At 65.7% G+C, this 56,599-nt stretch carries 50 protein-coding genes and 1 pseudogene (2 of these 51 running past the window's edge); 32 read left to right on the forward strand and 19 right to left on the reverse strand.

The window, feature by feature from the left end:
- Together AC1DHL_RS09820 and AC1DHL_RS09825 are read right to left on the reverse strand one after the other, a co-directional pair.
- A protein-coding gene (locus AC1DHL_RS09820) for an aldo/keto reductase (RefSeq protein WP_478161866.1) crosses the window boundary here: on the reverse strand, window positions 1-508 show its start. Its footprint begins 545 nt before the window's first position; 508 of the gene's 1,053 nt are visible here — the first part of the coding sequence; it begins with the start codon at window positions 506-508; the stop codon falls past the left edge of the window.
- A 48-nt stretch (window positions 509-556) separates the two neighbouring features.
- Entirely contained in the window at window positions 557-1,738 is a 1,182-nt protein-coding gene (locus AC1DHL_RS09825) for an MFS transporter (RefSeq protein ID WP_478161867.1), read from the reverse strand.
- A gap of 170 nt (window positions 1,739-1,908) precedes the next feature.
- Here AC1DHL_RS09825 and AC1DHL_RS09830 point away from each other — a divergent pair, with 170 nt between their 5' ends.
- The 8 genes from AC1DHL_RS09830 to AC1DHL_RS09865 are packed head-to-tail and all read left to right on the forward strand — an operon-like array spanning window position 1,909 to window position 7,717.
- Complete coding sequence (locus tag AC1DHL_RS09830; protein WP_478161868.1) at window positions 1,909-2,157, forward strand: type II toxin-antitoxin system Phd/YefM family antitoxin; 249 nt, start codon at window positions 1,909-1,911, stop codon at window positions 2,155-2,157.
- Between the two features lies 1 nt (window position 2,158).
- Window positions 2,159-2,653 (forward strand): type II toxin-antitoxin system VapC family toxin, encoded by a 495-nt coding sequence (locus tag AC1DHL_RS09835; RefSeq protein ID WP_478161869.1) that lies wholly within the window; start codon window positions 2,159-2,161, stop codon window positions 2,651-2,653.
- Between the two features lie 18 nt (window positions 2,654-2,671).
- On the forward strand, window positions 2,672-3,592 hold the full coding sequence (locus AC1DHL_RS09840; protein WP_478161870.1) for a LysR substrate-binding domain-containing protein: 921 nt from the start codon (window positions 2,672-2,674) through the stop codon (window positions 3,590-3,592).
- A complete protein-coding gene (locus AC1DHL_RS09845; protein ID WP_478102689.1) occupies window positions 3,589-4,212 on the forward strand; it encodes a paraquat-inducible protein A in 624 nt (207 codons plus the stop codon). The genes AC1DHL_RS09840 and AC1DHL_RS09845 overlap by 4 nt, the downstream gene beginning before the upstream one ends.
- A complete protein-coding gene (locus AC1DHL_RS09850; RefSeq protein ID WP_478161871.1) occupies window positions 4,209-4,889 on the forward strand; it encodes a paraquat-inducible protein A in 681 nt (226 codons plus the stop codon). The genes AC1DHL_RS09845 and AC1DHL_RS09850 overlap by 4 nt, the downstream gene beginning before the upstream one ends.
- Window positions 4,886-6,520 carry a PqiB family protein gene (locus AC1DHL_RS09855; protein ID WP_478161872.1) on the forward strand — a complete coding sequence of 545 codons (1,635 nt, stop codon included), beginning with the start codon at window positions 4,886-4,888 and terminating at the stop codon, window positions 6,518-6,520. The genes AC1DHL_RS09850 and AC1DHL_RS09855 overlap by 4 nt, the downstream gene beginning before the upstream one ends.
- The gene (locus tag AC1DHL_RS09860; protein ID WP_478161873.1) at window positions 6,517-7,158 is read left to right on the forward strand and encodes a PqiC family protein; all 642 of its coding nucleotides are present in this window, start codon (window positions 6,517-6,519) and stop codon (window positions 7,156-7,158) included. The genes AC1DHL_RS09855 and AC1DHL_RS09860 overlap by 4 nt, the downstream gene beginning before the upstream one ends.
- Before the next feature lie 16 nt (window positions 7,159-7,174).
- Window positions 7,175-7,717: a methylated-DNA--[protein]-cysteine S-methyltransferase gene (locus tag AC1DHL_RS09865; protein ID WP_478161874.1), complete on the forward strand. Its 543-nt coding sequence runs from the start codon at window positions 7,175-7,177 to the stop codon at window positions 7,715-7,717.
- Window positions 7,718-7,730: 13 nt separating this feature from the next.
- Here AC1DHL_RS09865 and AC1DHL_RS09870 read toward each other — a convergent pair whose 3' ends face one another.
- A complete protein-coding gene (locus AC1DHL_RS09870; RefSeq protein WP_478161875.1) occupies window positions 7,731-7,943 on the reverse strand; it encodes a hypothetical protein in 213 nt (70 codons plus the stop codon).
- A gap of 174 nt (window positions 7,944-8,117) precedes the next feature.
- On the opposite strand from AC1DHL_RS09870, the gene AC1DHL_RS09875 reads away from it, so the two are divergent.
- The 4 genes from AC1DHL_RS09875 to AC1DHL_RS09890 are packed head-to-tail and all read left to right on the forward strand — an operon-like array spanning window position 8,118 to window position 13,331.
- Complete coding sequence (locus AC1DHL_RS09875; RefSeq protein WP_478102698.1) at window positions 8,118-9,950, forward strand: FAD-dependent oxidoreductase; 1,833 nt, start codon at window positions 8,118-8,120, stop codon at window positions 9,948-9,950.
- On the forward strand, window positions 9,947-11,794 hold the full coding sequence (locus AC1DHL_RS09880) for a 2-oxoacid:acceptor oxidoreductase subunit alpha (RefSeq protein ID WP_478161876.1): 1,848 nt from the start codon (window positions 9,947-9,949) through the stop codon (window positions 11,792-11,794). The genes AC1DHL_RS09875 and AC1DHL_RS09880 overlap by 4 nt, the downstream gene beginning before the upstream one ends.
- Window positions 11,791-12,846, forward strand: coding sequence for a 2-oxoacid:ferredoxin oxidoreductase subunit beta (locus AC1DHL_RS09885; protein WP_478102702.1), 1,056 nt, complete (start codon window positions 11,791-11,793; stop codon window positions 12,844-12,846). The genes AC1DHL_RS09880 and AC1DHL_RS09885 overlap by 4 nt, the downstream gene beginning before the upstream one ends.
- A gap of 47 nt (window positions 12,847-12,893) precedes the next feature.
- The gene (locus AC1DHL_RS09890) at window positions 12,894-13,331 is read left to right on the forward strand and encodes a CBS domain-containing protein (protein ID WP_478102704.1); all 438 of its coding nucleotides are present in this window, start codon (window positions 12,894-12,896) and stop codon (window positions 13,329-13,331) included.
- Window positions 13,332-13,344: 13 nt separating this feature from the next.
- Here AC1DHL_RS09890 and AC1DHL_RS09895 read toward each other — a convergent pair whose 3' ends face one another.
- Window positions 13,345-13,572, reverse strand: coding sequence for a hypothetical protein (locus tag AC1DHL_RS09895; protein WP_478161877.1), 228 nt, complete (start codon window positions 13,570-13,572; stop codon window positions 13,345-13,347).
- Window positions 13,573-13,929: 357 nt separating this feature from the next.
- Window positions 13,930-14,832 carry a polysaccharide deacetylase family protein gene (locus tag AC1DHL_RS09900; protein WP_478161878.1) on the reverse strand — a complete coding sequence of 301 codons (903 nt, stop codon included), beginning with the start codon at window positions 14,830-14,832 and terminating at the stop codon, window positions 13,930-13,932.
- A gap of 265 nt (window positions 14,833-15,097) precedes the next feature.
- On the opposite strand from AC1DHL_RS09900, the gene AC1DHL_RS09905 reads away from it, so the two are divergent.
- Entirely contained in the window at window positions 15,098-16,303 is a 1,206-nt protein-coding gene (locus AC1DHL_RS09905) for a multidrug effflux MFS transporter (protein ID WP_478161879.1), read from the forward strand.
- 4 nt (window positions 16,304-16,307) lie between these two features.
- Complete coding sequence (locus tag AC1DHL_RS09910; RefSeq protein ID WP_478161880.1) at window positions 16,308-17,735, forward strand: MFS transporter; 1,428 nt, start codon at window positions 16,308-16,310, stop codon at window positions 17,733-17,735.
- 23 nt (window positions 17,736-17,758) lie between these two features.
- On the opposite strand, the gene AC1DHL_RS09915 is transcribed toward AC1DHL_RS09910, so the two are convergent.
- On the reverse strand, window positions 17,759-19,213 hold the full coding sequence (locus AC1DHL_RS09915) for an alpha/beta hydrolase (RefSeq protein WP_478161881.1): 1,455 nt from the start codon (window positions 19,211-19,213) through the stop codon (window positions 17,759-17,761).
- Window positions 19,214-19,537: 324 nt separating this feature from the next.
- Between AC1DHL_RS09915 and AC1DHL_RS09920 the strand changes: the two genes are divergently transcribed.
- Window positions 19,538-21,136: an MFS transporter gene (locus AC1DHL_RS09920; protein ID WP_478161882.1), complete on the forward strand. Its 1,599-nt coding sequence runs from the start codon at window positions 19,538-19,540 to the stop codon at window positions 21,134-21,136.
- Between the two features lie 27 nt (window positions 21,137-21,163).
- On the opposite strand, the gene AC1DHL_RS09925 is transcribed toward AC1DHL_RS09920, so the two are convergent.
- From AC1DHL_RS09925 to AC1DHL_RS09945, 5 genes are all read right to left on the reverse strand, one after another.
- Window positions 21,164-21,475, reverse strand: coding sequence for a hypothetical protein (locus tag AC1DHL_RS09925; RefSeq protein ID WP_478102717.1), 312 nt, complete (start codon window positions 21,473-21,475; stop codon window positions 21,164-21,166).
- 316 nt (window positions 21,476-21,791) lie between these two features.
- Window positions 21,792-22,394, reverse strand: a complete 603-nt coding sequence (locus AC1DHL_RS09930; protein WP_478102719.1) for an ORF6N domain-containing protein — start codon at window positions 22,392-22,394, stop codon at window positions 21,792-21,794.
- A gap of 204 nt (window positions 22,395-22,598) precedes the next feature.
- Window positions 22,599-24,044 carry an efflux transporter outer membrane subunit gene (locus tag AC1DHL_RS09935; protein WP_478161883.1) on the reverse strand — a complete coding sequence of 482 codons (1,446 nt, stop codon included), beginning with the start codon at window positions 24,042-24,044 and terminating at the stop codon, window positions 22,599-22,601.
- Window positions 24,025-27,225 carry a multidrug efflux RND transporter permease subunit gene (locus tag AC1DHL_RS09940; RefSeq protein ID WP_478161884.1) on the reverse strand — a complete coding sequence of 1,067 codons (3,201 nt, stop codon included), beginning with the start codon at window positions 27,223-27,225 and terminating at the stop codon, window positions 24,025-24,027. Before AC1DHL_RS09940 ends, AC1DHL_RS09935 begins: the two co-directional genes overlap by 20 nt.
- Window positions 27,222-28,391: an efflux RND transporter periplasmic adaptor subunit gene (locus AC1DHL_RS09945; RefSeq protein ID WP_478161885.1), complete on the reverse strand. Its 1,170-nt coding sequence runs from the start codon at window positions 28,389-28,391 to the stop codon at window positions 27,222-27,224. The genes AC1DHL_RS09940 and AC1DHL_RS09945 overlap by 4 nt, the downstream gene beginning before the upstream one ends.
- A gap of 204 nt (window positions 28,392-28,595) precedes the next feature.
- On the opposite strand from AC1DHL_RS09945, the gene AC1DHL_RS09950 reads away from it, so the two are divergent.
- The 7 genes from AC1DHL_RS09950 to AC1DHL_RS09980 all read left to right on the forward strand — a co-directional run bounded on the left by AC1DHL_RS09950 (window position 28,596) and on the right by AC1DHL_RS09980 (window position 37,966).
- Window positions 28,596-31,127: a hypothetical protein gene (locus tag AC1DHL_RS09950; RefSeq protein ID WP_478161886.1), complete on the forward strand. Its 2,532-nt coding sequence runs from the start codon at window positions 28,596-28,598 to the stop codon at window positions 31,125-31,127.
- 20 nt (window positions 31,128-31,147) lie between these two features.
- The gene (locus AC1DHL_RS09955; protein WP_478161887.1) at window positions 31,148-33,019 is read left to right on the forward strand and encodes a GMC family oxidoreductase; all 1,872 of its coding nucleotides are present in this window, start codon (window positions 31,148-31,150) and stop codon (window positions 33,017-33,019) included.
- A gap of 62 nt (window positions 33,020-33,081) precedes the next feature.
- Window positions 33,082-33,513, forward strand: coding sequence for a hypothetical protein (locus tag AC1DHL_RS09960; RefSeq protein WP_478102730.1), 432 nt, complete (start codon window positions 33,082-33,084; stop codon window positions 33,511-33,513).
- A gap of 4 nt (window positions 33,514-33,517) precedes the next feature.
- The gene (locus tag AC1DHL_RS09965; protein ID WP_478161888.1) at window positions 33,518-34,813 is read left to right on the forward strand and encodes a hypothetical protein; all 1,296 of its coding nucleotides are present in this window, start codon (window positions 33,518-33,520) and stop codon (window positions 34,811-34,813) included.
- Window positions 34,814-34,874: 61 nt separating this feature from the next.
- Window positions 34,875-36,368 carry a Dyp-type peroxidase gene (locus AC1DHL_RS09970; RefSeq protein ID WP_478161889.1) on the forward strand — a complete coding sequence of 498 codons (1,494 nt, stop codon included), beginning with the start codon at window positions 34,875-34,877 and terminating at the stop codon, window positions 36,366-36,368.
- Window positions 36,365-37,591 (forward strand): catalase family protein, encoded by a 1,227-nt coding sequence (locus tag AC1DHL_RS09975; protein WP_478102736.1) that lies wholly within the window; start codon window positions 36,365-36,367, stop codon window positions 37,589-37,591. Before AC1DHL_RS09970 ends, AC1DHL_RS09975 begins: the two co-directional genes overlap by 4 nt.
- Window positions 37,592-37,633: 42 nt before the next feature.
- Entirely contained in the window at window positions 37,634-37,966 is a 333-nt protein-coding gene (locus AC1DHL_RS09980; RefSeq protein ID WP_478161890.1) for a hypothetical protein, read from the forward strand.
- Between the two features lie 31 nt (window positions 37,967-37,997).
- On the opposite strand, the gene AC1DHL_RS09985 is transcribed toward AC1DHL_RS09980, so the two are convergent.
- A complete protein-coding gene (locus AC1DHL_RS09985; protein WP_478102739.1) occupies window positions 37,998-38,231 on the reverse strand; it encodes a hypothetical protein in 234 nt (77 codons plus the stop codon).
- 271 nt (window positions 38,232-38,502) lie between these two features.
- Here AC1DHL_RS09985 and AC1DHL_RS09990 point away from each other — a divergent pair, with 271 nt between their 5' ends.
- The 6 genes and pseudogenes from AC1DHL_RS09990 to AC1DHL_RS10015 form a co-directional block, all read left to right on the forward strand.
- Window positions 38,503-40,020, forward strand: a complete 1,518-nt coding sequence (locus AC1DHL_RS09990; protein WP_478161891.1) for a wax ester/triacylglycerol synthase domain-containing protein — start codon at window positions 38,503-38,505, stop codon at window positions 40,018-40,020.
- 45 nt (window positions 40,021-40,065) lie between these two features.
- A complete protein-coding gene (locus AC1DHL_RS09995) occupies window positions 40,066-42,048 on the forward strand; it encodes an alkyl/aryl-sulfatase (RefSeq protein ID WP_478161892.1) in 1,983 nt (660 codons plus the stop codon).
- Between the two features lie 30 nt (window positions 42,049-42,078).
- Window positions 42,079-43,713: an AMP-binding protein gene (locus tag AC1DHL_RS10000; RefSeq protein WP_478161893.1), complete on the forward strand. Its 1,635-nt coding sequence runs from the start codon at window positions 42,079-42,081 to the stop codon at window positions 43,711-43,713.
- A complete protein-coding gene (locus AC1DHL_RS10005) occupies window positions 43,710-45,308 on the forward strand; it encodes a GMC oxidoreductase (protein WP_478161894.1) in 1,599 nt (532 codons plus the stop codon). The genes AC1DHL_RS10000 and AC1DHL_RS10005 overlap by 4 nt, the downstream gene beginning before the upstream one ends.
- A complete protein-coding gene (locus AC1DHL_RS10010; RefSeq protein WP_478161895.1) occupies window positions 45,305-46,252 on the forward strand; it encodes an alpha/beta hydrolase in 948 nt (315 codons plus the stop codon). Before AC1DHL_RS10005 ends, AC1DHL_RS10010 begins: the two co-directional genes overlap by 4 nt.
- Window positions 46,253-46,285: 33 nt before the next feature.
- A pseudogene (locus tag AC1DHL_RS10015) lies at window positions 46,286-47,296 on the forward strand (aldehyde dehydrogenase family protein); the annotation flags it as partial.
- Between the two features lie 254 nt (window positions 47,297-47,550).
- Here AC1DHL_RS10015 and AC1DHL_RS10020 read toward each other — a convergent pair.
- On the reverse strand, window positions 47,551-48,471 hold the full coding sequence (locus tag AC1DHL_RS10020; protein ID WP_478161896.1) for a zinc-binding dehydrogenase: 921 nt from the start codon (window positions 48,469-48,471) through the stop codon (window positions 47,551-47,553).
- 24 nt (window positions 48,472-48,495) lie between these two features.
- Between AC1DHL_RS10020 and AC1DHL_RS10025 the strand changes: the two genes are divergently transcribed.
- Window positions 48,496-49,416 (forward strand): AraC family transcriptional regulator, encoded by a 921-nt coding sequence (locus AC1DHL_RS10025; protein WP_478161897.1) that lies wholly within the window; start codon window positions 48,496-48,498, stop codon window positions 49,414-49,416.
- Window positions 49,417-49,447: 31 nt separating this feature from the next.
- Here AC1DHL_RS10025 and AC1DHL_RS10030 read toward each other — a convergent pair whose 3' ends face one another.
- The gene (locus AC1DHL_RS10030; RefSeq protein ID WP_478102755.1) at window positions 49,448-50,242 is read right to left on the reverse strand and encodes an esterase/lipase family protein; all 795 of its coding nucleotides are present in this window, start codon (window positions 50,240-50,242) and stop codon (window positions 49,448-49,450) included.
- Window positions 50,243-50,400: 158 nt separating this feature from the next.
- Here AC1DHL_RS10030 and AC1DHL_RS10035 point away from each other — a divergent pair, with 158 nt between their 5' ends.
- Window positions 50,401-50,619, forward strand: coding sequence for a hypothetical protein (locus AC1DHL_RS10035; RefSeq protein ID WP_478102757.1), 219 nt, complete (start codon window positions 50,401-50,403; stop codon window positions 50,617-50,619).
- 122 nt (window positions 50,620-50,741) lie between these two features.
- Window positions 50,742-51,140 carry a hypothetical protein gene (locus AC1DHL_RS10040; RefSeq protein ID WP_478161898.1) on the forward strand — a complete coding sequence of 133 codons (399 nt, stop codon included), beginning with the start codon at window positions 50,742-50,744 and terminating at the stop codon, window positions 51,138-51,140.
- A 15-nt stretch (window positions 51,141-51,155) separates the two neighbouring features.
- Here the strand turns inward: AC1DHL_RS10040 and AC1DHL_RS10045 are convergent, their stop codons facing one another.
- From AC1DHL_RS10045 to AC1DHL_RS10065, 5 genes are read right to left on the reverse strand one after another with little or no spacing between them, the layout of a single operon-like run.
- Window positions 51,156-52,136, reverse strand: a complete 981-nt coding sequence (locus AC1DHL_RS10045; protein ID WP_478161899.1) for an amidohydrolase family protein — start codon at window positions 52,134-52,136, stop codon at window positions 51,156-51,158.
- Window positions 52,137-52,189: 53 nt separating this feature from the next.
- On the reverse strand, window positions 52,190-52,966 hold the full coding sequence (locus AC1DHL_RS10050) for an amino acid ABC transporter ATP-binding protein (protein WP_478161900.1): 777 nt from the start codon (window positions 52,964-52,966) through the stop codon (window positions 52,190-52,192).
- A 17-nt stretch (window positions 52,967-52,983) separates the two neighbouring features.
- Window positions 52,984-54,093, reverse strand: a complete 1,110-nt coding sequence (locus AC1DHL_RS10055; RefSeq protein ID WP_478161901.1) for an amino acid ABC transporter permease — start codon at window positions 54,091-54,093, stop codon at window positions 52,984-52,986.
- Complete coding sequence (locus tag AC1DHL_RS10060; protein WP_478161902.1) at window positions 54,083-55,072, reverse strand: ABC transporter permease subunit; 990 nt, start codon at window positions 55,070-55,072, stop codon at window positions 54,083-54,085. The genes AC1DHL_RS10055 and AC1DHL_RS10060 overlap by 11 nt, the downstream gene beginning before the upstream one ends.
- A 17-nt stretch (window positions 55,073-55,089) precedes the next feature.
- Window positions 55,090-56,121, reverse strand: coding sequence for an amino acid ABC transporter substrate-binding protein (locus AC1DHL_RS10065; RefSeq protein ID WP_478161903.1), 1,032 nt, complete (start codon window positions 56,119-56,121; stop codon window positions 55,090-55,092).
- Window positions 56,122-56,288: 167 nt separating this feature from the next.
- Here AC1DHL_RS10065 and AC1DHL_RS10070 point away from each other — a divergent pair, with 167 nt between their 5' ends.
- Window positions 56,289-56,599, forward strand: partial view of an AraC family transcriptional regulator gene (locus AC1DHL_RS10070; protein ID WP_478161904.1) — the start only. It continues 757 nt past the right edge of the window; the window shows 311 of its 1,068 coding nt (coding positions 1-311); its start codon is at window positions 56,289-56,291; its stop codon lies off the right edge, out of view.

Below are 56,599 nucleotides of genomic sequence, written 5' to 3' on the forward strand. Positions count from 1 at the left end.
CGAGCGACTTCATCAACTGCCAGCCCGAGAAATTCGACGCGCCGATGTAGCGCACCTTGCCCGCGCGCACCAGGTCGTCGAGCGTGTCGAGCACCTGTTCGACGGGCGTCATCGCGTCGAAGGCGTGCATCTGCAGCAGGTCGATGTAGTCCGTGCCCAGTCGCTTGAGGGCGGCGTCCGTGGCCTGGACGATGTGATGGCGCGAAGAGCCGACGTCGTTCGGTCCGTCGCCCGAGCGCAGCGAGAGCTTGGTCGAGATGATGACCTTGTCACGCCGGCCCTCGACCGCCGCACCGAGGATCGACTCGGCCGCGCCGTTCGAATACACGTCGGCAGCATCGAAGAGGTTGACGCCCGCTTCGAGGCAGATGTCGACGATGCGCCGTGCGGCGGCCACGTCCGTGCGGCCCCACGCGCCAAAGAGCGGGCCCGAGCCGCCGAAGGTGCCGGTGCCGAATCCGAGAGCCGGCACCTTGAAGCCGGAGTTGCCGAGGTAGCGTTGTTCCATGATGGTTCCTTGTTCGATGAAGAGAAGCGTCGAGTGACGGAGGCCGGGTTATGCGCCGACAGCCGCGCAGGCAGGCAGCCCATCGCGGCGGTCCAGCGCGCGGCTCCAGAAAGCGATGGCGAGTCCCACGAGCGTGAGCAGCGCCGCAGCCCAGCCGAGTGCGGCGAGTCCGGGGCCGCGGTCGATGACCATGCCGCCCACCCACGCGCCGAGCGCATTGCCGAGGTTGAAGGCGGCAATGTTCAGGCTCGATGCGAGGTTCTGTCCCGCGCCGGCTGCCTTTTCCAGCACGCGCATCTGCAGGGGCGCGACCGTTGCGAATGACACGATGCCGAGCAGCAGCACGAAGGCGATGGCCGTGACAGGCGTATGGATGAGCAGTTGCATCGCCCCCAGCACCACGACCAGCGCAAGCAGCGAGCCCAGCAGTGCGGGCATGAGCGCACGGTCGGCAAGCTTGCCGCCAAGCAGGTTGCCGATGGCCAGGCCGCCGCCGAACACCAGCAGGATCGGCGACACGGCCGTCTCGGAGACGCCCGTGACTTGCGTCAGCAGCGGCTGGATGTACGTGAACACCAGGAACAGGCCAGCGAAGCCGAGCACGGTTGTCGCGAGGCCCAGCAGCACCTGCGGCCGGGCGAGCACCGCGATTTCGTCGCGCACATTCGCGTTTCCGGCGTCGGGCTTGCCGCGCGGCACGAAAAGTGCGAGCACGGTGAAGGCGACGACGCCGATCACCGCCACGGCCCAGAAGGTCGCGCGCCAGCCGAAATGCAGGCCCAGCCATGCGCCGGCCGGCACGCCGAGAAGGGTGGCGGCAGTGAGGCCGGTGAACATGATCGAGATCGCCGAGGCGCGGCGCTCCGGCGGCACGAGGCCGGTGGCCACGACCGAGCCGACGCCGAAGAAGGTGCCGTGCGCGAGCGAGGTGATCACGCGCGCGGCCATCAGCATCTCGTAGTTCGCCGCGAGCGCACAGGCGATGTTGCCGATCGTGAAGACCGCCATCAGCGCGAGCAGCACCGTCTTGCGAGGCAAGCGCCGTGTGGCGATGGTCAGCAGCGGCGCGCCGACCGCGACGCCGATGGCGTAGCCGGAAATCAGCAGGCCGGCGGCCGCGATGGAGACGTGAAGATCCGACGAGACCTGCATCAGCAGGCCCATGATGACGAATTCGGTGGTGCCTATTCCGAAGGCACCGGCGGTAAGGGCGAGGAGGGCAATGGGCATGATGTCCCGTACTGTGCGGGCACCGCTGCGTTTTGATTAGACCGGCTTGCTGACAAGCATTGATGAATTCAAGTCAACAAAGATCGCTCCCCAGACCCCAGACCCCAGGCCCTGCCTGGACGAATTTCGATCTCGACCTAAAATGTACAGACTGTACGGAACTTATCACCATGACCTTGCGCATCGTTGGCCTTGAACAGGGCCGAAACACGCTACCGGAGCTCGCCTTGCGCGCGCACTCCGGAGAACCGAGCTTGCTGACGCGGCATGGCAAACCCTACGCCGCGATCGTCTCGTCGGACGTCCTTCTGAAGGCGCGATCGGGGCGGCAATTCCTGAGCTTGCGAGGCAGCGGCAAGGGGCTGTGGGGCAAGTCGCCCGCGCAGTCGATTGCCAACTCACGCAACGAATGGGACTGAGATGGCCGGCGTTCCCGCGAAAAAGCCAGCACGCAAGACCCGCTCGCGCAAGGCGGGGCCGACGGCTTCTCTGTGGGGCGGCTTGCGCGGCGGCGACCTCGTCGTGGTGGACTCGGCCCCGCTCATCTACCTCCTGGATGACCACCCTGTCTTTGCGCCAGTGTTCGAGGGACTGTTCGAATTGCAGGCGCAGGGCGTAATCCAGATCGCGATCTCGACCATTGCGATAGCGGAAGTTCTCGCCGGTCCTTTCAAGCATCGTCAGGATGTTCTTGCCAAGCGCTATGAGAAGGCCTTGTCCAGCTTTGATGTGGTGCCTGTGTCCCAGGACATCGCGGTGACGGCCGCCCGCATCCGGGCAAGTACCGGGCTGCGGCTTCCCGACGCGTTGCAGGCGGCGACCGCGCTGGAGACCGGTGCGGTCGCCTTGGTCACGCACGATCGCGATTTCTCCCGGTTGGCCGATTTGCGCGTGATCCTCGGCGAAGCGGCCTAGAAGTACGGCGAGCGCGACATGCCCCGCATCGAGGTGAATCGTTCCGGTGAAATGGAAGCCTTCGTCCAGATCGTGGACCGCGGCAGCTTTTCGGCGGGGGCCCGCGTGCTGGGCATGACGCCGTCCGCCGTCAGCAAGCTGATCGGCCGGTTGGAGGCGCGGTTGGCAACGCAACTGGTGCACCGCTCGACCCGCAAGCTGCAACTGACGCCCGAAGGCCGGAACTTCTACGACCGCAGCGTGCGCGTGCTGGCCGACATGGACGAGGCCGAACGTTGCGCAGCGGCGGGCGCGCTGCCACGCGGCCGGGTCAGCATCAACACGAGCGTTTCGTTCGGCCAGCATGTGCTGGTTCCGCTCGTGCCGCGTTTTCTCGAGCAATACCCGGAAGTGACGCTGGACATCGTGGTCACCGACCGGGTGGTCGACCTGATGGACGAGCGCACCGATGTCGCGATCCGCTGGGGCGAATTGCCGTCGTCCGACCTGGTCGCGCGCCGGCTGGGTGCCACGCGGCAGGCCATCGTCGCATCGCCCGTCTACCTGGAGCGCTATGGCACGCCGCGCACGCCGCAAGAGTTGGAAGCGCACAACCGGCTCGGCTTCAGCTATCGGCGCACCATCCCTGACTGGCCCCTGCGTGTCGACGGGCGGATGATCGACATCCCTATTGCGGGCAATGTGCGGGCCGGTGACGGCGAAACGCTTCGCGCGCTGCTGATCGCAGGCGTCGGCCTGGGCCGACTGTCGCTCTATCACGTCCAGTCCGATATCGACGCGGGCCGGCTGGTGCCCGTGATGGAGGAGTTCAATCCGGGCGACATCGCGCCGATCCATGCGGTCTATCTCGGCAAGGCAGGCCGGCTTCCGGCACGCGTGCGCGCGTTGCTCGACTTTCTTGTCGCCAACGTCGCGGACAATGGGCGACCGAAGCCATGAAAGAAGTACCCGACGCCATCGTCTGCGAAGGCTGCGACGCCATTTACCGGCGCGTGCCCCTGGCCCCGCGCGAGGTCTCGCGCTGCCCGCGCTGCGGCACCGAGCTCGACCGCCATGCCGGCGACCAGAGTTCGCGGGTGCTGCCGTTGACGGTCGCCTGCCTGATCCTCTTCGCGATCGCCAATCTGTTTCCGATCGTCGAGATCCAGGTCCAGGGCCTGACCAGCGAAACGACGCTGGCGGGCGCCGTGATCGCGTTGACGACCGAAGGCATGTCGCCCGTCGCGCTGCTGGTGCTGGCGACGACCATCCTCTTTCCGCTGCTGCAGCTGTGCATCCTGTTCTATCTGCTCGTGCCGATGGCCTACGAGCGGCGGCCGACCGGCTTCAAGATCCTGGTGAACGCGCTGCAGGCGCTGCGGCCGTGGGGAATGATCGAGGTGTTCCTCCTCGGTGTCCTGGTCGCCATCATCAAGCTGGGCAGCCTTGCCAAGGTCATTCCGGGCCCGGCGCTGTGGGGCTTCGTGGCGCTCACCGTGCTGCTGACCGCGGTGCTTTCGTTCAACCCCCGGACTTTCTGGGAAATGGCTTTCGAGCCGCGTCCGGGGCAGGACGAATGAGCGAAGCGTTGCTTCCGGTAAAGACCGCTGCGCAGCAAGGGCTGATGAGCTGCCATCACTGCGGCGCGGTCTGGGAAGGCGCAGAAGAGGGCGAACCCTGCGAACGCTGCCATACGCGCCTGCACACCCGCAAGCCCGACAGCATCAACCGTACGTGGGCGCTCCTGATCGCGGCCTCCATCCTCTATCTGCCGGCCAATCTGTTGCCGGTGATGATCACCAAGAGCCTGTTCGGCACCCAGCAGGACACCATCCTCAGCGGGGTGATCTATTTCTGGGTTTCCGGCGCGTACGGTCTGGCGGCACTGATCTTCATCGCGAGCTTTCTCGTGCCGCTGTTCAAGCTGACGGCGTTGACGCTGCTGAACGTCATGGCCCAGCGCGGCAGCGACTGGCGGCAACAGGAGCGGGCCAAGCTCTACCGTGTCCTCGAATTGATCGGGCGTTGGTCGATGCTCGACGTGTTCGTGGTGTCGCTGCTGGCTGGCCTGGTCCGCATCCACGGGTTCGCCGAGATCACCGCCGGCTTCGGCATCGCCGCCTTCGGCGCGGTGGTGGTGCTGACCATGCTGGCGTCGATCAGCTTCGATCCGCGCCTGACCTGGGACGTGCGAAAAGAACGCGAGCCCGAGGCGTTGCCGGATGACGAGATGAAGACAAGTGAAGGAACCCTATGACGACACCCCCGCTCGCCCCTCCAGAGGTCGCGAAACGGCGCAACTGGCTGCCGTCCATGATCTGGCTGATCCCGATCGTGGCCGCACTGGTGGGCATCACGCTGGTCGCGCGCATCCTGATGGAGCGCGGCCCCGAGATCGTGCTCACCTTCCGGACCGCCGAGGGCCTGGAAGCCGGCAAGACGGCTGTCAAGTACAAGGATGTGCAGATCGGCACGGTGGAGAGCATTCGGCTGGCACATGACCGCTCCCACGTGCGCGTGCTGGTCCAGCTCAAGAAAGAGGCGTCGGGCTTCACGGCCAAGGACACGCGCTTCTGGGTGGTGCGGCCACGGCTCGACACATCGGGCATCTCGGGGCTCGGGACGCTGCTGTCGGGTGCTTACATCGGCGCCGATGCCGGAACGTCGGAAGAGACAGCCGGCGAGTTCACCGGGCTGGAGGTGCCGCCCATCGTGACGCGCGATGCGTCGGGGCGGCAGTTCCTCCTGCACGCGCGCGACGTCGGCTCGCTCGACATCGGCTCGCCGGTGTATTTCCGGCGCGTCAAGGTGGGGCAGGTCGCGGCCTTCGAACTCGACGGCGACGGGCGCGGCGTCACGCTGCGGATCTTCGTCAATGCGCCGTACGACAAGTTCGTGGGCGTCAACACGCGGTTCTGGCACGCCAGTGGTTTCGACGTCGAATTGAGCGCGGCGGGTCTGAAGGTGCGCACACAGTCGCTGGTCACCGTGTTGCTGGGCGGCATTGCCTTCCAATCGCCCGAGGACGTGAGCGGACCCGTGGCGCAGGAGAACACCGAATTCACGCTCGCCGGCGACGAAGCCACTGCGATGAAGGAGCCGGACGGCCCGTCGCAGACCTTGTTGCTGTACTTCAACCAGTCGCTGCGCGGGCTGTCGCCGGGTGCGCCGGTCGATTTCCGCGGCGTGGTCATCGGCGAGGTCAAGTCGATCGGCGTCGAGTTCGATCTGGGCGAGCGCACTTTCAGGATGCCCGTGGTGGTGCAGATCTATCCCGAACGGCTGCGGCGCAGGGCAGTCGGCGCGCCGGCCGATCCATCGGGGCAGTCGCGCTTTGCCAAGGCAACGCAAGATGAGCGCTGGAACTTCCTGGTCGGCAAGGGACTGCGCGCGCAGTTGCGCACCGGCAGCCTGCTGACCGGGCAGGTGTATGTCGCGATGGACTTCTTCCCCGAAGCGCCGAAGGTCAAGTTCGATCCCACCCAGTCGCCGACGGAGTTCCCGACCGTCCCGAACAGCCTGGACGAGCTCCAGTCGCAGGTGGCGGACATCATGCGCAAGATCAACAAGGTGCCGTTCGACGAGATCAGCAACGATTTGCGCAAGACGCTGGGTTCGCTGAACAAGACGCTCGGCAGCGCGGAGCAACTGGCGAAGAGCCTCAACAACGACGTGTCACCCGAGATGATTGCTGCCATGCGGGACGTGCGCCGGACGCTCAACGCAGCGGAAAAGACGATCTCCGACGACTCGCCGCTGCAGCAGGACCTGCGCCAGACGCTGCAGGAAGTCACGCGCGCCGCAGGCTCCCTGCGTGTGCTGACCGACTACCTGGAGCGCCATCCCGAATCACTGATCCGCGGCAAGCCGGAGGACAAGCAGAAATGAGAACGACGAAACTCCGCCTCGCGGCCGTGGCCTCGGCCTTTGGCGCGGCGCTCCTGATGACCGGCTGCGGCAGCGCCGGCGGCCCTCAGTACTACAGCCTCGCCGAGACATCGGCACCGGCACACGCGCCCGCGGCAAGCGCTGCGGCCCCGGCTTATATCGAGCTCGCGCCCATCGCCATGCCGGAGCGCTTCGCCCGGCCGCAAATGGTCGTGCGGAAGAAGGGCGCGCCGGACAGCCCGGCGGTCGACATTCTTGAAGACCATCGGTGGTCGTCCTCTTTCGAGAACGAACTGCGCGATGCGCTGGGCAGCAGCATCGCGAGCCGCCTCGGCGCGGTCGACGTGACCAAGACCGGGCGTCAACGCGGCCAGCCGGCGACACGCATTGCCGTGCAGTTGGGCAAGTTCGACGCCGTGGAGGGCAACCGGGTCGACGCCAGCTTTACATGGACCGTTCGCCGCACCGACGAAGGCCCCGCGACCGGGTGTCAGCTGTCGGTCTCGGAGCCGGTCGGCAGCGGTTTCGACGCGTTGGCGCAGGGTGCGCAGCGCGTCACCTCCAAACTGGCGGATGCAATTGCCAGCAGTGTTTCGGCGATCAAGGCCAACCAGGTGCCGGCCTGCGCGGCGGTCTGATGCTTTGGCGGCGGGCATGAACCCTGAGGGATTCGCGCTTTTTCCGACCGCAATCGGCGCGTGCGGTATCGCTTGGGGCCCGCGAGGCATCGTCGGCGTGCAACTGCCTGAAGCGGAAGAGGGTGCCACGCGTTCCCGCATGGTCCGGCGCTTTCCGTCGTTGCGAGAGATCGAGCCGCCGCCGGAGGTGCATCGTGCCACCGCGGCCATTCATGCCTTGCTCGACGGCGAGCCGCGCGATCTGGCCGAGATCGAACTGGACTTCGACGGCGTCAGCGAATTCCATCAGCGCGTGTATGCCATCGCGCGCCGCATTCCGCCCGGCCGCACGCGCACCTACGGCGATATTGCGGAAGAACTCGGGGACAAGGGACTCGCGCGCTCTGTAGGACAAGCGCTCGGATTGAACCCGTTCGCGCCGGTGGTGCCCTGCCACCGCGTGCTCGCGGCCGGCGGCAAATGGGGCGGTTTCTCGGCGCACGGTGGCGCCGCGTCGAAGCTGCGAATGCTTGCGATCGAAGGCGCGCGCCCGGAAAGCGACACGGCGCCGTTGTTCTGATTTCCCTGATCCGCTAGGGGTGGGGCTCGATCTTGCCCTCCTGAACATAGCGCTCGTACTCGCCAATGGGAATCGCCGTGATCTGCGTCTTGCCGTCGTCTCCCCAACTGAGCACCGCGCTGTCAAACGAAAGATTCACTTCGATCGGCCCCTTGGGAATCAGGATCAAGGGGCCATCGCCGGCCCGGTACTCGACTTCACCAGTGACGGTAGCGTTCGCGGCCATTGCATCGACTCCTCGGTGTGCGGGGTGGAAGCGATCCAGTGTATCGGGGGCGCGACGGCATGTGGTGCTGCGGGGTTTCACCAAGAGCCCTTGTCGTCGGGCACGGCGCATACTGGCGCAAAAGCCCGCATCAGCCCTTCCCCCGGGGCGCCGGGCGGCAGCAAGGAGACCGCATTGCAGCGAACCGATATTGCCAATCCGACTTACTTCCACAAGGTCGTCGATTGCCAGTACGCCTGTCCGGCGCACACCCCCGTCCCCGAATACATCCGACTGATCGCGCAGCGCCGTTATGGCGATGCCTACATGATCAATTGGGTTTCCAACGTCTTCCCGGGCATCCTCGGGCGCACCTGCGATCGGCCGTGTGAGCCGGCCTGCCGGCGCAGCCGCGTGGAAGAGAGCAATGCCAAGGACCCGGAGCCGGTGGCGATCTGCAGGCTCAAACGCGTGGCCGCCGACATGAAGGAAGACGTCCGCGCGCGCATGCCGAAGGTCGAGCCGACGAACGGCATGCGCATCGCCTGCGTGGGCGCGGGACCCGCCTCGCTCACTGTCGCGCGCGACCTGGCGCCGCTGGGCTATGAGGTCACGGTGTTCGACGGCGATGCCAAGGCCGGCGGGTTCATCCGCACGCAGATCCCGCGATTTCGCCTCCCTGAATCGGTGATCGACGAGGAGACAGGTTATATCCTCGACCTCGGCGTGAAGTTCCGGGGTGGTGAAAGCATCGAATCGATGAAGGCGCTGATGGCGCAGAGCTGGGATGCCATCTTCGTCGGTTGCGGTGCGCCGCGCGGACGCAACCTCGACCTTCCCGGTCGGGAGGAGGCTGCGGCCAGCATTCATATCGGTATCGACTGGCTGAATTCAGTCTCCTTCGGCCATGTCACGAACATCGGCCGGCGCGTGATCGTGCTGGGCGGCGGCAACACGGCGATGGATTGCTGCCGGTCGGCCCGCCGGCTCGGCGGCGTCGACGTGAAGGTCATCGTGCGCAGCGGCTTCGACGAGATGAAGGCCTCGCCCTGGGAAAAGGAAGACGCCCAGCACGAAGGCATTCCGATCATCAACTTCCACGTGCCCAAGGCCTTCGTCCACGAGAACGGCAAGCTGACCGGCATGCGATTCGAGGTTGTCAGCGCCACCTACGACGACAAGGGCCGGCGCACGCTCGTACCCACGGGCGAGCCGGAGGTCTTCTTCGAATGCGATGAAGTGCTCGTGGCAGTGGGCCAGGAGAACGCCTTCCCCTGGATCGAACGCGACTGCGGTATCGCCTTCGACAAATCGGGCCTGCCCGTGCTGGACGCCAACACCTTCCAGTCGACGGTGCCGCGCGTCTTCTTCGGTGGCGATGCGGCTTTCGGTCCCAAGAACATCATCACGGCCGTGGCGCATGGGCACGAGGCGGCGGTGTCGATCGACCGGATGCTGCATGGCCAGGCGGTCGGCGTCCGTCCTGCGCCCATGACCAATCTCGTGTCGCAGAAGATGGGCATCCACGAGTGGAGCTACGACAACAACACCTCGAACGACCTGCGTTATCGCGTGCCGTGGGCCAAGGCGGAGGCCGCGCTGGCCAGCATACGCGTCGAGGTTGAATTGGGCTTCGACGCCGCCACCGCCTTCAAGGAAGCCGAGCGCTGCCTGAACTGCGACGTGCAGACGGTGTTCACCGAAGTCGCCTGCATCGAATGCGACGCTTGCGTGGACATCTGCCCGATGGATTGCATCACCTTCACCCAGAACGGCGATGAAGCGGACCTGCGGCCTCGGTTGAAAGCACCGGCGCTGAACCTCGCGCAGGACCTCTATGTGTCCGGCGGCCTGAAGACGGGTCGCGTGATGGTCAAGGACGAGGATGTCTGCCTGCACTGCGGCTTGTGTGCGGAGCGATGTCCCACGGGTGCCTGGGACATGCAGAAGTTCCTGCTGAAGATGACGCCGGCCGGGCCGAAATCTCGCGATGCGCAGGTCGCGCCGAAGCAGGGGGTTCCGGCATGAGCACGAAACAGATCGAAGCAGTCAACGATTTCGTCATCAAGTTCGCCAACGTCAACGGATCGGGCTCGGCCTCGGCCAACGAACTGTTCGCCAAGGCCATCCTGCGCATGGGCGTGCCGGTGAGTCCGCGCAACATCTTTCCCAGCAACATCCAGGGGCTGCCGACCTGGTACGAGGTGCGCGTGACCGAACAAGGCCACATGGGCCGGCGCGGCGGCACCGACATGATGGTCGCGATGAACCCGCAGACGTGGGATGCCGACGTGGCCGAACTGGAGTCCGGCGGCTACCTGTTCTACGACAGCACGCGCGTGCTGCCGCCGTCCAGGTTCCGCGACGACATTCGCGTGATCGGCATGCCGCTGACCGAGATCTGCAATGCGGTCTACCACGACCCGCGCCAGCGGCAGTTGTTCAAGAACATCGTCTATGTGGGCGCCCTGGCCGTCCTGTTGGGCATCGAGCCCGAAGTGGTCGAGAAGCTGCTCGGCGAGCAGTACAAGGGCAAGGAAAAGCTGCTGGCCTCCAACGTGCAGGCGCTGCACCTGGGCTGCGACTTCGCACGGGAGCATCTGCGCGAGACGGTGGGCTTGCGGGTGCGGCGAGCCGATCGGGTGGGCGACCGGATCTTCGTCGACGGCAACAGCGCCGCGGCGCTGGGCTGCGTGTATGGCGGCGCGACCGTGGCCGCGTGGTATCCGATCACGCCATCGTCTTCGGTGGCCGAAGCCTTTCAGAAGTACTGCTCGAAATTCCGTGTCGATCCGGCCACTGGCCAGCACCGCTTTGCCATCGTGCAGGCGGAAGACGAGTTGGCTTCCATCGGCATGGTGGTCGGGGCGGGGTGGAACGGGGCGCGCGCCTTCACGGCGACTTCGGGTCCGGGCATTTCGCTGATGGCGGAGTTCATCGGGCTGGCGTACTTTGCGGAGATTCCGGTCACGCTCATCAACGTGCAGCGCGGAGGGCCTTCCACCGGGATGCCGACGCGCACGCAGCAGGCGGACATCCTTTCGTGCGCCTATGCATCGCACGGCGACACCAAGCACGTGTTGTTGTTCCCGGAAGATCCGCACGAGTGCTTCGAGCATGCGGCGGCGGCGCTGGACTTGGCCGATCGCCTGCAGACGCCCGTTTTCCTGATGACCGACCTGGACATCGGCATGAACCAGCGACTGTGCAAGCCTTTCGCATGGGACGACAGCCGCGTCTATGACCGCGGCAAGGTCATGACCGCCGACGAACTGGAGGCGGGCAGGGACTTCGGCCGCTACAAGGATGTCGACGGCGACGGCATTCCGTGGCGCACGCTGCCGGGCACGCATCCCACCAAGGGCAGCTTCTTCACCCGAGGCACGACGCGCGACGCCTACGCCCGGTATTCGGAGCGAGGGCCCGACTACGTCTACAACATGGAGCGGCTGCTGAAGAAGTTCGCGACCGCCGCCACGATGGTGCCGCAGCCGGTGCTGCGTCCTGCCGCGCAGAAGACCCCGCTCGGCGTGATCTATTTCGGTTCGACCAGCCCGGCGATGAACGAGGCGCTGGAGTCGCTCGAAGAACGCGGCATCCACCTCGACGCGATGCGGCTGCGGGCCTTTCCCTTTCCGGAGAGCGTGCCGCAGTTTCTTGCGGACCATGACTATGTGTACGTGGTCGAGCAAAACCGCGACGGCCAGATGCGCAGCCTGCTGATCAACGAACTGGATGTCGATCCGCGCAGGCTGGTCCGCGTGCTGCATTTCGACGGCACGCCCATCACCGCGCGTTTCGTCATCGAGGCGATCGACGTGCACGTGCACAAGCAAACGCAAGCCGCCACCGACAAGAAGGAGACTGCATGACGTATCTGGCCAAGCCCCGCCTGCGCCACCCGACCTTGGCTGAAAACAAGGTCGGCTACACGCGGCGCGACTACGAGGGCAAGATTTCCACGCTGTGCGCCGGTTGCGGGCACGACTCGATTTCGGCCGCCATCATCGAGGCCTGCTGGGAGTTGGACATCGAGCCGCACCGGGTGGCAAAGCTCTCGGGCATCGGTTGCAGTTCCAAGACGCCGGACTATTTTCTGGGTGCGTCGCATGGCTTCAACACGGTGCATGGCCGCATGCCCAGTGTGCTGACCGGCGCGAACCTCGCGAACTGTGATCTGCTCTACCTGGGTGTTTCCGGCGACGGCGATTCGGCGTCCATCGGCCTGGGCCAGTTCGCCCATGCGATGCGGCGCGGCGTGCGGATGGCCTACATCGTGGAGAACAACGGCGTCTACGGGCTGACCAAGGGCCAGTTCTCGGCCACGGCCGACGAGGGCTCGAAGAGCAAGAAGGGCGTGATCAACACCGACAGCCCGGTCGATCTCGTCGCGATGGCGCTGCAATTGGGCGCCACCTACGTGGGGCGCGGCTTTTCGGGCAACAAGGCGCAGCTGGTGCCCTTGATCAAGGGGGCGATCAGCCACGGGGGCGCGGCCTTCATCGACGTGATCAGTCCCTGCGTCGCCTTCAACAACCATCCGGGCAGTACGAAGAGTTACGACTACGTGCGCGAACATAACGAAGCCGTAAGTCGCATCGATTTCATCAGCGAGCGCGACGAAATCACGGTCGACATGTCGGCCGGCGAGGTGATGGACGTCCGCCAGCACGACGGCACGCTGCTGAGGTTGCGCAGCCTGCATCAGGGCTACAACCCCGGCGATCGCCACGCTGCCATGGCCTACATGCAGCGACACCATGAGATGGGCGAGGTCGTGACGGGGCTGCTCTACGTCGATCCGCTGGCCACCGACTTGCACACGGCGCTCAACACCAGCGCCCGGCCGCTCAATACGCTGGGCCCGCGGGAGCTTTGCCCCGGTGCCCAGGCGCTGCAGCGGTTGAACGCCTCCTTGCGCTGACTGAAGGCACGTCGCACCATAGCGCTTCGGCTGTTGGAGGGAACACCATGGACGAACGCACTGTCTTCCAGTCCATCTCGCGCAAGCATGTGATCAGCCTGGGGCCGCACGCCAGCGTGCGCGATGCCGCCTGCGTGATGACGCGGGCCCACTGCGGCAGCGTGCTCATCATGGAGCCGCCCGACATCCTGCTGGGCATCCTGACCGAGCGCGATTTGATGACCCGGGTGCTCGCCCGGGGGCTCGATCCCGACCGAACGCCGACACGCGAGGTCATGACACCCAATCCAATTTGTGTCCCGCCGGAAACACTGGTGTCCGATGCCATCGTGACGATGCTCGAACGGGGCTTCCGCCATCTGCCGCTGGTGGCGGGGAAGAGGATCCTCGGCGTGTTCTCGGTGCGCGATGCCCTCCCGCGGGAGCTGGGCGCGGCGCTCAGCCAGACCGAATTCAACGAGCAGGTGAACGACGTCCTGGGGTAAGCCAGCGCTCGGACTACGGCGATCGGTGCAGCCTTGGCGCGGAGAGTGCCTGCAGGCTTTCGGTGATGGCGACGTCGACGTCGCTCCATCGCCCTGTCAGTTGGGCAGTGTCGAGCGCTTTCTGCAGCGCGCGCAGTTCACGCACGCCAGGGGCGACCTTGATCTGGGCGATGGCGCCCGTCGGATTGCCGGCACGGAGGAGCGCGACGATCTTGCCGGGCCAGGGGGACGGGGATGCCAAATCGGACTTTCACGGGGTGACAGGGAGCGAGCATTGTCCGCTGAGGCGCTCCAAAAACAAGAAGGCCTCGTGCATTGCTGTACGAGGCCTGAATTCCGTCCCAAGAGAGACGGAGGAGGGAGAACCGGGTCGGTCAGTCTTCTTCGACGACCTTGGACGTCTTGACGCCGTGGAAAACAAGGGCGCCGGCTGCGCCGAGAACGATCAAGAGAATCAGCATGAGGGCACTTCATTGGTCACGATGAAGTGAGTTTGGGGTAAACCCTGATTTCCTGCCGAAGCCCTCGAACTTGACCACAACGGCTGTAGGCACGGAGAAGGCGTCGCTTGCAAACGCTGGCGATCCGCAGGTCACCTTTAGGCGGGGACATGCGCGAACCAGTGGCGCGCGATCTGCTCGCGCGTGGCGCACCACACGCCCTGGCGGCTCTTGACGTGCGCGACCAGCCGTTCCAGTCCGACGAAGCGGGCCGGGCGGCCGATGATGCGCGTGTGCAGGCCGATCGACATCATTCGCGGCGCGTGGCCCGATTCGCGCAGCAGGCATTCGAAGGCATCGATCACATAGTCCGCGAAGTCCTCGCTGCGCGTGAAGCCGCCGGGTTCGAAAAAGCGCAGGTCGTTGGTGTCGAAGGCATAGGGCAGCACCAGGTGCGCGCGGCCCGCCACCGTCAGGTAGTAGGGCAGGTCGTCGTTGTAGGCGTCGCTGTCGTAGAGGAATCCGCCATGCTCGACGAGCAGCCGGCGCGTGTTGACCGAAGCTGAAGACCGGGTGTGCCATCCCACCGGCGCGCGCCCGTGCAGGCGGCGGATGGTCTCCACGGTGCGTGCGATGCGGGCTCGCTCCTCGTTCTCGGGAAGGAGGGCGTGCGACTCCCAGCGCCAGCCGTGGCAGCAGATCTCGAAGCCTTGCTGCGTGGCGTCTGTGGCGATCCATGGCGTCGCTTCGAGCGCGCGCCCGCAGGCGCTCAGCGTCAGCGGGACGCCAGCCTTCACCAACAGCCGCGTGATGCGCCAGTAGCCTACGCGGGCGCCGTATTCGAAGTGGCTTTCCATGCAGAGGTCGGGGGCGCCGACCACCTCATGGGTGATCTCGTGCCGGCCCTCGTTGCGCGGGTCACCCGCACTCAGCGCGAACTCGGCGCCTTCCTCCACGTTGAGCACGAACGACACGGCTAAGCCGGTGTCGCCAGGCCACCGCATTGCTGGTGGATTCCAGCGATAGCCTGAGAAATCGCGCGGCGTTGCGGCGTTCTGCATGCTGTCTCCTTGCCAAACTCTCGATTGGCTTTGCAGCAAGGAAGACCAAGGGCGAGTCGCTGCGAAATCGATGGTCGCGACTCCGCGCGATGTTGTCCATGCTGAGCGCTGGATACCGACTATTCGCGAAATGGATGCGTGACAGGTCCGCCAGATCGTCCGAATTCGGAATCGAACTGCACCACGCGACGCGGGGGTAGCCCCTAGCACAGCGCGCCGCTTCGTGCTGTCGCTGGTTCATTGAGTCCTTGGCGACAATCGGCGCATGACTTCTTCGCGCTTCTTCAAGATCGCGCTCGTGCTGGGCCTGTTGTCTGCCATCGGCCCGTTCGCGATCGACATGTACCTTCCCGCCTTGCCAGAGATCGGCAGCAGCCTGGGGGCCGGCATCGGGCAGGTCCAGATGAGCCTCACGGTCTTCTTCATCGCGATCGGTGTGGGCCAGCTGCTCTACGGGCCGGTGTCGGACATGGTGGGACGCAAGCCGCCGCTCTATTTCGGGCTGGGCCTGTTCGCGCTGGCGAGCGTCGGCTGCGCACTCGCGACGAACATCGAGATGCTGATCGCGCTTCGCTTCGTGCAGGGCCTGGGCGCGGCGGCCGGCATGGCGATCCCGCGCGCGGTGGTGCGCGACCTGCATACCGGCACCGAGGCGGCTCGGCTGATGTCGCTGCTGATGCTGGTGTTCAGCGTGTCGCCGATCCTGGCGCCGCTGGTCGGCAGCGCGGTGATCGCCGTCGCGGGCTGGCGTGGCGTGTTCTGGGCGGTGACGCTGGCGGCGGTGATCGGCCTTGCGACCATCGCATCGGTGCTGAAGGAAACGCGCCCGGCCGGCCACCGCGTCGAAAGCAGCCTGGGCAGCGCGCTCAAGGCCTATGGCGTCCTGCTGCGCGACGCGCATTACCTCGGGCTGGTCTTCATCGGCGCCTTCGCCATGGCGGGCTTCTTCACCTACCTCGCCAACTCGTCCTTCGTGATGATCGACCACTACGGCCTGTCGCCCACGCTCTACAGCGTGGCCTTCGGCGTCAATGCGGCGGCATTCTTCGGCGCCGCCCAACTCAACGGCGCATTGTGCGAGCGATTCGGCATCGTGCGGGTGGTCAAGTCCAGCGTCAGCGCCTGCGGGCTGGTGATGATGGCGATGTTCATCTATTTCCTGAGCGGCGGCGACCAGTTGGCGGTGCTCATCGTTCTGTATTTCATCGCCAGCGCGCTGATGGGCTTTGTCATTCCGACCACATCGGTGCTCGCGCTCGAAAAGCACGGCGCCATCGCGGGCACGGCGTCGGCGCTGCTCGGCACGCTCCAGATGCTGACCGGCGCGGTGGTGATGTCGGTGGTCGGCCTGTTCACCGATGGCCGGCCGCTGCCGATGGTGGCGGGCATGGCAGGTGGCGCGCTGATTGCGGTGGTGCTGGCGTGGATCACGCTGGGCGGACGGAAGGCGACGGCGTATGCAGCAGGCTAACGTGATGACCACACCCCATTCCGTCAAGGCGGTGCGCGACGGGCTGCCCCAGCCGCAGCGCTGGCATGCGATGCTGGTCATCATCCTCGGCATCGCGGTGGCGGTGCTCGACGGCACCATCGTGAACCTCGCGCTGCCGGGTATCGCGCGCGAACTCCATGCCGACGCATCGCACGCGATCTGGGTGGTCAACGCCTACCAGATCGCCACGCTGGTCATGCTGCTGCCGCTGGCGTCGCTGGGCGACCTGTTCGGCTACCGGCGGGTGTATCTCGTGGGCATGGTGTTGTTCGCGGCCGCGTCCCTCATGGCCACGTTCGCGGACTCACTCGGCACGCTGATTGCCGCGCGCGCCCTGCAAGGCCTCGGCGCCGCCGGGATCATGAGCGTCAACGCGGCGCTGGTCCGGCTCATCTTTCCGCGAGACCAACTGGGGCGCGGGATGGCGATCAACTCGATGGTGGTGGCGACCGCATCGGTGGCCGGACCATCGGTCGCCGCGGCGATTCTTTCGGTGGCTTCGTGGCCCTGGCTCTTTGCGCTCAACGTGCCGCTCGGCGCGTTGGTGCTGGTGCTGGGCTATCGGTCGCTGCCGACCAGCGAGACCGCGTCGTCGTCAGGCTCGCGTTTCTCCGCTTTCGACGTGCTGCTCAACATTTTGATGTTCGCGCTGATCTTCATCGGCGCCGACCGGCTGGGCGTGCGCGAAGGCGCGGTAGGTCAGGGCGCGGGCGCGAGTGCCGGCGCCTGGGCGCTGCTGCTTGGCGGCGTCGTGGTGGGGTTCATCTACGTGCGTCGACAACTCAAGTTGGCGACACCGCTATTCCCCGTCGATCTGCTGCGCATCCCTGTGTTCGCACTGTCGATGGGCACCTCGGTCGGCGCCTTCTGCGCGCAAATGCTGTCTTTCATCGCGCTGCCGTTCCTGCTGCTCGAAACCTACGGCAAGTCGCACTTCGAGGCCGGACTGCTGATCACCGCGTGGCCGCTGGCAATCGTCTTCATGGCGCCGATCGCGGGCCGGCTGATCGGCAAGTACCCGGACGGCTTGCTCGGCGGCGTGGGCCTGGCCTTGCTCGCCACCGGGCTGGCGCTGCTCGCAGCCTTGCCCGCACAGCCGAGCAACGCGGACATCGCATGGCGCATGGTCCTGTGCGGCCTGGGCTTCGGACTGTTCCAGTCGCCGAACAACCACACCATCGTGACCTCGCCGCCACCGCACCGCAGCGGCGCGGCAAGCGGCATGCTCGGCACCGCGCGGCTCACGGGCCAGACGCTGGGTGCGGTCGTGCTGGCGGGCATCTTCAGCGTCTGGAGCCCGCATGACGGCAAGGGCCAGATCATCGCGCTGGCGCTGGCCGCCTGTTGCGCGGCCGTGGCGGCAGTGTGCAGCACGCTGCGCACGCGCCAGCCTGCTCCCCGGCACGCCTGATGCATGCTTGAGGCGCGCAGCGCCTACTTCGACGGGATGACCCCGCCGATGCGATCGATCATGTAGGGGAAGAATGGATTCGAGGACAGGCGCGTCAACGAATCCAGGCTGATGATGAGCGCCCCTCGCTCGCCGCGAACCGCCATGGCGCCGAGGTTGACGCCGAACTCGTCGTTGCCCTCGGGCTGCATGCCGTAGAGCGGATCGTTCATCGGGAAGGGCAGCGCGAGGTGCGACAACGAGAACACCTCCAGCGGAAACGCCAGGTCGAGGTCGCGCGTCTGCTCCGTCGTGGCGCCGGCTTCGGTGACGCGCTCCACGACCTGGCGGCTGTTGGGCCCCCTGTTGGTGATCACGGTGGAACGGAAATTCCTCGGCGCCGGCGGCAGGATCCGGTCGAGCCGCAGATCACTGCCCGAGCGCAGCAGGGGACCAAACTTGATGCTGCGGTTCAGGTCGAACAGCACCAACTCGCTGCCGTTGCTGGGCAGGCGCGCGTACAAGCCCGTGACGATCGCCCGGGTGCTGACGGTGAAGTCGATCAGCGACTGGAAGGTGAGGATGGGCGGCAACTTCACGAGATTGCCCGCGCTTTCTTCACGTGCGATGTGCGAACGCAGGTCACGCGTGAGCAGCGACGATTGCCGCGCGCCGTTGACCGGGAAAGAGTTGTACTTGAACGGATTGAATTCCGGAACGATGCCGAGCCACGCCGCCTTGGCGAACGCGGGGAAGATGGCCGGCCAGCCGAACACGCCGGCGAAGCGCGAGAGTTCGGTGATGCCGATCATCGGCGCGATCAGGATGAGGCGATCCGGTCGCGCCAGATTCGCGTCGTCCAGGCCGTCGAGCGCGTACTTCATTGCGAGTGCGCCGCCGTTGGAGAAGCCGACGATGTGCAACGGCAAAGGTGCCGCCACGCGCCGCCGCGCTTCCCGGACCGCGAGGCGCGTCGCTTCCAACCAGTCCTCCCAGTCGACATGCGTCAGGCCGGAGGGGACGGTACCATGGCCCGGCAAGCGGATCGCGACGACGACGAAGCCGCGGTCGCGGTACACGCTCGCGATGTGCCGAAGGCTGTACGGTGAATCCGTCAGCCCGTGCAGCAGCACGACGGCGCCGCGCGGCGTGCCCTGCGGTTCGAGGATGTACGACCGGTTCCAGTCCTGCGCGAAGTGGCCCGGATAGATGGGGCTGCCGCTGAAGTAGCGATTGCTCGGTACCTGCGCCTCAGGCGGCAGCCTGTCGGTGACATTCTTGCGGACCTCGTCGAACGCCTTGTTCTCGGCGGCGATGTAGGTCGCCCAGTCGGCCTTGCGAAGCTCGTCGCGCGAGAGTTCGTCGGGGACGTAGGTGTGCCAGAGTTCGAGCGGCGGGCCGCGCTGGATGTCGTAGGTGCGCAGTGCGACCGCTGTGACGATGACGATGCCGAGTACCAGCGCAGTCCATTTCAGAATCCTCGCCAACCGCAATACCATGTTTGCCCTCTCGTGATTCCAGCGGATGTGCGACAAGTCGTCGGCACCCGCGCGCAATCTATCACGAGGCTCTGCTCGACAGGGGCCTTGCAGATGTACGCCAGCTCTTGGGCATGGGCCGGTGGGTCGGAAACGGAAGGGACCGCGGCCATGCACACCAGCATGCGGATGATGCGTCGGGTGAGCATGGCATTCCCTTTTTTACCTGTGATTCCGATGGCGTGATGCTGCAGCTGCGGCCGCATTTGCGCATCACCCTCTGGGGGGATAGTTGTCGGCGCTGCATACTGCGGCCACGACGACTGCTGCACGGAGATCCATCCCATGAGTCAGATCGGCAAGCCACCGGGCGATGACGCGCTCATTCGCCTCGGCTGCGAGGCGGCGGACTGTCCGCCCGCCTCCAAGCCCTGGGTGCTGGCCGCGGCGATCGTCGGCTCGAGCATGGCCTTCATCGATGGCACGGTGGTCAACGTCGCGCTGCCGGCCATCCAGGCCGATCTGCATGCGACGGCCTTCCAGGCTCAGTGGGTGGTGGAGTCCTATGCGCTGTTTCTTGCGGCGCTCTTGCTCGTCGGCGGATCCCTGGGCGATCACTTCGGGCGACGAAAGATCTTCGCGATCGGCGTCGGGCTTTTTGCGCTGGCTTCCGTCGGCTGCGCGATGGCGGGTGATGTGCGGCAACTCATCATTGCGCGGGCGGTGCAGGGCATTGGCGGTGCGATGCTGGTGCCGGGCAGCCTGGCGTTGATCAGCGCGTCGTTTCCCGAGAAGGAGCGTGGGCGCGCCATCGGTACGTGGTCCGGGTTCAGCGGCATCACGGCGGCGGTCGGGCCGGTGGTGGGCGGGTTCCTGGTAGACCACTATTCGTGGACCTGGGCGTTTCTGGTGAATGTGCCGATGGCCGTCGCCGTGCTGCTGATCGTGTGGCGTCGGGTGCCCGAGAGCCGTGGGGGCGACGCGGCTGCGCGGCTCGATCCCTGGGGCGCGGCACTCGCCACCATCGCGTTGGGCGGCATCGTGTATGCGTTCATCGAGGCGCCCACGCAGGGCTGGGCTTCAGTGCCGGTGATGGCCGCGTTGATCCTGGGTATCGGAGCAAGCGTTGCGTTCGTCATCGTCGAACTGCGCGTGGGTTCGCCGATGCTGCCGTTGTCGTTGCTGCGCATCGGCAACTTCGGCGGTGCGAATCTGCTGACCTTGCTGTTGTATGCGGCGCTGGGTGGCGGGCTGTATTTCTTCCCGCTCAATCTGATTCAAGTGCAAGGCTATTCGGCGACCGTGGCGGGTGCTGCGTTGCTGCCGTTCATCCTCATCATGTTTGCGCTGTCGGGATGGGCGGGGCAATTGGTCGATCGGTTCGGGCCGCGATTGCCGTTGGTGATTGGGCCGAGCATTGCGGCCATGGGCTTTGCGCTGTTTGCGGTGCCGGGCGTTGGGGTCAATTACTGGACGAGTTTCTTTCCGGCGGTGGTGGTGCTGGGGTTTGGAATGGTGGTCACGGTTGCGCCGTTGACGACCACGGTGATGAATGCGGTCGGCCCTGATCTGGCAGGGATTGCGTCGGGGGTGAACAACGCTGTGTCGAGAACCGCGGCGGTGTTGGCGATTGCGGTGTTCGGGGTTGTGATGGCTTGGGCCTTCGATGCGCGGCTTGCTGAAGGGCTGCGCGAGATCAACGCTTCCGCGCAGGCGGCGACGTTTCTCGAAGCGCAGCGCAGTCAGTTGGCCGGGGCGAGATTGCCGCCGGGAATCGATGCGGCGGCTGCCACGGCATTGAGGCAAACGGTGAATGCGTCCTTTGTTTCGGGGTTCCGCTGGGTGATGCTGTTGTGCGCGGCGTTGGCGCTCATGAGTGCGGTGAGTGCCTGGGTATTGATTGGCCGTGGGCCGCGCCCGGTGGCTCGATCTGCCGCCGGTTGATGATCGCCTGACAACGTTCCCTTGCGTTCAGGGCGACTGCATCGAAGCGATGGTTGCTTTGGCGATCTGGAGGCGGCGCTCGAATTCTGCGTTGACCAGGGTGAGCAGGGCGCTCGAGTCGGCCAAGTTAGCGAAGGTGTCATCGTCGCGGGCCGATCGCGCTGCAACGACAAGGTTGTGGATGCATGCGGCTGCGTGATACGCCTCCCTCAATGCGTTGATTTCGCCGACCGCAAGCATCGAGAGCGTGGCGCGATCGCTTCGGGATTCGTCGGAAGGGTTGTCCTCGGCGGGGGGATCGTTGGGGTGGCGCGCGAGCGCACAGGTAGGGTGAGCCATCAATGGCCTCCAAAGGCTTCGGTTTGGAAAACCGCCGCACTCGAGTCCAATCGAGGGCGGCGGCTCGACGAGTTGGACTACCGGGAAGCCCTTGCGAGAACCGGCCGGGCTTGCGCCCGCACGTCGAGCCGCCAAAAATGGTGGCACGAAGAGCAAAGCCGCAAGTCCTGCGGATGACTGCGGCTTTCGTCGCAGAGCTTTGGCGGGAGTCCAATCCCGATCACATCTTTTTTTGACGTGACCGGCGCAGTATAGCCACGCGGTCCGCCGCAGCAGTGATCCTTCGCATTAGCGCGCATGGCCTGGTGTTGACCGGCTACTTCTTGCCGCGCGCTTTCGACCCCTTCTTGTCCTCGGGCGTCACGAACCCGATAGGCCGCTTGGGCGGATCGGGCTGCGCGGTGAGTTCGCGCAGCGCATCGAACACCTGACGCAACTGATTGCGCGTGTTGCGACTGAACGTGTCGTGCTGGGTTGCCAGAAAGTCCGTCTTCTCTTCCAGTTCAGCCAGCCGCTTGGCCAGGTCGTGGTGAATGCTGGAGGCCTCGCGCAGCCGCACGAAGGCGCGCACCACGTAGGTTGACACTTCCACCGCGCGCGAACTGTTCAAGACCATCGCGGCCATGATCGCGCCGTGCTCGGTGAAGGCATAGGGCAGATATTTTCGGTGCTGGCCGCGGCCTGCCTTTAAGGTCGCAAATTGCGACCTTAAAGCCTCCCACTCCTCAGCCGAGAGCTGGAACATGAAGTCGGCCGGAAACCGCGCCGCATTGCGCTTGACCGCTTCGTTGAAGCGTTTGGTCGGCACCTCGTAGAGCGCGGCCAAGTCGGCGTCCAGAATCACCCGCTGACCACGCAGCGAAGCGATGCTGAGGGAAATGCTCTCCACCGCTGGCGCGGCGGCAACCGGCGTGCTCATCGAGCCGTGTGCGCGATGCGCTTGGTCGTGGTTTGGCGCGCCAGCGCGTCGGTCTTGGCTGGTATTGCTGCTGTGGACGCCCGCGCGTCTTGAAGCTCGATGAACATGAGGGGGTGAATGCGTCGTTGAGGATGTTGCGTTGGGTAGTCTATTCGGGTTGCACGCTCACCTTTGGGTCCTGAGGGGGTCATCGCGGATCGGCACCTAAGGCCCTGCAGTCGGCCGCGGCGCAACCTCATCAAGCCCACCCCCTAACGCCACATACAACGACACCCCGTTCTGCAGCGCCGTCGCCCGCAGTTGAATCAACTGCTGCTCCGCCGAAAACTGATTGCGCTTGGCGTCCATCACCTCAAGATAAATCGCAATCCCGTTCTGATACCGAAGCTCGGCGGTCTCGGCCAGCCGCCGCTGCGATTCGACGGTGAGTTCCTGCGCAACGATCTGCTCCTGATAGCGCTTGCGCCCCACAAGCGCATCCGCAACTTCGGTGAACGCCGTCTGCACCGTCCGCTGATAGGTCGCCACAAGCTCATCCCGCCGTCCCTGCGCCTGGTCCAGTTGCGCCCGACGCTGCCCGGCATCGAAGATCGGCAGCGTGACGAGGCCGCCGATCGACCAGACCTGGTTGCCGCTGTGAATGAGGTCGCCAAGCTCGGTCGACGCGTAGCCGAAGTTCCCGGTCAGCGCGATGCGCGGAAAGTAGGCGGCGCGTGCCGCGCCGATGTCGGCATTGGCGGCGCGCAATTGCTGCTCGGCCTGCAAAACATCCGGTCGATTGACGAGCAGGGCGGAGGGCAGTCCAGCATCGAGTTCGCCGAACTGGCCGGGATCGCCGATGGCGCGCGTTTCCGGCAGTGGCCCGGCCATCGGCCCGCCGACCAGAATCGACAGCCGGTTGCGCAACTGCTCGGTCGAACGGTGCAACTCCGCAAGCTGCGTTTGCGCCTGCCTGACGAGGATGGACGCCTGGTCGTAGTCCACCAACGACGTGACTCCCGCTTCGAGCCGCAGTTTCGCGATCTCCAGCCCGTACTGCCGGGTCGCCAACGTCCGCTCGGCCAGATCGATGCCCTCCTGGCCCGCACGCATGGCGTAGTAGGTTGCGGCCACATTGGCGATCAAGGACAAGCGGAACGCGCGATCGGCCTCCACGGTCGCCAGATAGCGTCGGCGTGCCGCCTCGCTGAGATTGCTCACACGCCCCCAGAAGTCCAGCTCGAACGCGGTCAGTGCGGCCTGCACGTTGTACTGGTTGTAAGTGATCGACGTGTCGGTCGCAGCCAGCGCCGGATCGAACGACGCGAGCGGGGCCTGGTTGCGCGAGGCGGCTCCGCTGGCGTTCACCTGCGGCAGGCGCTGGGCGTCCTGGATCCTGTAGAGCGCACGCGCCTGCTCGACGCGGGCGACCGATGCGGCGAGGTCCCGGTTGTTGGCCAGCGCCTGGGCGATCAGGTACTTGAGTTGGGGATCGCCGAAGAAACTCTGCCAGGCGATTTCCGTGGCCAGCCGCTGGCCACCGGCGCTGTCGTCCGACGCAAAGCGGTCGGCCACCGGCAGTTCGGGCTGCTGATAGAGCGGCGCCTGATTGCAAGCGGCGAGGGTGAGGCACGCGGCCAGAAGTACCGGGCTACGCATCGTTGGCCGCATCCTTGCGTGGTTCTTCCATCTCTTTCTGATCTTCTTCTTCGCTGTAGGTCTTCTTGCGGCTCAGCCACTGGCGTGCCGCCGCATAGAACAACGGCGTGAAGAAGACGCCGAAGATCGTCGCGGTCAGCATGCTGCCCATCACGCCGGTGCCCACCGCCTGCCGGCTCGCGGCACCTGCACCGGTGGCAAGCACCAGCGGCAGCATGCCGAGCACGAAGGTGAGGCTGGTCATCAGGATCGGACGCAGCCGCTGCTGCGCGCCGTTTTTCGCGGCAGTGATGGCGTCGCGGCCTTCGCTCTCGTCCTTGATCGCGAATTCGACGATCAGGATCGCGTTCTTCGCCGCCAGCCCGATGATGGTGATCAGCCCGACGTTGAAATACACGTCGGCCGACATCCCGCGCGCCATCGTCAGCAGCACCGCGCCGATCACACCGAACGGAATGATCAGCAGCACCGCCACCGGAATGGCCCAGCTCTCGTACAGCGCGGCAAGAAGCAGGAACACGATGACCAGCGAAAGGCCGAGCAGCATGCCGATCTGACCCGCGGCCTGCTTTTCCTCGAAGGCCGTGCCGGTCCACTCGTAGGCCATGCTGCCGGTCAGCACTTGGCCCGCGATGCGCTCCATCTCGGCGAGTGCCGCCCCGCTCGATTGGCCCGGGGCGGCCTGGCCCGACAGTGTGGCCGACGGAAAGCCGTTGTAGCGCTCGAGCTGCTGGGGCCCCGACATCCAGCGCACGCGCGTGAATGCGGAAAACGGAACCATGTCGCCCTGGTTGTTGCGCAGCCTGAGCGCGCCCACGTCTTCCGGCCGCATGCGCTGCGACGCATCGGCCTGCAGGAAGACGCGCAGCACGTTGCCTTCGTAGACGAAGTCGTTCGCATAGCTGGAGCCGAAGGTCAGCGACAGCATCTGGTTGACCTGCCCGATCTGCAGGCCCAGGGCGCGCGCCTTGATGCGGTCGATCTCGACGTAGAGCTGCGGCGCGTCCGGCAGACCATCGGGGCGCACGCCGGCGAGGATGGGGCTGCGGGCCGCCTCGGCCATGATCTGCCGGCTGGCCCGCTGCAAGGCCTCGCCGCCCACGCCACTGCGGTCCAGCACCTTCATCGTGAAGCCGGTGGCATTGCCAAGGGATGCAATGGCCGGCGGGCTGAGCGCAAAGATGAGCGCTTGCGGAATGTGCGCGAAGGCTCCGTTGGCGCGCCGGACCAGCGTCTCGGCGGAATTCTCAACGCCCGGGCGCTCCGACCACGGCGTCAGATCGACGAAGGAGAGGGCGGCCGACTGACCCTGCCCGAAGAAACTGAAGCCGGACACCGACGCGATATTCCGCACCTGGGGTTGCTGCCTCAGGAAAGCTTCTGCCTGATCCACCGCCTCCTGCGTGCGCTCCATCGTGGAGCCGGGCGCGCCCGTGTACGAGACGAAGATGTGGCCCTGGTCCTCGGTCGGCAGAAAGCCGCCCGGCAGCCGCATGAAGAAATAGGCGGTGGCCACGCAGGCCACGACGAACACGAGCAGCCAGCGCACCGGCCGGCCCAGCATCGCGCCGACGCCGCGCGTGTACTTCGCCGTGGTCTTGTCCATCCCGCTGTTGAATCGGGTGAATACCCAGTGCAGCGCACGGGCGGCGGCGCCACGCGGTGCGGGTTTGCCCCCTTCGCCTGTCGTCGCATCGTTCTTGAGCATCGTCGCGCACAAGGCCGCGCCCAGCGTGAGCGCGAGCACCGTCGACAGGAAGATCGACACGGTCAAGGTCACCGAGAACTGCCGGTAGATGCCGCCCGTCGATCCCGGGAAGAAGGCCATCGGAACGAACACCGCCATCAGCACCAGCGTGCTGGCGATCACGGCGCCGGAGATCTGGCCGATCGCCTTGACGGTGGCCTGCCGTGGATTGAGGCCGTCTTCGCGCATGACGCGCTCGACGTTCTCGACGACCACGATCGCATCGTCGTTCAGGATGCCGATCGCCACGACCATCGCGAACAGCGACAGCAGGTTGATGGTGATGCCGAACAACAGGAGCCCGAGACAGGTCCCCACCAGCGCGATGGGGACGATCAGTGTCGGGATCAGCGTCGCGCGCCAGTTCTGCAGGAAGAGAAAGACCACCACCGTGACCAGCAGCAAGGCCTCGACCATCGTGCGCACCACGCCCTGCACCGAGGTGGTGATGAAAGGCGTCGTGTCGAAGGGCACGATCCACTGCATGCCGGGCGGAAAGGTCCGCTGCAGTTCCGTCAGTCGCGCACGCACGGCGCTGGCGACGGCGAGCGCATTCGCGCCGCTCGCCAGTTGGATGGCCATGCCGGCGGACTGCTTGCCGTTGACCGCGAAGCGGAAGCCGTAGCTGTCGTTGCCCAACTCCACGCGCGCGAGGTCGCCGAGGCGCACCGTCGACCCGTCGGGGTTCGCGCGCACGATGATCTGGCGGAACTGCTCGGGCGTTGAGAAACGGCCCTGCAGGATGATCCGGGCATTGAACTCGGCCGTGTCTGTGACAGGCTGATCGCCGAGACCGCCGCCGGCGGTCTGGCTGTTCTGCTCCTGCACGGCCGTCAGCACTTCGCTGGCCGAGAGGCCGAAGCCGGCGAGCTTGTCGCGGTCCAGCCAGATGCGCATCGCATAGGACGAGCCGAAGAGCTGCACATCGCCCACGCCCGGAATGCGGCGCAACTCGTTCACGATGTTGTTGGACGCGAAGTTGCCCATCTCCAGGGCATTCGTCGTGGGGTCGCTCGACTGCAGCGCCACCAGCATCAGGAAGCCCGACGATGACTTCGTGACCGTCACGCCCATCTGCCGCACTTCCAGCGGCAGACGGGGTTCGACACGGCTCAGGCGGTCCTGCAATTGCGTGCGCGCGACGTCGAGATCCGTGCCCGGCCTGAGCGTGACGGTGATCTGCGCCGTGCCGTTCGAGCGGCTGATCGCGGACATGTACAGGAAGTTCTCGATCCCGTTCATCTCGTTCTCGATGATCGAGGTGACGGTGCGGTCGAGCGTTTGCGCGTCGGCGCCATTGAAGACGGCCGAGACGTTGAGCGCCGGCGGCGCGACGTCCGGGAACTGCTCGACCGGGAGCAGAAGGATCGCGATGAACCCGAAGAGGGCAGTGAACAGCGCAATCACCCAGGCAAAGACCGGGCGATAGACGAAGAAGCGATTCATCGCGCGGGCTCGACGTCAGGCGCGGGCTGCGCGTTGACCCTCTGGCCCGGCTGGATCTTGTGCCAGCCGTCGACCACGACCCGCTCACCCGCCTTGAGGCCGTCGCGAACGATCCACCCACCTTCGATCTGCGGGCCGAGGACCACCGGGCGCCGGATGACGCTGCCGTCTTCGGCAACCACGGTGACGCTCGCGCGGGCGCCGTCGAGCTGGATGGCGCGCTCGGGCACGGTGATGCCCATTCGGGTCATGCCGGCGGCGATGCGTCCGCGCACGAACTGTCCGGGCAGCAGGATGCGCTTCGGATTCGGAAACCGTGCGCGAATCGTCTGGCTGCCTGTGGAAGGATCGACTGCGAGATCCGTGAAGTCGAGGAATCCGCGCTCGCCATATTCCTGCCCGTTGGCGAGGATCAGGCGCACCTCGATGTGCGCCATGTCAGGCACCTTGACCAGGCCGGAGCGGATCTGCTGCTCGAAATCGAGCACCTCCGTGTTCGACTGCGAGAAGGTGGCCGAGATCGGCGAGAGCTGGTTGATCTGCGTCATCAGCGTGGCTGCGCTGGCGCTGACCAATGCGCCTTCAGTGACGAGTGCACGCCCGACTCTGCCTGCGATCGGGGCCCGCACCGTGCTGCGATCGACCTTCAATTGCGCGCGCGTGACTTCGGCGCTCGCATCTGACACGTTCGCCTCCGCTTGGCGGAGCGTGGCCAATGCGGCGTCGAATTCCTGTGCGCTCACGGCTTGGCGGCTCACCAGCGGCTGGAAGCGGTTGACGATGGATGCCGCATTGACCCGAGCGGCCTCGGCCCGCTTCAATGCGGCCTGGGCCTGTTGCAGCAGCGCGCGGGTATCGCGCGGGTCGATCTGGAACAGCGGCGCGCCGGCCTCGACGTCCCTGCCTTCCTCGAAGAGCATGCGCTCCACGATGCCGTCGACGCGGGCGCGCACCTCGGCGGTGCGGACGGGCTCGATTCGCCCTGGCAACTCGACGATGTTCGGCACGGGCGAGGCGGTGACGGTGACGACCAGCACCGTCGGAAGCATCGGGCTCGGCGCGGCGGATTCCTGTCGATTGCCGCATCCGGCGATCGCGAGCATCAGCGAAAGCAAGAACCAGACGGCTGTCCTGGGTGCGCGGCTTCCCGGTGAGCTGTAAGGCAATTGCAACCTTCTGAGTCCTCTGGTCGATGGATTCGTGCGGACATCCTAGCGAAGTTTGGTGTCCCAGTCTCCCGCGTCGGCGCGTTCCCGATCGGCTTGACATCCGCTGGACGCCTACTCCCTTCGCGTTAGCGCGCATGGCCGATAGCCAAGCAGCGGAGCCCCCACCAAACTGAGCCTCACGTCGACGCAGGAGGTATCGCGATGATCCGAGCTTGCTCGCGCGCGGCAGCGCTGTGGCCGTTGCTCGCTTGCGCCGTGCTGGTGGCCTGCTCCAAGGGACCGCAGCCCGGCGAGGTTCTCGACGAGGCCCGACTCGCCGGCAGGGACGCGAAGTCGTTCCCTCATGCCGCCGAGGACTACTTCCACGACATGGACGGCGGCATCGCGTTGACGCCGGAAGAGATCAAGGGACGCAACATGTGGCTGGTCTGGAGCGGCGGGAACGACCGCTTCTGGACCCAGATGACCGACTACACCTTCGGCGCCTTCGACCTGCTGAAGATCATCAGCTCGCACCCCAGCCAGGGCTATTCGCGCGCCAACCGCTGGACGTACTTCGGGCTGGTGAACGAACCCTGCTTCGAAAACGCCGCCGGCCCCGACAAGGCCCGGCGCGGCCTGTGGCTCGATGTTCGCAGCAAGGACTGCGCGCCGGATCCTTTCGAAAATGAAAGCAAGTACCCGGGCGTGGCGATCGGCTCTCGCGGCAAGCCGCTGGGCGACGGCACCACGCAGCCCGTCGGTTCGTACTACGGCTGGGCGACCGGCATCGCCGGTCTGCGCCTGTTTCCCAATCCGGCCTTCGACGAGAAAGCGGCCAAGGAATGGGACGCGGAGAAGTACTACACGGACCCGAGCTACTACAACCGCAAGGACCTGGTGCGACCGTATCGCGTCGGCATGTCGTGCGGCTTCTGCCATCTGGGGCCGAGCCCGGTGAAGCCGCCTGCCGATCCGAGCAACCCGAAGTTCGAGAACCTGAGCTCGTCGGTGGGCGCGCAGTACATGTGGGTGGACCGCCTCTTCATCCACAACTCGAACAAGCCGGAGGGACGCACGAACTACATGTTCCAGCTCGCCCATACCTACCGGCCGGGGACGATGGACACTTCGCTGGTGTCGACCGACAGCATCAACAACCCGCGCACCATGAACGCGGTCTACGCGTTCATGCCCCGCATGGGCCTCGCCAGCCGGCTCGGCCAGGAGAAGCTCGCCGGCGGCGAACTCGACAACAAGCAGTTCAACGATTTCGTGACCGAGGGGCCGTTGACGGAGTTCTTCTCCAAGGCCAATGGCACGGTCCGCACGCCACGGGTGCTCAAGGACGGCGCGGATTCGGTGGGCCTGCTGGGTGCGCTCAATCGGGTGTATCTGAACATCGGGCTTTTCAGCGAGGAATGGCTGCTTCACTTCAATCCGGTGGTCGGCGGCAGGACCATCACGCCGATCAAGATCGCCTCGGCGCAGAAGAATTCGACCTACTGGCAGGCGACCGAAGCGGGCACCTTCGATACGGCGTTGTTCTTCCTGAAGGCGGCACGCCCCGATCACCTGAAGGACGCACCGGGCGGCGACAAGTACCTCACCGCCGATGCCGCCACGCTGGACCGCGGCAAGATCGCCTTTGCCGACACCTGCGCGCGCTGCCATTCGAGCAAGGGGCCGCCGCCACCGGCCTCGCTCGACCTGACCCCTGCGCGCTGCGCCGGGCCGGGCTACGTCGAATGCTTCAAGCGCTACTGGGGATGGACGCAGACGGACGACTACAAGGCGCAGATGCGCAAGATCGTCCAGGCGCCGGACTTCCTGGAAGGCAACTACCTGTCCAGCGACCAGCGTGTTCCGGTGACGCTGCTCCGGACCAACGCGTGCAGCCCGCTCGCCACCAACGCGCTGCAGGGCAACATCTGGGACAACTTCTCCTCGCAGACCTACAAGAGCCTGCCGTCGGTGGGCACCATCACCGTGAGCGACCCGTTCACCGGCGAGCCCAAACCCTATGCCATGCCGGCGGGCGGGCGCGGCTTCACGCGCGTGCCTTCGCTGATCAGCATCTGGTCGACGGCGCCTTTCCTGCTCAACAACTCGGTGGGCGAAGCCGATGCCGAGAACAACCCATCCGTCGAGGCTCGAATGAAAGTCTTCGACGAAGCCATCGAACAGATGCTGTGGCCGGAGAAGCGCAAGACCGATTCGGTGCTCGGCGCCAAGGTGCTCGGCACCATCGACCGCACCACGGAACGCAGCACCGTGACGATCCCGAGCGGTTTCGTTCCCGAGTCGCTGCAGCCCATGGAAGGCTCGCTGCATCGGTGGCTGCCGTGGCTTTTCAAGGAAGGGGGCGACATCGTCCTCGGCCCCATTCCGCAGGGCGTGCCGGTGAACCTGCTCGCGAACCTCAAGCTGCGCGCGGAGGCCGACAGCATCGGCGAGAAGGCGGAGCATGTGAAGGACGTCGGCGAGCTTCTCGTCACGCTCAAGCAGACACTGTCGACCGCGCCTGCCGGCGCGAGCGATGAAGACCTCCGCCTGCATTTCGCCGCCGTCAAGGGGCCGATGCTCGAATTGAGCAAATGCCCCGACTTCGTGGTCAACCGCGGCCACTATTTCGGCACCGCGCAATTCAACCGCCAGGACGGCTTGAGCGTCGACGAGAAAGCCTTCGGCCATGAACCGGAACTGAGCGACGACGACAAGCGCGCGCTGATCGCCTTCCTGAAGACCTTCTGATCGCAACGTCCACCGCGTCCATGCCCGGAGCCGAAGCGAACGACTGGGACTATGTCATCGTCGGGTCGGGTGCGGGTGGCGGCACGCTGGCGGCGCGTCTGGCCGAGGCCGGCATGCGTGTCTTCCTCATCGAGGCCGGCGGCGATCCGCGCGACGGAAACGAGCGGCTCCCGGACGACTACGACGTGCCGGCCTTTCACGCATTCGCCAGCGAGAACCCGGCGATGAGCTGGAACTTTCACGTCCGTCACTACGCGGACGATGCGCGGCAGGCCAAGGACTGGAAATACGCGCCGGGGCAGGGTGTCCTGTATCCGCGCGCGGCGGGCCTGGGGGGCTGCACCTCGCACAACGCGATGATCTTCATGCTGCCGCACCCGTCGGACTGGAACCACATCGCACAGCTCACGGGCGACCTGTCCTGGCGCGCAACGGCCATGCGACGCTTTGCCTGGCGCGTCGAGGACTGCCGGCATCGGCCGGTGTGGCGTGCGTTGCGGCACCTGGGGCTCGACCCCACCGGGCACGGCTGGCAGGGGTGGTTGCGCACCGAGAAGGCCATTCCGATGACGGTGCTGGGCGACGACGGCCTGGTGCGCGTGCTGCGCGACACTGCGCGGACCTTCACCAGCGGCCTGCCGATGCCGCTGCTGAGTACGCTCCGCTGGCTGCGCGGCGGCATGGGCGACCCGAACGCGCGGCGCCTGAGCGGCGGCAGCTTCGAAGGCATCTGCTACACGCCGCTCGCGACGTCGGACCATCGACGCATGGGCGTGCGTGAACGGCTGCTCGACGTGGCGCGTCGGCTTCCCGACCGCTTGCACCTGGAGGCCGGTGCGCTGGCCACGCGGGTGCTGTTCGATGCCGACGGTGGCGCCAGCGGCGTGGAATTCCTGAAGGGCGAAAGGCTGTATCGCGCTCACGTCAGCCCGAGCGAGATGGCCGGTGAGCGCCGAGAGGTGAGGGCGCATCGCGAAGTCATCCTGTGCGGCGGCGCCTTCAACACGCCGCAACTGCTGATGCTCTCGGGCATCGGTCCTGCGGCGGAACTCTCCGCGCACGGCATTCCCGTGCGCGTCGACCTGCCCGGCGTGGGTCGCAACCTGCAGGACCGCTACGAGGTCGCCGTCACGCACCGCATGCGCGAGCCCTGGGAAGTGCTGGAGGGCGCCCGCTTCGACCGGGACGACACCCTGTGGCGCCACTGGAACCAAGGGGAGTCGGGCATGTATGCGTCCAACGGCGCCGCGCTCGGCGTGGTGCAGCGGTCCAAGGGTGCTTCGGGCCGGGGGCATGAGCCGGATCTCTTCTGCATGGCGCTGCTGGCGCGATTCGAAGGCTATTTCAGCGGCTTCTCCAGTTGGATTCGCGACCATCCCGACCGCCTGACCTGGGCCGTGCTGAAGGCGCACACACAGAACCGTGCGGGCACGGTGCGCCTTCGGTCGGCCGATCCGCGCGACATGCCGCTTGTCGACTTCCACTACTTCGAAGAGGGCGACGACAAGGCCGGCGAAGACCTCAAGGCCGTGGTGGAGGCGATCCGCTTCGTGCGCCGCATGACGGCGCCTCTGATCGAGAGCGGATGGATCGCGGAAGAACTCGCCCCTGGCCCCGACGTGCAGAGCGAAGAAGCCTTGGCCGACTACGTGCGCGACACCGCCTGGGGGCACCATGCCTCGTGCTCATGCCCGATCGGCGCGGAGAGCGAAGGCGGCGTTCTCGACAGCGCGTTCGCGGTGCACGGCGTGAAGCGGCTGCGCGTCGTCGATGCTTCCGTGTTCCCACGCATACCGGGCTTCTTCGTCGTCGCGGCGGTCTACATGATTGCCGAGAAGGCAGCCGATGTGGTGCTGCAGGCAGCGGGCCGCACACCCCTTTCGGCAAATTGACGCCCCCTGTCGATTGGCTGACACTGTGGCGGACAGAGGGGCTTCCTCAGAGGAGAACGCGCATGGCTTATGACGCTCAGCAACTGCTCGACATGTCGCAGCAGCAACTCGACGACTTGTTTCGAGCCAGCCCGGCCGGCGACATCCCTTCCGGCGAAGCCGAGGGCACGGCGATCATCGCGCCCGGCACGCAGTATTCGCTGCCGATTGCGAAGATCATCAATTTCTTCAATTGGCAGGGCAAGGTGTTCGACCCCGAGAAGGGCGAACTCAAGAACAAGATCACGACCTTGGGCGTGGAAGCCATCATCGCCAAGGTCGCCAAGGGCAATAGCTGGCTCGACGGCAAGGAGTGCATCGTGCTCGACTACTCCCAGACGTCGCTGGTCGCGCACTGGATCCGCGACGAGATACGGCTGATCTCGCCGAACTTCTATCTCGGCAAGGTGTATTGGGGCAAGGACAGGTTGATCGACTTCTGTCTCAAGTTCTGATGCGGTGACTCCACAATCCCACTTCATGGTGGTCGCGGCGCTGGCGGCGGGCCGAGAGTCCGACTTGCGGGAATTGCTGGACACCATGAATGCGGCGCCCGGCATGGCGGATCCCGGGAATCCGCTCGTGCCATTCGGCGAGTTCGAGCAATTGCACTTCGCACGCTTTGCGCTGCTCAGCGACGCGACGATGGCGGACCTCGAAGTCTTCGGCCTGCCGCGGCCTCGCGTGCCGCAGTACCTGGTCTTTCTGGGCGAATGCGACGGTCCGGCAGAGGCGCAACTGGCCGAGTTCGCGGATCTCGCGGGACCGGGCTTGCGCCGCATCTTCTCGCACTGTGAAGGTTTCGATGCCGGACGCGACTTGCTCCGGTGGCTCACGACGCATGACGTGCCCGTGGCTGCCGGCTACGTGAACCGCATCGGCCGCACCGTGCAGCAGATCCGGCAGAACAGTGCGCTGCAAGGCGCGTTGTCCGCGCAAGTGCCGCGCGACGGCAGTGCCGACGACGACCCGCAGGGCACGCGGCAAGCGCTGTTGGCCTTCGTGCAGGACGAGCAGTTGGCCGGCCGCCTCCTGCTGAATTCGAGCGAGCGGACGCCCTTCGACTGGCAACTGCGCAATGGCATTCACGCCATCGGCATTCCGCTGATCGGGCTCATCCTGCTGCCGCTCGTGATCGTGTTGTCGCCGTTCGTCATCGTGCTGCTGCGTCGCGCAGAGAAAACCGACCCCGAGTTCTGCCCGCGCCCCGACGGGGCCGCGGTGTTGGAGATGCAGCAGCTCGAAGACCACGATCTCACCAACAGCTTCACGGCCCTCGGGCCAGTCAAGCCGGGTTGGTTCCGGCGTTGGCTGACGCAGCTTCTGCTTCTCTTGATCGACTACGCGTGCCGGCACGTCTTCGGGCGAGGCCACCTGGCGCGCGTGCAGACGATCCATTTCGCGCGCTGGGTGTTCCTCGACGGCAAGACCCGCGTGCTCTTCGCGAGCAACTACGACGGCAGCCACGAGAGCTACATGGACGACTTCATCAACAAGGCGGCGTGGGGGCTCAACCTGATCTTCAGCAACGGCTTCGGCTGGCCACGCACCGACTGGCTCGTGATGGGCGGCGCGCGTCACGAGCTTCGCTTCAAGTACTACCAGCGCCGCCACCAGTTGCCGACGCAGGTCTGGTACAAGGCCTACCCCGGTCTCACACTCACCGATCTCGACCGCAACCAGCGCATCCGGGACGGATTCGAGATGGCGACGATGAACGTCGCACAGGCGCGTGAATGGTTGAGGCTGCTATGAGCGCCGCGCCGGGCCGCCCCAAGCAAGCTCGCACCGCAGAGCGAAGCACGGAGGTTGTCCTATGACCATCGCACCACCAGTGGACTACGACGACATCCAGGGCCTGGTGCGCTTCGGCTACCGGCGCCTGACGCAGGCGTACTTCCTGCTGCTGCGCGTGACGAACGCCGAGGCTGCGCGCGCCTGGCTGGCCAATGCGCCCGTGACCAGCGCCACGAAGCGCGAGCAGCCGCCGGAGACCGCGTTGCAGATCGCATTCACCAGCGCAGGCCTGCGTGCGCTGGGCGTGGCCGAAGACATCATCGAAGGCTTCTCGTCGGAGTTCATCGTGGGCATGAACAGCGATTCGAGCCGCGCGCGCCGCCTTGGTGATCTGGGCGCGAGCGATCCGGCACACTGGCAATGGGGCGCCACGCCGGACACGATGCCGCACGTCATGGTGATGCTCTATGCCGCGTCGGGCGGCCTGGACGAATGGGGACAAAGCGCCATGGCGGGGGCCGAGGAGGGCTTCGAGCAGTTGGCCTGCCTCGACACCTCCGACATGGACGGCGTCGAGCCCTTCGGCTTTGCGGACGGTATCTCCGAACCCACCATCGACTGGCAACGCGAGCGTGCGGCGCGCGACCTCGAGCGCCAGGATTACACCAATCTCTCCTGTCTCGGCGAGTTCCTGCTCGGCTATCCGAACGAATACGGTGAATACACAGACCGGCCCTTGCTCGACGCGCAACGCGATCCTGACGCGCTTCTCGCGCTCGCCGAGGATGCGCCGGACATGGCGGATCTCGGCCGCAACGGCAGCTACCTCGTGCTTCGCCAGTTGGAGCAGGACGTCGCCGGCTTCTGGCGCTTCATGGACAGCGAGGTGCAGGGCGACCCGGTGCGACGCAAGCAGCTGGCCGAAGCGATGGTCGGGCGAACGATGGAAGGCGAGCCGCTGATGGGCCGTCCCGACGAGGCGATCGACGGCGAGAGCGATCCGCGCAACACCTTCACCTACCGCGACGACGCCGCAGGCCTGCGCTGTCCGATCGGCGCCCACATCCGGCGCAGCAATCCGCGCAATACCGACCTTCCGCCGGGCGAGCCGGGATTCATCTCGTGGGCGATGCGCACGCTCGGCTTCGACGCCGAGGCCCTGGCCGAGGACCTTGTGTCGTCGACGCGCTTCCACCGGCTGCTGCGGCGCGGCCGCGAGTATGGCACCGGCGTGTCGCTGGACGATGCCCTCGCGGGCCGCGATGCGAGCGAAGGCACGGGCCTGCACTTCATCTGCCTCGGCGCCAACATCGCGCGGCAGTTCGAATTCGTGCAGTCGGCGTGGTTGTCGGGCGTTCGATTCGACGGCCTGGCCAACGAGAGCGATCCGCTCATCGGCAACCATCTCCCGCGACCCGACGGCACGGCCACGGACACCTTCTCGATACCCGTCGATTCCGGTCCGGCCCGTCGCGTGTGCGGGCTGCCGCAGTTCGTGACCGTGCTGGGTGGTGCCTATTTCTTCCTGCCGGGACTTCGCGCGCTGCGGTACATCTCCAGGGTGGAACCATGAACTCGAACGTCAGCCGTCCGACGCCCCGTGCCAATACCGGCTCCGCCTTGCGCGACTTCGTCAGCGATGCGGGCATGGCAATGATTCGCCTGGAGCGCCGCTTCGATCCCTTCTTGAGGCCGGCTTTCGATGCCTTCCTGCGCGATCCGCTGGCCCGCTTCGCCACCGCGTTGATCAACGGCCGACGGACGGACGAAGGCCTGCAGATTGCGGAAGAACGGCTCCTGCCCGACGAAGAGAGCTTCACCGATTCGATCGTCAAGAGCTTCACCCGGCAGATGACCGACCTGTGGAAACCCGGCGGCTTCGAGCGCGGCGGCAACACCAAGACGCAGGGCATCGTGCGCGGCGAGTTCATCGTGCACGACGATATCCCGGCACACATGAAGCGCGGCATCTACGCCAAGGCGCAGACCTTTCCCGCATGGGTGCGCTTCTCGGGGCCGGGCCCCTACATCACGCCCGACATCGACGACGTGGGGTTCATGAGCATCAGCATCAAGCTCATGGGCGTGCCCGGACCGAAGCTGATGGATGACGAGCAGTTCACGCTGGACATGTTCGCCGTCTCGACGCCCACTTTCGTGACGCCCAATGCAAAGTGCAATGCGGCCTTGCAGATCGAAAGCGTCAAGAACGCACAGATCTTCTACTTCGTGAACCTGCGCGAGTCGCACATCCTCGACCTGGTCATGCAGTCGCTTTTCATCAAGACGCAGAGCAGTCCCTTCGAGGCGCCGTACTTCAGCTGCGTTCCCTACCTGATGGGGGAGGGCCAGGCGATGCAGTATTCGGTGTGGCCGAAGAGCACGAAACGCACGCCCATCCCGCGGCTTCCGCTGCGTCCGCCGGACGACTATCTGCGCAACGCCATGGTGGCGTCGCTCGCCGAAGGCGATGTCGAACTCGACATCCGCGTGCAGATGCAGACCGACCCGCATCTCATGCCGATCGAGAACGCCGGCGTGCTGTGGCCCGAGAAGCTGTCTCCGCGCGTCAGCGTCGCGACACTGAGGCTGCCGCGCCAGAAATTCAACTCACCGGCGCAGATGGAATTCGCCAAGCGGCTGTCCTACAACCCGTGGCATACCATTCCCGACCATCGCCCGCTGGGCAACCAGAGCAGGGCGCGCAAGCGGATGTACTGGGCGCTGTCGACGCTGCGGCACAACATGAACGCGGTGCCGCACTACGAGCCGAACGGGGACGAGGTGTTTGAGTAGCGTGTCACGTCGCCGTCAGCGTCAACCGCCATACTTGGCAGCGTGACATCTCCTCTTGCCAAGATCGCAGTGGCTTCCGCCTTGCTGGCCATGCTCGGTGGCTGCGCGGGCCTCAGCTTCGAGGACCGGGCAGAGGGTTGGCGCAGTGGCGTCGTGGTGGACCTGGGACGAGCCGGCAATCTGGCGCCGAAGGCCGACCACGACTGCGCCGTCGGCGCCGCGCCGAACGCACCCTACCTGGTGGTGCGCTATCGGGACCACGGCGTTCAGACCTGGTCGCTCGGCACTTCCGAAATTCCCCTGAATGCCGACTTCCGTGACGGCGAGCCGGTGGAGGTCAACATCCAGAATTGCGGCGTCCGGCGGCCTTCGTGACAGCGGCCCCGATCGCGGCGCGGCCGCGTCGCTACAACGCCTTGAGCCGAAGCAGACCGTCATCGGTCTGAAATGTGTCGTTGCCGGTCTTGACGACGCTTCGGCCCGTCGCAAGGCGGTACTCGGTCGTCACTTCGCGTGGAATGTCCGCGTCTTCGTCAGGGTTCGCTTCGAGGGTTTCGGTATAGCGCAGCACGACGTGCCGCTTGCCCACCTGATCGGTGACCTCGATGCGCTCGGTAGGGATTTTTCTCCTGTGAGGCATTGCTTCCTTCCCAAGGTTGAGCGGTTCCACTGTGGCGCAGGTCGATGACTGCATGCTTACGGCAATGCAAGCTGCAGAGCCGGGTAGTACGTGGCAGCACCTATTGGCCTAGGTGCGCGCACGGGTTCCTATCAAGTGCGCACCGCTATTTTTTGCGCGCCGATGGGCGGCTAGTCTTCAGGTTGCCCGCAATGCCGGAGCGGCGCATGACCCTGCCAACCAGTCGTGCCGTTGCAAGGCGCATCGGAGCGACGAGAGACAGGAGACAGCGATGCCCGCACTTTCGGCGATTGACCTGGCCATGTTCCTGCTGGAGACGCCTGCCCGCCCGTTCAACATCGGGCCTCTGGTGCTCTTGCGTCCGCCGGAGGGCTTCAAGGGCAACTTTGCCGACAAGCTGCACGCCAAACTGCTGAAGCGGCCGCCCGGTGCGCCCTTCAATTACCGCTACAAGCAGTCTCTGGCCCGCCTGCCTTCGGTCGAGCCGATGACCGACCCTGACATCCGGGAGCATGTGCACCGGCTGACGCTGGACAACGCAACGATGGACGCGCTGCTGAAGGAGGTCTGCGCGTTGCACGAGAAGAAGCTCGATCGTTCCGGCCTCCTCTGGCAGTTCCATGTCATCGACGGGCTGGCCGATGGCCGCGTGGCGCTGTACGGCAAGGCGCACCACGGCATCATCGACGGACGCACGTTCGTCAAGGCGGTGACGCTGTGGCTCACCGACGACCCGAAAGACAAGGTCGTGCGCGCCCTGTGGGACGGCGTGCCGCGATCCAGCGCTGCAGCCAAGGAGCGTACCGACATGGTGCAGCAGCTCATGAGCGCAAGCAGCCAGGTCACCGGCGTGTTGTTCTCGGCGGCCGGCCTGTACGGCATGCTCGCCCAGCAAGGGCTGCGTTCGTTGAGCCTCGGCAAGGAGCTGGCGCTGCCATTCATGAAGGTGTCCACGGCCTTCGATGGTGCGCTGTCGTCCAAGCGCAGCTATGCCTATTGCACCCTGCCGCTGCCCGAGATGAAGAGCCTGGGAAAGGCGCACGGCGCCACCATCAACGACCTGCTGCTGACAGCGCTCGACATGGCCATGCAGCAGTACCTGCGCAAGCGCGGTGGCAGGCACAAGGAGCCGCTGGTGGCAGACATGCCGGTGGCACTGGCCGACGCCAAGGGAGGCAACCAGATCGCGGTGCTGCAGTTTCCGCTGGGAAAGGTCGGCGCTTCGGTGGCCGAGCGACTGGCCGCGATCCGCGCCGAGACCGGCCAATTGAAGGAATCGCTGAAGACACTGAGCAGCGACACCGTGATGCTCTACACCACCATCGTGCATGCCGTGCCGCTGCTGATGGAAATGGTCGCGGCCCAGGCGGCGCCGCGCCTGTCGAACCTGATGGTGTCGAATCCCTTCGGCTTGACTGGCCAGCCATACCTGATGGGCGCCGCCGTGGAACTCATCCTGCCGGTCTCGGTGGTGGCCGCCGGGCACAAGCTCAACGTCACCGCGGTCACGCTGGGCGAGCGGCTGCAACTCGGCTTCCTCGCCATGCCGGATGCGGTGCCTCACATCGAAGAGCTGGCGCGCTACACCGAACAGGCCTTCGTGGAGTTGCAGGCCGCGTTGGGTCCCGGCGAGGCGGCAGCCGGACCAGTTCCTGCGGCGCCGAAGAAATCGGCCAAGGCCTCGGTCAAGGCATCCCCCAGGGCGCCGCGCAAGACCACCGTGAAGACGCCGGCGGCGCGAAAGCGAGCGACACCGGTCAAGCGCAGCACGCGTCCGGCATCCGCCTGAGCACCTTGCTTCACCCGACCCCTATCCATATCAGGAGAAGGAACAATGAAAAAGCCACTTGTCTCTGCCACGGTGTACGCCGCCGTCGCAGTGCTGGCCAGCGCAGTGGCCCTTGCCCAGCCGTCGAGCACGGCGGTTCCGGCTTCAAAGCCCGCCACCGCCACCACCGAGCGCGCCAACGAAGCCGTGCGCAAAGCGATGGCGATGAACGACAAGCAAGACTTCGAAGACGCCACCCGCGGCAAGCTGGCCGAACTGAAGGACCCGGTGGTCAAGGCCCCGGACGGCCGGCTGGTGTGGAACACGCAGCGCTACGACTTCGTCAAGGGCGACGCACCCGCGACGGTCAACCCCAGCCTGTGGCGCGAGCAGAAGCTCAACACCGCGCAGGGCCTGTTCAAGGTGGCCGACGGCATCTACCAGATCCGCGGCTACGACATGGCCAACATAACGCTCGTCGAAGGCGCCAGCGGCTGGATCGTCATCGACACGCTGTTTACCGAGGACATGGCCCGGGCCGGCATGAAGCTGGCCATGGAGTACCTGCACAGCACCAAGCCGGTGGTTGCAGTGATCTACACCCACAGCCATGTCGACCACTTTGGTGGCGTGCGCGGCGTGATCGACGAGGCCGACGTGCGGTCGGGCAAGGTCAAGGTCATCGCGCCCGAAGGCTTCATGGACAACGCCGTGGCCGAGAACGTGCTTGCCGGCAATGCCATGTCGCGCCGCGCCAACTACATGTATGGCGTTGCGCTGCCGGCCAACGACAGGGGATCGGTGGGCACTGGCCTGGGGCTGGCGGTGAGCAACGGGGCGCCGGGCCTGGTCCCGCCGACACAGGTCATCAAGAAGACCGGCGAGGAGATGACCATCGACGGCGTGCGCATCCAGTTCCAGATGGCACAGGGCTCGGAAGCACCGTCGGAAATGATGATCTATTTCCCCGACAAGAAGGCGCTGTGCCTGTCCGAGGTCGCCGTCAAGCTGATGCACAACATCTACACCATTCGTGGCGCCAAGGTGCGTGACGCGCTCTCATGGAGCAAGTACATCAACGAGACGCTGGACCTGTACCCCGACGTCGAAGTGGCCTTCGCGAGCCACCATTGGCCGACCTGGGGCAACCAGAACATCCGCAAGTTCCTGACGAACCAGCGCGACACCTACCGCTTCCTGCACGACCGCGCGCTCCACCTGGCAAACCAGGGCATGGTGATGGACGAACTCGGCAACGAACCCTTCTTCCCCAAGGAACTCGCCAAGGATGCCAGCTCGCACGGCTACTACGGCACGCTCAGCCACAACCTGCGCGCGGTCTACGACTTCTACCTGGGCTTCTACGATGCGAACCCGGCGACGCTGAATCGCCTCCCGCCGGCCGATGCCGCCAAGCGCTACGTGGCTGCGATGGGTGGTGAGGCCGCGGTCCTCGCGATCGGGAAGAAAGCCTTCGACCAAGGCGATTACCGCTGGGTCGCAGAGCTGGTGAACCATGTAGTCTTCGCCAACCCGGCAAATACCGAGGCGCGCGCGCTACAGGCCGATGCGCTGGAGCAGTTGGGCTACCAGGCCGAATCCGCCACCTGGCGCAATGCCTACCTGATGGGCGCTCTGGAACTGCGCGCCGGCGCACGTGCCGTAGACGCCAGTTCAAGTGGGCCGGACACCGTGCGCGGCATGACCAACGAGCTGTTGTTCGATTACATCGCCCTGCGCCTGAACCATGAGAAGACCGACGGCATGAAAGCCGCGATCAGCATGGTGTTCAGCGACACGAACGAAGTCTGGGCACTGGAGCTGTCGAATTCCGTCCTGAACAACACCAAGGGGCGCGTGCTGAAGAACCCCGATGTCACGTTGACGCTGACGCGCCCCGCATTCCTGGCCATGCTGCTGCAAGGCAAGAAGGTGCCCGAGCTGGTGCAGGCCGGTCTGCTCAAGGTCGAGGGCGACCCGAAGAGCTTCGCCGCGGTGGTGGCGAACGTGGTCGACTTCAATCCCGTCTTCAACATCGTCACGCCCTGAGAGCCCTGAGAGTCCTGAGAGGAGCGCATCATGACATCGAGACACTGGCACGCCAGCTATGGCGACATCCCGAAGGAGATCAACCCCGACGCCTACCGCTCGGTCGTCGAGATGATGGAAGAGGCGATGCAGAGGTTCGCCGACAAGCCGGCGTTCCGCTGTGCCGGGCAGACGCTGACCTATGCCCAGGTGGACGCGTTGTCGCGCAATTTCGCGGCCTACCTGCAGGGCAGGCTGGGCGTCCGGCGTGGCGACCGCATCGCCGTGATGTCGCCGAACCTGCTCGCCTTTCCGATTGCCTTCCTCGGCACCATCCGCGCCGGGGCCGCGCAGGTGAACGTCAATCCGCTGTACACGCCGCGCGAACTCGAACACCAGCTCAACGACGCCGGGGTCGAGACGATCGTCGTCTACAACGGCGTGTCGGCCACGGTCGCCGAAGTGATGGGGAAGACCCGGCTGAAGACCGTGTTGACCACCGGTGTCGGCGACGGCAGCGGCGTGCAGATTCCCAGCCCGCCGGTGGATGCGCGGCTGAATGACACCACATCGCTGGCCCAGGCGCTCGAAGAGGGGGCCAAGTTGTCGTTCGAGCCGGTCGATCTCAACGGCGACGACTTGCTGTTCCTGCAGTACACCGGCGGCACCACAGGCTTGTCGAAGGGCGCGACGCTGTCGCACCGCAACCTGATTGCCAACACCGAGCAGTTCAAGGCCTGCATGCCCGACAACGTGCGCCCGGGCGAGGAGGTGATCGTCACGGCGATCCCGCTGTATCACATCTTCGCGCTGATGGTGAACTTCATCACCTACTTCTCGGTCGGCGCAGACAACTGGCTGGTGCCCAACCCGCGCGACTTCGACAGCTTCATCGACACGATGAAGAAGGCGCGCCCGACCGTGTTCATGGGTGTGAACACGCTCTACGCGGGCCTGTGCGCGCACCCGAGGAGCAAGGAGATCGACTGGTCCAACCTGCGCCTGGCGGGCGGTGGCGGCGCGGCGGTGATTGGTGCGGTGTCCGACAAGTGGCGCGCGCTCACCGGCACTTTCATCCGGGAAGGCTACGGCCTGTCGGAGACCTCGCCGGTGCTGACCTTCAACCCGGCCGCGGTCAAGGAGTTCACCGGCACCACCGGGTTGCCGATGCCCTCGACCGACATCAAGCTGCTGGACGACGAAGGCGGCGAAGTCGGCATCGGCGAGCCCGGCGAGGTCTGCGCCAAGGGCCCGCAGGTGATGAGCGGCTACTGGCAAAGGCCCGAGACCCACGCGAGCACATTCACCGCCGACGGCTACTTCCGGACCGGCGATGTCGGCGTGTTCGATGCGAAGGGGTTCCTCAAGATCGTCGATCGCAAGAAGGACATGATCATCGTCTCGGGCTTCAACGTCTATCCGAACGAGATCGAGGACGTGGCCACCGGCTGCCCCGGCGTCCTCGAATGCGCCTGCATCGGGGTGCCGGACGAGAAGTCGGGCGAGGCGGTCAAGCTGTTCATCGTCAGGGCCGCGGATGCGAAGCTGAGTGAAGCCGATGTCGTGGCCTATTGCCGCAACCAACTCACTGGCTACAAGGTGCCGCGCATCGTGCGCTTTGTCGAAGCGCTGCCGAAATCGGCCGTCGGCAAGATCCTGCGCCGCGAACTGCGCGATGTGGCATGACGACCTTCGACTATGACTGGCTGGTCGTGGGTTCGGGTTTCGGCGGCAGCGTGTCCGGGCTCCGCCTGGCCGAGAAGGGCTACAAGGTGGCCGTGCTCGAATGCGGCCGGCGCTTTCGCGACGAGGACTATGCCGCCACGACCTGGAACCTGCGCGATTTTCTCTGGGCGCCTGCGCTGGGCCTGCGCGGCATCCTGCGCCTGACGCCTTTCAAGGATGTGTTCATCGCCAGCGGTTCTGCGGTGGGGGGCGGCAGTGTCGTCTATGCCTGCACCTTGTATCGCGGCGCACCGGAGTTCTTCGTCAATCCGCAGTGGGCCGGCCTGGAAGACTGGGCGGCCACGCTCGGCCCGCACTACGACACGGCCGAACACATGCTCGGCGTGAACACCGTGCCTTTCGAAAGCGACGGGCAAAGGTTGCTCATGGATGTGGCCCGACACTTCGGCGTGGAGAAGACGTTCAGGCGCACCCCGGTGGGCATCTTCTTCGGCGAACCGGGCAGGGCGGTGCCCGATCCGTATTTCGGAGGTGAGGGACCGGCACGGACCGGCTGCACGCGCTGCGGCGCCTGCATGGTGGGGTGCCGCGTCGGCGCGAAGAACACGCTGGTGAAGAACTACCTGTGGTTCGCCGAGAAGGCCGGCGCACGGATCCTGCCGGAACATGAAGTCGTCGACATCCGCCCACTCGGCGCAGCCGACGGCAGCGACGGCTACGGCGTCACCACGCAGCGGCCCGGTGCGTGGTTCAACAAGCAGCGGCGAAGCTTCAAAACGCGCGGCGTGGTGATGTCCGCGGGTGCGCTGGGCACCAACCGGTTGCTCGCCAAATGCAAGCACGGCGGCTCGCTGCCTGCCATCAGCGACCGGCTCGGCGAACTGGTGCGCACCAACAGCGAATCGATACTGGCCGTGACCTTGCCCGACGAAAAACTCAAGCCTGGCAACGACGTGGCCATCAGCGCCAGCATCCACCCGCGGCCGGACACGCACATCGAATTCGTCACCTATGGCGCGAAGGGCGACTTCATGTCGACCCAATTCACCATGATCACCGGCGAAGGCACGCGCGTGACCCGCCCATTGCGTCTGCTCGGCAGCATCGTGCGCCATCCGGTGCGCTTCGCGAAGGTGCTTTGGCCGTTCGGATGGGGGAGGCGCACCGTCATCTTCCTGGTCATGCAAAGCCTGGACAACGCCATCGCCTTTCGCGCCAGGCGAGGGTGGCTGGGCGGCATCGGCCTGAGCACCGAACAGGACAAGGACAAACCGAACCCGACCTTCATCGCGGTCGCCAACGAGGCCGCGGAATGGCTGGCGCAGCAGACCGGCGGCATTGCCCAGAGCATGGTGCTCGAAGCCTTGGCCAACATTCCGTCGACAGCACACATCCTCGGTGGGGCGGTCATCGGCAAGGACGCGAGCACCGGTGTCGTCGATCGGCACAACCAGCTCTTTGGCTACCGCAACTTCCTCGTTTGCGACGGTGCCGCCATGCCGGCGAACCCCGGCGTCAACCCGTCGCTGACGATCACGGCCATTGCCGAGAACGCGATGAGCCACATCCCCGCGGCGCAGGCGCAGCAGCCATGATCACCCAGCGTGTCATCGATGCGGCGATGCGCTTCGGGGTGAAGCGGCTGTGGAGCAGGGGCGTCACCATCGAGCAACTGCGCGACAAGGCCCGGATCGCAGATGCCTTGCTCCGGCCCGGTGCCTACAGCATCGGCGTCGCCAGCGTCGACGCCAACGGCGTGCCGTCAGAATGGATCGGCGACGAGCGCGCGGCAATGCGCGGCGTGCTGCTCTACTTGCACGGCGGGGCCTTCAGCCTGCACCTGCCCAATGGCTATCGGCATCTGACGTCGCGGCTGGCCCGGAACACCGGCTTGCGCGTGCTGGTGCCAGCCTATCGCCTGGCGCCCGAGCACCGGTTCCCGGCAGGGCTGGACGATTGCGTCTGCGCCTATCGCTGGTTGATAGAGCAGGGGTACTCGCCCGACCGCATGGCCATTGCCGGCGATTCGGCCGGGGGCAATCTCGCGCTGGCCGCGCTGATGCGTCTGCGCGATGAAGGCCTGCCATTGCCTGCCTGCGCGGCGTTGATGTCGCCCGTCACCGACCTCACCGGGGGCAGCCCTTCGGTGCAAGACAACGAAGAAAGCGATGTGCTGTTCGACCGGCATGCGCTCGGGTTGGTGCAGGCCGCCTACCTTGATAGCGCTCCCGCAGACGACCCGGCCGTCTCGCCGCTGTTCGGCGACTGGACCGGACTGCCGCCGCTGCTGTTCCATGTGTCGGGCAGCGAGATGCTGCGCGACGATTCGGTGCGTGCCGTCGAGCGCGCCCGTGTCCATGGCGTCGATGCCCGGCTCAAGGTCTGGCCCCGCATGCCGCACGTCTTCCAGCTGATCGGCGTGCTGCCGCAATCGAAGCAGTCACTCGACGAGATCGGCGCCTTCATCGTCGAGCGCTGCGGGCTCGGGCAGCCGTCCGCGATGTCCGCTGGCGCGCAGTCGATGGCGGCGCCTTCCTAGGAGTTCGATCCCATGGACACCATCGTTCAACGCATGCAGGACACCTTCGAGCGGCAACGCGTGGCGTTCCTGGCGCATCCGTTTCCGAGCCTGTCCGAGCGCAAGACCAGGCTGAAGGCGTTGAGGGCCCTGCTCAAGCGCTACCAGGGTCGCATCGCCACGGCGGTGAGCGCGGATTTTGGCGGGCGTTCGCCGGCCGAGACGAAGCTGGTCGAGGTGCTGGGGCCGATCCTCGAGATCAACCACGCGCTGCATCGCCTGCGTCAATGGATGCAGCCGCAGCGCCGCGCCACCGAACTGCTCTTCTTCAGCAACAGTGCGCGCGTCAACTACCAGCCCAAGGGCGTGGTCGGCGTGATCACGCCGTGGAACTTCCCGCTGTACCTGTCGTTGGGGCCGCTGGTCGCCGCGCTGGCCGCGGGCAACCGCGTGATGATCAAGATGTCGGAGCTGTCGCCTCGTACCACCGAACTGCTGGCGCAGATGCTGGCCGAAAGCTTTGCCGAAGACGAGGTCGCGGTCTTCGGCGGCGAAGTCGCGGAGGCGCAGGCGTTTTCGCACTTGCCTTTCAACCACCTGGTGTTCACCGGCTCACCGGCGGTCGGCCATCACATCACGCGCGCGGCAGCGCAACATCTCACGCCGGTGACGCTGGAACTGGGCGGCAAGTCGCCGGCGCTCGTGGCCAACGATCGCGCGGTGGAGATGGCCGCCGAACGCATCGCGCACGGCAAGGCCTTCAGCAGCGGCCAGGTCTGCCTGGCGCCCGACTACGCATTGGTGCCGCGCGGCCATGTCGATGCCTTTGCGAGCGCGGTGGAGCGGTCCTTCCGACGGCTGTACCCCACGGTGCAGGGCAACCACGACTACACCAGCATGGCTTGCGAGCCGCACGCACAGCGCATCCGCGAGCTACTGGCCGAAGCCACCGCGAAGGGCGGCAAGGTCATCGCCTGCGGCGACAACGGGGCAGGGCGGCGAATTCCGTTGCATGTCGTCACCGGCGTGCGCGATGACATGCGCATCGCCAACGAAGAACTGTTCGGACCGATCCTTCCGGTGGTGGCCTACGACACGCTCGACCAGGCCATCGACTACATCGCCGCAAGGCCGCGCCCGCTGGCGCTCTATGCGTTCGGATTCGGCGGCGCCGAAGTGGAGCGCCTGACGAGCGTGCGCCGTGGTTCCCGATGGGTCTGTTCTATCCGCCCTATGGCAATCTGGTGCAGCGCCTGGTGTTCAAGTTCTACCTGGGGAAGCCCGACCCGGCACTTGCCGATGCCGCGTGCGCGAATGATTCATCTCGTCATGGTGAGAACGGCCTTGCCGCTGATACTGCGCCGCCGTAACGCGTCCAGAGCTTGGCTGACGTCCCGCCACGGCACTGTCAGAGCCACCCGCGCTTCGAGCTGGCCGGCCGCGAGCAGCCCGAGCAGCGAGGCGAGGTCCGTGCCGATGCCCGGACCGGAGGCGTAGTAGGCGAAGGTCTGAAGCCTCGCGCCCTCGCGACCCGGAACGAACTGGCGGAACCCGATGGGCGTGAGCTCGCCGCTGCTCGATCCGAACATGACGATGGTTCCCCCAGGGGCGACCCGTTGGATCGCCAGCGCGAGGCTTTCCCCGCCAACCGACTCGGCGATCAGTGAGAAGGGCCCCTCGGCCACTTCAATCGACTCGACAACTTGATCGGCGCCAAGGCCGCGGAGATCCGCGGCATGCCGGGCTGCGGCGATCGCTGTCACCGACGCGCCCTGTTGTCGGGCGATCTGGATCTGGAGACGTCCGACCGCGCCGCTGGCGCCCGTGATCAGGACTCGCTGGCTGGCCAGGTCACCGCCGAAGCGAAGGGTCCGCAGCGCCGTCGTACCCGCGACGGGAAGCGTGGCGGCACTGGCGAAATCAACGTCCTCCGGCAGCACGGCCATGCAGTCGGTTGGAACGGCGATACGTTCGGCCCAGCCGGCCTCATCGACCAAGGCGGCCACCCGGGCGCCGACAGCGGGCCCGGAGCCGTCTGCGGCCGCGCGTTCGACGACCCCCGCGACGTCCTGGCCGGGTATCCAGCCATTCGGGCGAAGTGCGAGCAGGCGCAGTTCTCCGCGGTTCAACGAGGTCGCGTGGACTGCGATCAACGCCTCGCTCGGCGCAGGCCGAGGCTCGTCAACCTCGGCGAGCCTCAGGGCGCCTGCGCTTTCAGGATTGTTTACCAGGGCGAGCATTCGGTCGTACCTCCGGATTGGTGATTGGCAAGTCGCGAGACCCAAGCCTATCGAGCCTTCCCATTGAGTCATCTAGATATCATCGCAACCAATCACCAAAAATCGTCAACCGTGAGACAGCCTCTACGCTACCCGTGGGCGAATCTGGACGTGGATGAGGCGACTGCGCCGCCGGCGATTGCCGTGCGCATCGACGTTGCCAAAGACAAGACGGAGGTGGCCGCCCACCGGCACCGGAAGGGACAGCTCGTCTTCGCGCTGGCGGGCGGTGTCACGTGTCGCGTGCCCAGCGGACTCTGGATGGTTCCGCCGCATTGCGGCGTTTGGATTCCGAGTGGCATGGAGCACAGCAACGTGGCCACTGCCAATGCGCACCTTTATTTCGTGTATATCGAACCGCAAGCCGCCGAGCTGCCGGATCGATGCTGCACCTTTTCGATTTCGCCGTTGCTGCGCGAAGCGATCGTCGAGCTGTCCGATTGCGCGCATGACGACGACGCGCGGCGCGAACTCTTGACCAGGGTCCTGCTCGCCGAATTGCCGCGCATGGCTGTTCAACGATTGCATCTCCCGCTTTCCGCCGAGCGGCGTCTGAAGCGGATCGCCGCGGCGTTGGCAGACGATCCGTCAGACCGCAGCACGCTGGCAGAGTGGGCCGATCGCGTCGCGCTCAGCGAGAGCAGCCTCGCCCGTCTCGTGGTGAAGGAAACAGGGCTGACCTTCGGGCGTTGGCGCCAGCAGTTGCATCTGGTCGTCGCATTGCGGGAACTGGCGGCCGGCGCCACTGTGCAGCAAGTCTCGGCCGATCTAGGTTACGAATCGGTCAGCGCCTTCATCACCATGTTCAAGAAGGCCCTTGGGAAGCCGCCGGGAAAGTATCTCAGTGGTGTCGCGCAAGGCTCAGCCATCTCGTCCGGTTCGCCGAACCATTTCGAGGCAGCCTGACCGACTTCCCCGGGGTCAGGCGCGGTCTCCGTCAGGCGGCCGTGACGATTCCGCGCGACGGATTGGGAAACAGCAGCGGCCCGAGCATGCCGCGCTGAAAAGGCTTCCACTCGCCCTCGGGCTGCGCAAGCCGGTCGGCCAGCGCGTAAAGCACGGCGGGATGCGTGTCGAGGCCGAAGTGGCTGCCGAGCATCACTTCGATGTTCTCGGAGTTCGGCCCGGTGGTCTCCATGCTGCAGCGCCAGGCGACGATACCGTCGGTGCGGCTGAAGATCGACGTGGTCGGCACCCGCGGCGTGCGCGTCACGTGCTTCATGCGCGGTGAGTCTTCGGCGCTCTGGCCGCTCAGGCCTTCGTAGACGCGCCACGCGTTGGTCGCGCGCGGGCTGCCCTTGAACGGGCTGCCGAGCGTCACGACGCTGCGGACGAGCTTGGGATGGCGATTGGCCAGGAAGCGCGCATAGGCGCCGCCCAGGCTCTTGCCGACGAGGCTCACCTTGCGGCCTTCCTTCGCGTGCAGTTCCGTCAGCTTCTTGACCATGCGGTCCTCGACGCCGGCGCGCGGACCGAAGTTGCGCCCCTGGCCCCAGCCGTGCACTTCGTAGCCGCGGCCCTTCAGGTAGCGGCGCAACAGGAGCGTCGACCCATCGCCGGAGGTCAGGCCGGGCAGCACCATCACCGGATGGCCGTCGCCGCGCGGCGCGATCTTCAGCAGCGGCCACAAGGCGATCGTGGCGCCGGCTTCCCACACGGCGCGGACCTCGGCGAGCATCAGCAGGCGAGAGGGCGCACGGACCGGTCGGCGTGTGACTGCAGGTGAGTTCATTTCAGATGCGGCGGTCATTGTAGAGAGCCGGTTCGTGCAGTTCTTCACGGCCGGCTCCTCAGTATGTGCGAGTTCCTCAGTATCAAGCAGGATGCGTCAACGGCACGGACGCAGGACCATTGATGCAAAGGAAGACCCATCGCCTTTTGGAGAACGCCATGCTGAAAAGTCCTTCGATGCCCGCCGAAACGGCATTCGAGATCCGTTTCCAGTCGCTGTTTCACGAGGGCCGCGCGTTGGCATTCCCCTGCGACGCGCGCGGCGCGGTCGATCTCGACGCCATGGGTGACAGGGCCCGCAGCAACTACCTCTTCGCGCGGGGCATGATTGGCCGTGAATACGCGATGCCTGTCGTCCAGGAGAGCGAAACGCAGTGAATTCAATGGGACTGTCGCGACTATTTCCTACGGGGGAAAGTCCGCATCAGGAAACCGATTTCCTGGTGTCCCCGGTGTTGCGCGCACGCAAATGTCCGCCTGAACGCGGGCTACCATGCCTTATGGATTCCGCGACCGATCTCGAGACCGAACTCGACAGCTATTTCACCTGGCTCACACACTTCGAAGCCGGCATACCCAGCGCACAGCACGTTGTCTCGTGCTGGTACAGGAGCCCGGTGCTCCAGGTGTACATGCGCTACTCATGGTTCAAGCCTTCCACCCCCGGCGAGCCCGCGCTGTGCCTCGGCAACGTCACCGTCGCCGATGAGGTTCGCAGCCGAGGCTACTTTGCGCGCCTGGTGCAGCGCTTTCTGGATGGAATCGACGGTCTGAATGCCCGGGTCCTCTATGTCGAGAACATCGCGAACCCCCGATTCGAGCGCTGGCTTCTTCGATCGGGGTTCCAGCGGTGTGCGCATGGCGCCAGTGAGTTTTCCGCCTACTACCTCGCTCGGTAGCGGATTCGGAGTCGGCTACAGCTTGAAAATGCGCTGCGCATTGCCCGAACGCACTGCCGCGGTCTGTTCCGCCGGGAGGCTCGCCGTGTTGGCGAATGCGCCCTTCGTGTCGTGCACCTGGTGCGGCCAGTCGGTGCCGAACATCACATGCTCGGCGCCGACCACCGAGATCAGGTACTGCAGCGCACCCAGGTTGTAGGTGATGCTGTCGTAGTAGATGTGGCGCAGGTAGTCGGTGGGCTTGCGCTTCATCTTGCGGCGGCTCGGGATCTCGACCTCGTCGCCTTTCTCGAAGCGGCCGACCAGGTAGGGCAGGGTCCCGCCGCCGTGCGAGGCGATGATCTTGAGGTTGGGGTATTGGTCGAAGAAGCCCTCGAAGATCATGCGCGTGATGGCCAGCGTGGTGTCGAACATGAAGCCGACCGACCAGCTCAGGTCGAACTTGGTCATGTCCATCATGTCGACACCCGGCGGGTCGGTCGGGTGCACCAGCACCGGCAGGCCGCGCTTGTCGATCTCGGCCCAGATCGGCGCGAAGAGCGGATCGGTCAGACTGCGGCCCGCAATGTTGGCCAGCACCATCACGCCGACCGCACCGTTGGCGCAGGTGCGCTCCAGCTCCTCGATGGCGCGCTGCGGATATTCCCAGGGCAGTGAGGTGAACCAGCGAATGCGGTCGGGGTAGGTGGTCTGCGCCTCGGCCATCGTGTCGTTCGACTCTCTGGCGGCGCGGCAGCTGATGTCTTCATTGCCCCAGTACACGTTGGGGCAGGTGAGCGAAACCACGGACACGTCGATGCCCGCCGCATCCATGTGCTTCACGCGCAAGTCATAGTCGAAGTGGCCGCGCTGCGGAATCACGACCGGCGTGTCGCCACGAAAGATTTCCTGCTGGCCATCTGGCCGCGTCTTGATGTTGTAGATCCCGCCCTCTTTCTTGAGCAGTTCGAGCCACCGGGTGGTGAACATGTGGGTGTGGACGTCGATGACGGTCATGATTTGCTTGTCTCCGTTGTGTGGGTTGAAGGTTGAAGGGCGCCGCAGCAGGCTCAATGCGTGAGCAGTTGCCCCAGGAAAGACCGCAGGCGCGCGCTTTGCGGCCGGTCGAAGAAGTCGTTGGGCGGCGCGGTCTCGATGACCTGGCCCTGGTCCATGAAGATCACGCGGTCGGCGACGCGGCGTGCGAAGCCCATTTCGTGCGTGACGATCATCATCGTCATGCCTTCGCCGGCCAGGCCCTCCATGGTTTGCAGCACTTCATTCACCATTTCGGGGTCCAGCGAGGCCGTGGGCTCGTCGAACAGCACCACCTGCGGCCGCGTGCACAAGGTGCGCGCAATCGCAACACGCTGCTGCTGGCCGCCGGAGAGTTGTGCCGGATGCTTGTGCGCATGGTCGCGCAGCCCCACGCGTTCCAGGTAGTGCATGGCGCGCTCTTGCGCCTCCTTGCGGCTCACGCCCATGCCCCACACCGGTCCGACAGTCAGGTTCTGGAGCGCGGTCATGTGCGGGAACAGGTTGAACTGCTGGAACACCATGCCCACGCGCCGGTTCACGGCAAGCCGTGCGGCGCGCGTGATTTCGTCGGCGCCGACGTCGACGCCACAAACGTGAAGATGCCCCTGCTGGAAGGGCTCCAGCAGGTTGACAGTCCGCACCAGCGTGGACTTGCCCGAGCCCGATGGCCCGCAGATCACGATGCGTTCGCCCGGCGTCACTTGCAGGTCGATGTCGCGCAGCGCGTGGTAGTCGCCGTACCACTTGTTGATGCCGGTCATTCGCACCACGGCGGTGGCATTCGCTTCTTGGGAGGGCGTGTGAGTCATCGAGGATTCAAATGGGGTCAGCGCGAGGCTTCGAGCCGGCGGCTGTAGCGCGAGAGCCCCCAGCAGACGGCAAGGTAGGCCAGCGCCAGGAAGACGTGGCCCGAGGTCAGGATGTTGGCATCGCCCACCCAGCCGGGCGACTTGGCGCCCGTTTCGACCGCGCCGAGCAGGTCGTTGACGCCGATCACCGAAAGGAGCGTCGTTTCCTTGATCACGGCGATCATGATGTTGACCAGCGCAGGCACCACGGCGGTCACGGCCTGCGGCAGCACGATCAGGCGCAAGGCCATGAAGTCGCTCAGGCCCACCGTCGTGGCGGCTTCGAACTGGCCCCTGCCGATGGACTGCAATCCACCGCGAAAGACTTCCGCCGCCATCGCCGCGTTGAACAGCGCGAAAGCGGCGAGCGCGCGCGAGAACAGGTCGACGTTCGAGCCTCTGGGCAGGAACATCGGCAGCAAGGTGGCCGCGATGAACAGCACGACCAGCAAGGGCACCGAGCGCATGGATTCGACGAACGCGGCGCAGACCCAGCGCACAACCGGCAGGCGCGAGCGGCGGCCGAGCGCGAGCGCAAGGCCCAACGGCAGCGCGGTCGCAAATGTCGCCAGCGTCACGACCAGCGTGAGCAGCAGGCCGCCCCAACGCGTCGGCGACACGAAGGGCAGGATGCCGCCGCCCAGCAACAGCAGGAAGAACAGAACAGGCATCCACACGAAGCCCATCAATACCCGCTGCAGGCTCGCGCCGTGTGCGCGGCGAACCACCCAGGTCCAGAACAGCGCAAAACCCACGAAGCAGGCCCAGGCGCGCCACAACTGGTCCGATGGATAGTCGCCGACCAGCCAGGGCTTCCACCGCGCCGTGACGAAGGCCCAGCAGGCGCCGCGGCTGTCCGGGCAGGCGTCGCTGGAGGTGCCGGTCCAGTGCGCATGCACGACGGCCCATTCGAGGAAGCGCCAGCCCGCCAGGACGAAGGCGACCAGCAGCAGCAAAGAGATCAAGCCCATGGCTGGACTCGGAAACCAGGCCCGGCGCCAGCGCGTGAGCGCAGGGATCGCGGTCGCCGGCACGGGCCGCGCAGCGACCGGCACCTCGCGCAGGAAGCGACTCATCTCAGCGGCCATGGCGCTTCATCAAACGGCGATTTGCGAGATTCACCACCAATGCAATGGTGAGATTGATGGCCGCATAGAACACCACGACCAGCGCCATGGCTTCGAGCGCCTGGCCGGTCTGGCTCAACACCGTGCCGCCGACGATCTGCATGACGTCCGGGTAGCCGATGGCTGCGGCAAGCGAGGAGGCCTTGGCGAGCGTCTGGTACTGCCCGGCGGCCGGCGGCAATGCAACGCGCAGGGCTTGCGGCAGGACGACCAGCAGGGCGGCGCGCACCCCGCTCAGTCCCACGGTGGCCGCGGCCTCCGACTGACCGCGTGGTACCGAAAGGATGCCCGCGCGAAAGATCTCGGCGAGAAAGGTGCTGTTGTAGATCGACAGCCCGAGCGTCAGCGCGATGAGTTCGGGCAACAGCGCAAAGCCGCCGCTGACGTTGAAGCCTTCGACGACGGGGATGTCCCATCCGAATCCACCCGTGGCCGTCATCATCAGGTGCGGCAGGAACAGCCCGCGGTTGTTCAGCAACGCGGGGCCGAGATGCAGGCTGTCGCCCACGTCCGGCAGGAGGGCGATCGCGGAGAAGTACCAGAAGAAAATCTGCAGCAGCATGGGGATGTTGCGAAACACCTCCACGTAGACAGTCGATGCGCCACGCACCAGCGGATGCGTGCTGAGTCGGCCGAAGGCGATGAAGAGTGCGATCAAGGTGCTGAACACGATCGCCAGCGCCACGACCAGCAGCGTGTTGAGCGCCGCGACGAGGGTGGCGTCGCCATAGGTCGATGCCGGGCCGAACGGAACCAGCGTCTGGGCGATCTCGAAGCCTGCCTCGGTCCGCAGGAAACCATAGCCGATGGAAATGCCCAGCGTGTGCGCATTGACGAGGAAGTTGGCGATGCCGCGCCATGCGAGCCAGCCGATCACGGCCACGAGCAGGGCCTGTCCGACATAGCCCGGCAGCCGTTCCATGAGAACGGCGCGGGACATCTTGCGCGCGCGTTCCTTCAACGGACCGGAATCGCCATCATCAGGCCGCCATTGGCCACCAGCGCATTGCGGCCGCGGTCCAGGCGCAGGGCGGTCTTCGGGCCGACGTTGCGGTCCCACACGTCGCCGTAGTTGCCCACCGCCTTGATGGCCTTGTAGGCCCAGTCGGGGTTCACGCCGAGCTTGATGCCGAAGTCGCCCGTGGCGCCCAGCAGGCGCTGCACGTCCGGGCTCTGCGAGTTGCGTTGCTCGTCGACATTGGCCTGCGTGATGCCGAGCTCTTCAGCCGCCACCAGGGCGTTCATCGTGAAGCGCACGAGGGCTTCCCAGCGCGGCTGTCCCTGCGCCACGATCGGGCCGATGGGCTCGTTCGAAACCGTCTCGGCCAGCACCTTGAACTCGTCGCGGTTCGGCAGCTTGGCCAGGCGGGCGGCCAGGCCCGAGCGGTCGTTGATGGCCGCATCGCAGCGCTTGCCGACGAAGGCATCCCACGCCTGTTCCTGCGAGGCGAAGGTCACGATCTTGTACTTGAGCTTGTGAGCACGAAAGTAGTCGGCCACGATGAGTTCCGACGTGCTGCCCTGCGCGGTGCAGATGGTGGCGTTGTTCAGGTCGGCGATCTTGCTGGCCTTCGACTTGGTGGTCACGGCGAAGCCCTGGCCGTCGAAGAACATCACCTTCGGGAACTTGAGACCGCTCACGTCGCGGCTTTGCGTCCAGGTGAAGCGGTGCGTGAGCACGTCGACCGCGCCGGTGGGCAGGCCGGCAAAGGCGGTCTTGAGGTCCATCGGCACGAGCTGGATCTTCGTCTCGTCGCCGAGCGTCGCGGCGGCGATGGCCTTGCACAAGTCGACGTCGAAGCCTTCGCGCTTGCCGGCGTTGTCCTCGGCCGAGAAGCCGGGCGCAGCCAGCGTGACGCCGCACTTGACGACGCCGTGCGCCTTGACATCGTCGAGGACGTCGGCGTGTGCGGCGCCGGAGAATGCGGCAATGGCGGCGAGTGCGAGCAATGTCTGGCGTACGGTCGGCCGGGTCCTTGGGATGCGCATGTTGTCTCTGTCTTCGGGTTGTTGGATCGCGGTGCAGGGTATCACCGGAGGTCCGTGAATCCGACCCACAGAAACCCTGTCCGGCGTGGAACCGGCTTCGTTTCAGCGCAAGCTCACCTCATCTGGAACGCTGCCTCGGGGGCAAGGCCAGTGCCAAAATAGGCCTCATGAGTGAGCCCAAGAGACAATTCTCTCGACTGATGCGCAGCGCCACCTTGAGCGGCTACGTCGAGTTGGTGGAGTCGCTCGGGCGAGACCCCCATGTGTTCATGCGAGCCGTGGGGTTGCATGCGAAGTTGCTCGAAGACCCTGAGACGCTGATCTCGAGAGATGCCGCGCGCGAGTTGCTGGAAATCACCGCCCGTGCCACGCAGACCGAAGATCTGGCGCTGCGTCTTGCGGCAAGGCGCAAGCTGTCCGCCCTCGGGCCTATCAGCCTCGTACTGAGGGAAGAGCCCACACCGAGGGATGCCCTCGA

Source organism: Variovorax sp. 10L426 (assembly GCF_056395305.1).

What these genes read in the sequence shown, in the direction of transcription:
- AC1DHL_RS10005 (WP_478161894.1), top strand. Translation starts at nt 43,710, where the DNA reads ATGACGACCTTCGACTATGACTGGCTGGTCGTGGGTTCGGGTTTCGGC.
- AC1DHL_RS09830 (WP_478161868.1), top strand. Translation starts at nt 1,909, where the DNA reads ATGACCTTGCGCATCGTTGGCCTTGAACAGGGCCGAAACACGCTACCG.
- AC1DHL_RS10010 (WP_478161895.1), top strand. Translation starts at nt 45,305, where the DNA reads ATGATCACCCAGCGTGTCATCGATGCGGCGATGCGCTTCGGGGTGAAG.
- AC1DHL_RS09840 (WP_478161870.1), top strand. Translation starts at nt 2,672, where the DNA reads ATGCCCCGCATCGAGGTGAATCGTTCCGGTGAAATGGAAGCCTTCGTC.
- AC1DHL_RS09960 (WP_478102730.1), top strand. Translation starts at nt 33,082, where the DNA reads ATGGCTTATGACGCTCAGCAACTGCTCGACATGTCGCAGCAGCAACTC.
- AC1DHL_RS09975 (WP_478102736.1), top strand. Translation starts at nt 36,365, where the DNA reads ATGAACTCGAACGTCAGCCGTCCGACGCCCCGTGCCAATACCGGCTCC.
- AC1DHL_RS09920 (WP_478161882.1), top strand. Translation starts at nt 19,538, where the DNA reads ATGAGTCAGATCGGCAAGCCACCGGGCGATGACGCGCTCATTCGCCTC.
- AC1DHL_RS09915 (WP_478161881.1), bottom strand. Translation starts at nt 19,213, where the DNA reads ATGGTATTGCGGTTGGCGAGGATTCTGAAATGGACTGCGCTGGTACTC.
- AC1DHL_RS09930 (WP_478102719.1), bottom strand. Translation starts at nt 22,394, where the DNA reads ATGAGCACGCCGGTTGCCGCCGCGCCAGCGGTGGAGAGCATTTCCCTC.
- AC1DHL_RS10035 (WP_478102757.1), top strand. Translation starts at nt 50,401, where the DNA reads ATGCTGAAAAGTCCTTCGATGCCCGCCGAAACGGCATTCGAGATCCGT.
- AC1DHL_RS10000 (WP_478161893.1), top strand. Translation starts at nt 42,079, where the DNA reads ATGACATCGAGACACTGGCACGCCAGCTATGGCGACATCCCGAAGGAG.
- AC1DHL_RS09890 (WP_478102704.1), top strand. Translation starts at nt 12,894, where the DNA reads ATGGACGAACGCACTGTCTTCCAGTCCATCTCGCGCAAGCATGTGATC.
- AC1DHL_RS09970 (WP_478161889.1), top strand. Translation starts at nt 34,875, where the DNA reads ATGACCATCGCACCACCAGTGGACTACGACGACATCCAGGGCCTGGTG.
- AC1DHL_RS09990 (WP_478161891.1), top strand. Translation starts at nt 38,503, where the DNA reads ATGCCCGCACTTTCGGCGATTGACCTGGCCATGTTCCTGCTGGAGACG.
- AC1DHL_RS09910 (WP_478161880.1), top strand. Translation starts at nt 16,308, where the DNA reads ATGACCACACCCCATTCCGTCAAGGCGGTGCGCGACGGGCTGCCCCAG.
- AC1DHL_RS09985 (WP_478102739.1), bottom strand. Translation starts at nt 38,231, where the DNA reads ATGCCTCACAGGAGAAAAATCCCTACCGAGCGCATCGAGGTCACCGAT.
- AC1DHL_RS09940 (WP_478161884.1), bottom strand. Translation starts at nt 27,225, where the DNA reads ATGAATCGCTTCTTCGTCTATCGCCCGGTCTTTGCCTGGGTGATTGCG.
- AC1DHL_RS10020 (WP_478161896.1), bottom strand. Translation starts at nt 48,471, where the DNA reads ATGCTCGCCCTGGTAAACAATCCTGAAAGCGCAGGCGCCCTGAGGCTC.
- AC1DHL_RS09880 (WP_478161876.1), top strand. Translation starts at nt 9,947, where the DNA reads ATGAGCACGAAACAGATCGAAGCAGTCAACGATTTCGTCATCAAGTTC.
- AC1DHL_RS10045 (WP_478161899.1), bottom strand. Translation starts at nt 52,136, where the DNA reads ATGACCGTCATCGACGTCCACACCCACATGTTCACCACCCGGTGGCTC.
- AC1DHL_RS09850 (WP_478161871.1), top strand. Translation starts at nt 4,209, where the DNA reads ATGAGCGAAGCGTTGCTTCCGGTAAAGACCGCTGCGCAGCAAGGGCTG.
- AC1DHL_RS09860 (WP_478161873.1), top strand. Translation starts at nt 6,517, where the DNA reads ATGAGAACGACGAAACTCCGCCTCGCGGCCGTGGCCTCGGCCTTTGGC.
- AC1DHL_RS09885 (WP_478102702.1), top strand. Translation starts at nt 11,791, where the DNA reads ATGACGTATCTGGCCAAGCCCCGCCTGCGCCACCCGACCTTGGCTGAA.
- AC1DHL_RS09865 (WP_478161874.1), top strand. Translation starts at nt 7,175, where the DNA reads ATGAACCCTGAGGGATTCGCGCTTTTTCCGACCGCAATCGGCGCGTGC.
- AC1DHL_RS10055 (WP_478161901.1), bottom strand. Translation starts at nt 54,093, where the DNA reads ATGGCCGCTGAGATGAGTCGCTTCCTGCGCGAGGTGCCGGTCGCTGCG.
- AC1DHL_RS10060 (WP_478161902.1), bottom strand. Translation starts at nt 55,072, where the DNA reads ATGTCCCGCGCCGTTCTCATGGAACGGCTGCCGGGCTATGTCGGACAG.
- AC1DHL_RS09825 (WP_478161867.1), bottom strand. Translation starts at nt 1,738, where the DNA reads ATGCCCATTGCCCTCCTCGCCCTTACCGCCGGTGCCTTCGGAATAGGC.
- AC1DHL_RS09845 (WP_478102689.1), top strand. Translation starts at nt 3,589, where the DNA reads ATGAAAGAAGTACCCGACGCCATCGTCTGCGAAGGCTGCGACGCCATT.
- AC1DHL_RS09905 (WP_478161879.1), top strand. Translation starts at nt 15,098, where the DNA reads ATGACTTCTTCGCGCTTCTTCAAGATCGCGCTCGTGCTGGGCCTGTTG.
- AC1DHL_RS09995 (WP_478161892.1), top strand. Translation starts at nt 40,066, where the DNA reads ATGAAAAAGCCACTTGTCTCTGCCACGGTGTACGCCGCCGTCGCAGTG.
- AC1DHL_RS09900 (WP_478161878.1), bottom strand. Translation starts at nt 14,832, where the DNA reads ATGCAGAACGCCGCAACGCCGCGCGATTTCTCAGGCTATCGCTGGAAT.
- AC1DHL_RS09950 (WP_478161886.1), top strand. Translation starts at nt 28,596, where the DNA reads ATGATCCGAGCTTGCTCGCGCGCGGCAGCGCTGTGGCCGTTGCTCGCT.
- AC1DHL_RS09935 (WP_478161883.1), bottom strand. Translation starts at nt 24,044, where the DNA reads ATGCGGCCAACGATGCGTAGCCCGGTACTTCTGGCCGCGTGCCTCACC.
- AC1DHL_RS09835 (WP_478161869.1), top strand. Translation starts at nt 2,159, where the DNA reads ATGGCCGGCGTTCCCGCGAAAAAGCCAGCACGCAAGACCCGCTCGCGC.
- AC1DHL_RS09870 (WP_478161875.1), bottom strand. Translation starts at nt 7,943, where the DNA reads ATGGCCGCGAACGCTACCGTCACTGGTGAAGTCGAGTACCGGGCCGGC.
- AC1DHL_RS10050 (WP_478161900.1), bottom strand. Translation starts at nt 52,966, where the DNA reads ATGACTCACACGCCCTCCCAAGAAGCGAATGCCACCGCCGTGGTGCGA.
- AC1DHL_RS09955 (WP_478161887.1), top strand. Translation starts at nt 31,148, where the DNA reads ATGCCCGGAGCCGAAGCGAACGACTGGGACTATGTCATCGTCGGGTCG.
- AC1DHL_RS10065 (WP_478161903.1), bottom strand. Translation starts at nt 56,121, where the DNA reads ATGCGCATCCCAAGGACCCGGCCGACCGTACGCCAGACATTGCTCGCA.
- AC1DHL_RS10040 (WP_478161898.1), top strand. Translation starts at nt 50,742, where the DNA reads ATGGATTCCGCGACCGATCTCGAGACCGAACTCGACAGCTATTTCACC.
- AC1DHL_RS09925 (WP_478102717.1), bottom strand. Translation starts at nt 21,475, where the DNA reads ATGGCTCACCCTACCTGTGCGCTCGCGCGCCACCCCAACGATCCCCCC.
- AC1DHL_RS10030 (WP_478102755.1), bottom strand. Translation starts at nt 50,242, where the DNA reads ATGAACTCACCTGCAGTCACACGCCGACCGGTCCGTGCGCCCTCTCGC.
- AC1DHL_RS09855 (WP_478161872.1), top strand. Translation starts at nt 4,886, where the DNA reads ATGACGACACCCCCGCTCGCCCCTCCAGAGGTCGCGAAACGGCGCAAC.